The organism is Chitinophaga sp. sic0106, from assembly GCF_019219075.1.
In the GTDB taxonomy this organism is placed as follows: domain Bacteria; phylum Bacteroidota; class Bacteroidia; order Chitinophagales; family Chitinophagaceae; genus Chitinophaga.
The window spans coordinates 1-57,671 of the sequence record NZ_JAHUWJ010000031.1; the positions used below are offsets into that span (position 1 = coordinate 1).

General features: G+C 46.3%; 43 protein-coding genes and 1 pseudogene (1 of these 44 running past the window's edge). 29 read left to right on the forward strand and 15 right to left on the reverse strand.

Annotated features, from left to right (window positions below; translation table 11 throughout):
- Positions 1–946, forward strand: a 946-nt coding sequence (locus KW844_RS27940) for an RHS repeat domain-containing protein (protein WP_304502649.1), incomplete at its 5' end; no start/stop codon positions are given.
- A 60-nt stretch (positions 947–1,006) separates the two neighbouring features.
- On the forward strand, positions 1,007–1,651 hold the full coding sequence (locus tag KW844_RS27945) for a hypothetical protein (RefSeq protein WP_218380069.1): 645 nt from the start codon (positions 1,007–1,009) through the stop codon (positions 1,649–1,651).
- Between the two features lie 163 nt (positions 1,652–1,814).
- Here KW844_RS27945 and KW844_RS27950 read toward each other — a convergent pair whose 3' ends face one another.
- The 8 genes from KW844_RS27950 to guaA form a co-directional block, all read right to left on the reverse strand.
- A complete protein-coding gene (locus KW844_RS27950) occupies positions 1,815–3,125 on the reverse strand; it encodes an IPT/TIG domain-containing protein (RefSeq protein WP_218380070.1) in 1,311 nt (436 codons plus the stop codon).
- A gap of 17 nt (positions 3,126–3,142) precedes the next feature.
- Positions 3,143–4,048 (reverse strand): phosphodiester glycosidase family protein, encoded by a 906-nt coding sequence (locus KW844_RS27955; RefSeq protein WP_218380071.1) that lies wholly within the window; start codon positions 4,046–4,048, stop codon positions 3,143–3,145.
- Positions 4,049–4,052: 4 nt separating this feature from the next.
- On the reverse strand, positions 4,053–5,336 hold the full coding sequence (locus tag KW844_RS27960; protein ID WP_218380072.1) for a RagB/SusD family nutrient uptake outer membrane protein: 1,284 nt from the start codon (positions 5,334–5,336) through the stop codon (positions 4,053–4,055).
- 18 nt (positions 5,337–5,354) lie between these two features.
- Positions 5,355–8,732 carry a TonB-dependent receptor gene (locus KW844_RS27965; RefSeq protein ID WP_218380073.1) on the reverse strand — a complete coding sequence of 1,126 codons (3,378 nt, stop codon included), beginning with the start codon at positions 8,730–8,732 and terminating at the stop codon, positions 5,355–5,357.
- Positions 8,733–8,821: 89 nt separating this feature from the next.
- Positions 8,822–9,988: a FecR family protein gene (locus KW844_RS27970; RefSeq protein ID WP_218380074.1), complete on the reverse strand. Its 1,167-nt coding sequence runs from the start codon at positions 9,986–9,988 to the stop codon at positions 8,822–8,824.
- Between the two features lie 71 nt (positions 9,989–10,059).
- The gene (locus KW844_RS27975) at positions 10,060–10,659 is read right to left on the reverse strand and encodes an RNA polymerase sigma factor (protein ID WP_218380075.1); all 600 of its coding nucleotides are present in this window, start codon (positions 10,657–10,659) and stop codon (positions 10,060–10,062) included.
- Positions 10,660–10,875: 216 nt separating this feature from the next.
- On the reverse strand, positions 10,876–12,192 hold the full coding sequence (locus KW844_RS27980; RefSeq protein ID WP_218380076.1) for an ABC transporter substrate-binding protein: 1,317 nt from the start codon (positions 12,190–12,192) through the stop codon (positions 10,876–10,878).
- A 100-nt stretch (positions 12,193–12,292) separates the two neighbouring features.
- Positions 12,293–13,831: a glutamine-hydrolyzing GMP synthase gene (gene guaA / locus KW844_RS27985; RefSeq protein WP_218380077.1), complete on the reverse strand. Its 1,539-nt coding sequence runs from the start codon at positions 13,829–13,831 to the stop codon at positions 12,293–12,295.
- A gap of 94 nt (positions 13,832–13,925) precedes the next feature.
- Between guaA and KW844_RS27990 the strand changes: the two genes are divergently transcribed.
- The 10 genes from KW844_RS27990 to KW844_RS28035 all read left to right on the forward strand — a co-directional run bounded on the left by KW844_RS27990 (position 13,926) and on the right by KW844_RS28035 (position 23,336).
- Complete coding sequence (locus tag KW844_RS27990) at positions 13,926–14,657, forward strand: head GIN domain-containing protein (RefSeq protein WP_218380078.1); 732 nt, start codon at positions 13,926–13,928, stop codon at positions 14,655–14,657.
- A gap of 280 nt (positions 14,658–14,937) precedes the next feature.
- Positions 14,938–15,858: a hypothetical protein gene (locus KW844_RS27995; protein WP_218380079.1), complete on the forward strand. Its 921-nt coding sequence runs from the start codon at positions 14,938–14,940 to the stop codon at positions 15,856–15,858.
- Between the two features lie 165 nt (positions 15,859–16,023).
- Positions 16,024–17,160, forward strand: a complete 1,137-nt coding sequence (locus tag KW844_RS28000; protein ID WP_218380080.1) for a beta-ketoacyl-ACP synthase III — start codon at positions 16,024–16,026, stop codon at positions 17,158–17,160.
- Positions 17,161–17,184: 24 nt separating this feature from the next.
- Positions 17,185–17,583 (forward strand): hypothetical protein, encoded by a 399-nt coding sequence (locus KW844_RS28005; RefSeq protein WP_218380081.1) that lies wholly within the window; start codon positions 17,185–17,187, stop codon positions 17,581–17,583.
- A 74-nt stretch (positions 17,584–17,657) separates the two neighbouring features.
- Complete coding sequence (locus KW844_RS28010) at positions 17,658–18,659, forward strand: BtrH N-terminal domain-containing protein (protein WP_255578670.1); 1,002 nt, start codon at positions 17,658–17,660, stop codon at positions 18,657–18,659.
- 9 nt (positions 18,660–18,668) lie between these two features.
- A complete protein-coding gene (locus tag KW844_RS28015; protein ID WP_255578671.1) occupies positions 18,669–19,415 on the forward strand; it encodes an ABC transporter ATP-binding protein in 747 nt (248 codons plus the stop codon).
- An 11-nt stretch (positions 19,416–19,426) separates the two neighbouring features.
- On the forward strand, positions 19,427–20,722 hold the full coding sequence (locus KW844_RS28020; protein ID WP_218380082.1) for an ABC transporter permease: 1,296 nt from the start codon (positions 19,427–19,429) through the stop codon (positions 20,720–20,722).
- A gap of 93 nt (positions 20,723–20,815) precedes the next feature.
- The gene (locus KW844_RS28025; RefSeq protein WP_218380083.1) at positions 20,816–21,073 is read left to right on the forward strand and encodes a phosphopantetheine-binding protein; all 258 of its coding nucleotides are present in this window, start codon (positions 20,816–20,818) and stop codon (positions 21,071–21,073) included.
- 12 nt (positions 21,074–21,085) lie between these two features.
- Positions 21,086–22,300, forward strand: a complete 1,215-nt coding sequence (locus KW844_RS28030) for a beta-ketoacyl synthase (RefSeq protein WP_218380084.1) — start codon at positions 21,086–21,088, stop codon at positions 22,298–22,300.
- Between the two features lie 16 nt (positions 22,301–22,316).
- Positions 22,317–23,336: a beta-ketoacyl synthase chain length factor gene (locus tag KW844_RS28035; protein ID WP_218380085.1), complete on the forward strand. Its 1,020-nt coding sequence runs from the start codon at positions 22,317–22,319 to the stop codon at positions 23,334–23,336.
- A gap of 9 nt (positions 23,337–23,345) precedes the next feature.
- Here KW844_RS28035 and KW844_RS28040 read toward each other — a convergent pair whose 3' ends face one another.
- The 5 genes from KW844_RS28040 to rpsT all read right to left on the reverse strand — a co-directional run bounded on the left by KW844_RS28040 (position 23,346) and on the right by rpsT (position 26,955).
- The gene (locus KW844_RS28040) at positions 23,346–23,948 is read right to left on the reverse strand and encodes a mobile mystery protein B (protein ID WP_218380086.1); all 603 of its coding nucleotides are present in this window, start codon (positions 23,946–23,948) and stop codon (positions 23,346–23,348) included.
- The gene (locus KW844_RS28045; RefSeq protein ID WP_218380087.1) at positions 23,939–24,403 is read right to left on the reverse strand and encodes a mobile mystery protein A; all 465 of its coding nucleotides are present in this window, start codon (positions 24,401–24,403) and stop codon (positions 23,939–23,941) included. The genes KW844_RS28040 and KW844_RS28045 overlap by 10 nt, the downstream gene beginning before the upstream one ends.
- 124 nt (positions 24,404–24,527) lie before the next feature.
- Positions 24,528–24,761, reverse strand: coding sequence for a hypothetical protein (locus KW844_RS28050; RefSeq protein ID WP_218380088.1), 234 nt, complete (start codon positions 24,759–24,761; stop codon positions 24,528–24,530).
- A 99-nt stretch (positions 24,762–24,860) separates the two neighbouring features.
- Positions 24,861–26,609, reverse strand: coding sequence for a M14 family metallopeptidase (locus KW844_RS28055; RefSeq protein ID WP_255578672.1), 1,749 nt, complete (start codon positions 26,607–26,609; stop codon positions 24,861–24,863).
- 91 nt (positions 26,610–26,700) lie between these two features.
- Complete coding sequence (gene rpsT, locus KW844_RS28060) at positions 26,701–26,955, reverse strand: 30S ribosomal protein S20 (RefSeq protein ID WP_218380089.1); 255 nt, start codon at positions 26,953–26,955, stop codon at positions 26,701–26,703.
- A 275-nt stretch (positions 26,956–27,230) separates the two neighbouring features.
- Between rpsT and KW844_RS28065 the strand changes: the two genes are divergently transcribed.
- The 14 genes and pseudogenes from KW844_RS28065 to KW844_RS28130 form a co-directional block, all read left to right on the forward strand.
- Positions 27,231–29,990: a 2-oxoglutarate dehydrogenase E1 component gene (locus KW844_RS28065; RefSeq protein WP_218380090.1), complete on the forward strand. Its 2,760-nt coding sequence runs from the start codon at positions 27,231–27,233 to the stop codon at positions 29,988–29,990.
- 106 nt (positions 29,991–30,096) lie between these two features.
- Complete coding sequence (gene odhB, locus KW844_RS28070) at positions 30,097–31,665, forward strand: 2-oxoglutarate dehydrogenase complex dihydrolipoyllysine-residue succinyltransferase (protein ID WP_218380091.1); 1,569 nt, start codon at positions 30,097–30,099, stop codon at positions 31,663–31,665.
- Positions 31,666–31,784: 119 nt separating this feature from the next.
- On the forward strand, positions 31,785–32,330 hold the full coding sequence (locus KW844_RS28075) for a sigma-70 family RNA polymerase sigma factor (protein WP_218380092.1): 546 nt from the start codon (positions 31,785–31,787) through the stop codon (positions 32,328–32,330).
- Between the two features lie 81 nt (positions 32,331–32,411).
- A complete protein-coding gene (locus KW844_RS28080) occupies positions 32,412–33,353 on the forward strand; it encodes a FecR family protein (RefSeq protein ID WP_218380093.1) in 942 nt (313 codons plus the stop codon).
- Between the two features lie 166 nt (positions 33,354–33,519).
- The gene (locus KW844_RS28085; protein ID WP_218380094.1) at positions 33,520–37,038 is read left to right on the forward strand and encodes a SusC/RagA family TonB-linked outer membrane protein; all 3,519 of its coding nucleotides are present in this window, start codon (positions 33,520–33,522) and stop codon (positions 37,036–37,038) included.
- An 11-nt stretch (positions 37,039–37,049) separates the two neighbouring features.
- Positions 37,050–38,432: a RagB/SusD family nutrient uptake outer membrane protein gene (locus tag KW844_RS28090; protein WP_218380095.1), complete on the forward strand. Its 1,383-nt coding sequence runs from the start codon at positions 37,050–37,052 to the stop codon at positions 38,430–38,432.
- A gap of 23 nt (positions 38,433–38,455) precedes the next feature.
- Positions 38,456–39,652, forward strand: a complete 1,197-nt coding sequence (locus KW844_RS28095) for an AhpC/TSA family protein (protein ID WP_218380096.1) — start codon at positions 38,456–38,458, stop codon at positions 39,650–39,652.
- A gap of 19 nt (positions 39,653–39,671) precedes the next feature.
- Positions 39,672–40,841: a peroxiredoxin gene (locus KW844_RS29205; protein ID WP_255578673.1), complete on the forward strand. Its 1,170-nt coding sequence runs from the start codon at positions 39,672–39,674 to the stop codon at positions 40,839–40,841.
- Positions 40,842–40,872: 31 nt separating this feature from the next.
- On the forward strand, positions 40,873–41,379 hold the full coding sequence (locus KW844_RS28105) for a hypothetical protein (RefSeq protein ID WP_218380097.1): 507 nt from the start codon (positions 40,873–40,875) through the stop codon (positions 41,377–41,379).
- 81 nt (positions 41,380–41,460) lie between these two features.
- The gene (locus KW844_RS28110; RefSeq protein WP_218380098.1) at positions 41,461–42,630 is read left to right on the forward strand and encodes an RsmB/NOP family class I SAM-dependent RNA methyltransferase; all 1,170 of its coding nucleotides are present in this window, start codon (positions 41,461–41,463) and stop codon (positions 42,628–42,630) included.
- A gap of 109 nt (positions 42,631–42,739) precedes the next feature.
- Positions 42,740–45,784, forward strand: a complete 3,045-nt coding sequence (locus KW844_RS28115) for an RHS repeat domain-containing protein (RefSeq protein WP_218380099.1) — start codon at positions 42,740–42,742, stop codon at positions 45,782–45,784.
- A 218-nt stretch (positions 45,785–46,002) separates the two neighbouring features.
- Positions 46,003–50,094 (forward strand): DUF6443 domain-containing protein, encoded by a 4,092-nt coding sequence (locus KW844_RS29500; protein ID WP_218380100.1) that lies wholly within the window; start codon positions 46,003–46,005, stop codon positions 50,092–50,094.
- A gap of 10 nt (positions 50,095–50,104) precedes the next feature.
- Positions 50,105–50,641: a DUF5063 domain-containing protein gene (locus KW844_RS28125; protein ID WP_218380101.1), complete on the forward strand. Its 537-nt coding sequence runs from the start codon at positions 50,105–50,107 to the stop codon at positions 50,639–50,641.
- A 234-nt stretch (positions 50,642–50,875) separates the two neighbouring features.
- A pseudogene (locus KW844_RS28130) lies at positions 50,876–50,995 on the forward strand (transposase); the annotation flags it as partial.
- 665 nt (positions 50,996–51,660) lie between these two features.
- Here the strand turns inward: KW844_RS28130 and KW844_RS28135 are convergent.
- On the reverse strand, positions 51,661–51,978 hold the full coding sequence (locus KW844_RS28135) for a hypothetical protein (protein WP_218380102.1): 318 nt from the start codon (positions 51,976–51,978) through the stop codon (positions 51,661–51,663).
- A 90-nt stretch (positions 51,979–52,068) separates the two neighbouring features.
- On the opposite strand from KW844_RS28135, the gene KW844_RS28140 reads away from it, so the two are divergent.
- Positions 52,069–53,898: an ABC transporter ATP-binding protein gene (locus KW844_RS28140; RefSeq protein ID WP_218380103.1), complete on the forward strand. Its 1,830-nt coding sequence runs from the start codon at positions 52,069–52,071 to the stop codon at positions 53,896–53,898.
- A gap of 34 nt (positions 53,899–53,932) precedes the next feature.
- On the opposite strand, the gene mnmA is transcribed toward KW844_RS28140, so the two are convergent.
- On the reverse strand, positions 53,933–55,045 hold the full coding sequence (gene mnmA / locus KW844_RS28145) for a tRNA 2-thiouridine(34) synthase MnmA (protein WP_218380104.1): 1,113 nt from the start codon (positions 55,043–55,045) through the stop codon (positions 53,933–53,935).
- A 191-nt stretch (positions 55,046–55,236) separates the two neighbouring features.
- On the opposite strand from mnmA, the gene KW844_RS28150 reads away from it, so the two are divergent.
- Positions 55,237–56,736, forward strand: a complete 1,500-nt coding sequence (locus tag KW844_RS28150; RefSeq protein WP_218380105.1) for a tagaturonate reductase — start codon at positions 55,237–55,239, stop codon at positions 56,734–56,736.
- Positions 56,737–56,749: 13 nt separating this feature from the next.
- A protein-coding gene (uxaC, locus tag KW844_RS28155; RefSeq protein WP_218380106.1) for a glucuronate isomerase crosses the window boundary here: on the forward strand, positions 56,750–57,671 show its 5' portion. Its footprint extends 473 nt past the window's final position; only the first 922 of its 1,395 coding nucleotides appear in the window; the start codon lies at positions 56,750–56,752; its stop codon lies off the right edge, out of view.

Here is a 57,671-nt window from a genome sequence, read left to right on the forward strand (position 1 = left end):
TCCATTTGGAGGGACGATGGAGGGGATTAGTTCGAATGTGTTGAAGGGGTTGAATTATGCGGCGAATAGGTTGAGGTATAATGGAATAGAGCATACGACTGAATTAGGTTTAAATCAGTATGATGCACAGTTTAGGAATCTTGATCCACAGATTGGAAGATGGTGGCAAATCGACCCAAAAATCGATGAGTTTGATAGTTGGACCCCATATAATTCGAATTTTAATAATCCTATAAGATATAGTGATCCCAAAGGGGATTGCCCAACCTGTCCTCCTAATAACTGGGAGATGGATGCTTTTAATAAAGGATCGGTTGGCACAGGATTGGTCGAGTCTGGTAAAAGTACGATTACCGGTGTTTATAGTGCAGTGACTAGTCCGGTTCAAACATTGAAAGGAATCGCTCATGCAATTGCGAATCCTATTGAAACAGGCAAGGCTATATATAATGGTGTAGTTGCGGACTTCAAAGCTGATCCTGCTAAAGCAAGTGCAAAGGTTCTTGGAGATGTAATGCAAGTTCTTTTAGGTACAGAAGCACTGCAGGTCGTCAAGGAAATGTCTTCCGCAGGCAAAGCCTTTAAAGGCCTGACATCGGCTAATGAATTGGGAGCAGCAGGAAAAGCATTGACAAAAGACATTCTACAAAAGCAGTTTGGTGCTGGGGCTGAGATATTAGAACAAGTCGCTGTTAAAATGGATGGTGCTTCTATGCGTGCTGATTTTGTAGTGGTTCAGGATTCAAAAGTTACAGGTGTTTTTGAATCAAAAGTAAATGGTAGTAAATTGAGTAATGGACAAAAATTATTTTTCAAAGATGGTGATAAAGGAGTGTTAACTGGAGCTAATGCGCAAAGGTTCTCAGGTGTAACAGTAGATCCAGCAAAAGTTCAAACAGGTGTTTACCGCTGGAGTTCTAAAACAGGGAAGTTTTCAATTGAATAGAAATGAAAATGAAAAAAAAAAGAAATTGTTAGAAGAATTATAGAATTACTTTCTACAGATTTGAAAGTATTCGGATTTAGTCCTAGTATAAAAGAACAGGGGTTTGTAAAAAAAGAGAAAGGGTCAATTTGTTTATACCAGTTTCTTGTTTACGACAGAACATTTATTAAAACGGGAGCCAAAGGGGTTCTTGTAGAGCCATATATTTGGATTGGGGTTGATGAAATCGAAAAGCATTATAAGAAAATAACTTTGAATACAGAATTAAAGAAAGAAACTGATTTTATAACTATTGGTAATAGTGTAGCATCAATATTACATAATCCAGATGGATTGTATAAAAAACGAAATGAGAGTTTAAATTTATTGATTACTGAGGATAGTCAGGTAGAGGCGATTGCATCTGAATTATTGAATCAGTTTAAAAAGGTAGCCTTGCCTTATTGTGAGTTGAATTCCTCTGTTGCTCGTGTCGATGAGTTGCTTAATTTTATGCCCAATGAATATAAAGTAAACGCAGCTAATGATATTTTTAGAATTACAAAAGGAGTTATAGCCGCAAAGCTTAACAACAACCCTTCATTGAATGTGTTGATTGATATATATGATCAGCAATTAATTGAGCGGGATATGGATGAGCTCCATAAACAAGAGATGGAGAGATTAAAAAGACTTTTGCCTAATGTTATTCTGGCAACATCTTGAATGTTTATGATTTTTTTTCCAACTAGATTTTCTATTACTGAAATTTCTCCTAAGCTGATGCTCCGTGGACCAATGACCGGGTTAAGTATGATGTGCCAGCCATAATAGAGCCACAAAAAAGGTGCCTCCAAAACTGGAAGCACCTTATCACATTGTTTACCGTTTATTTTTTAACGATCTTCCTGATGCGGTGGTTCCCCAGATCCGCGATGTAGATGTTGCCGGCGGCATCCATGCATACATCTGTAGGCTGGTTAAACTGCGCTGCCGATCCCGGACCGTCAGCAAAGCCGCTGCTGGTGCCGGCAATGGTGGATACCTGTCCACCAGAAATCAGCCTCACTTTATTATTACTTAAATCTGCGATCACGATATTACCATCTTTATCGAGTGTGATCCCATAAGGATCTGCGAACCGTGCGGCGTTGGCTACCCCATCGATATAGCCGGTGGTGCCGTCGCCGGCAATGGTAGTAACCACGCCTGCCGGCGTGATTTTACGGATGCGGTAGTTCAACCGGTCGGCTATCCACAGGTTGCCGTCTTTATCAATTTCCAGGCCGCTGGGGTTTTTAAACCGTGCGGCAGTACCGGTACCGTCTGCATAGGCAGCGGTACCGTCGCCGGCGATTGTACTTACAGTTCCATCTATCGATATTTTGCGGATACGGTGATTCAGGTTATCTGCCACATAAAGGTTACCGGCGGGGTCCACCACTACATCCAGCGGCTGGTTGAATTTAGCGGTAGCAGCAGGGCCATCGGCAAAGCCAGCGGTACCTGTACCGGCCACAGTGCTCACGGTGCCGTCTGTAGCTATTTTTCGAATGCGGTGGTTGTCTCTGTCGGCCACGTAGATGTTACCGGCAGCATCAGCTACTGACCGCCATGGCAACTTAAACAGGGCAGTGGCAGCTGCGCCGTCCTTAAAGCCTCCCGCGTCCACACCGGCAATGGGAGATACCATCGTGCCGCTGATTTTACGGATACGGTTATTCCCACGGTCCACCACAATGATGTTGCCTTGTGCATCTACTGCTACGCCTTCCGGGTTTTTGAATTGCGCGTTAGTGCCACTGCCTTCCACACTGCCACCAGTGCCATTGCCGGCAAGGGTGGACACAATATATTCCACGGGAGGTAAGGTGTAGTTAAACACAGGACCGGTGGCCTGCTGCTGACCTACGGCAATGGTAATGGCGCCGGTAGTACCGCTTTCTGGTGTTACTACCTGTAGCTGACTGGCGTTGGCTTCTATCACCACCGCGGCCACGCCGTTGAATTTTACTTCGTTCTCTTCCCGTATGCCACTGAAGTTTTTACCATTGATGATGATAATACTGCCGGCAGGAGCACTTCCCGGCCATACGGAAGTAATGCTAAGCGCTTTTACAGCGGATGTTTCCTCGTTTTTACTGCACGAAACACCCAGTACAGCCATTAATAACAGTAATGTATATACGATATTTTTCATGGTAGATGGGAGATTGGTTAAGGTAGATCGTTAATGATCAACCAGCTATTGCCTACAGCACGGTTGTTGCCATCAGATGGTTTGTTACGCACCTGCCATACCGGCGCAAGCGGGTGACGGATCATGAACGTGGAAGAACCGCCACCGTCCAGGTTTACCACCGTGCTGGCACCACAGGCTTTCAGCATAATACCCAGGTCAGTAATGGTGATACCATTGCTGTAGTAAAAGCTCCGACCATCCACCACGGCAAAGTACAGGGTGTTGTTTGCGCTGAGGCCCGCCGCAGTGCGCGGTTCTATCGTTACATCCGTTTGCAGCTGCACCACATTGTCTTTTACCAGCAACTGCCCTGCACCCAATGCATCCTTAATTTGTGGCTGCATTACCGGGAAATCGGCCCGGGTGCCGAGGTATGGCTTGCCATCATTGAGCACGGCAATAAAAGTAGCACTGCGCTCATTAGCCCAGGTGGTTTTGAAAGTTTTACCGTCTTTCATCATAATACCACGAGGTTCGCCGATGGTGCTGAAGAAATCCGCATTAACGGCAGCGGCTACACGATTGTGCGTAGAGTCAATATATTTAGCCATGTCAGGCACTGTTTGTAACGCCCATGGGGTGAGGCCATATGGTGTGCCCGCCTGCAGGCGGATGCCGGGTTTATTCATGTCTACTTTCAAAATGAAAATACGCATGGTATAACCCGTCTGACTCAAATAGTGAATATCCGTTTCTTCAATACCGGGAGCAATGGTAAAGCTGGTGTCGGAAAAAACTTCAGCCATTATTTTGGTACTGTCGGTAATTTTTTTCGCGAGGTCGGTCACCGGTACGCGATGCACCGGTGCAGTAGTATCCTTGTTGCAAGCCACCGCGGTGATGCTCAACAGCAGGCAGCAGGCGAGTCTTATGATTTGCATGATGTTAATATTTTGGATTTTGCTGTAGTAAATTGTTTAAAGCGATTTCGTTCATGGGAATAGGGAATTTGGATTCTCTTTCCGCGAGGCCCAGGTCACTGGTTCTGTTTAAACGAACAAGGTCATACCAGCGGAACCCTTCTCCTACAAACTCTTTTCTTCTCTCTGTTAAAACAGTATTCAGGTAATCCTCTTCCGTGGTAGGTTGTATTTCGGTTAATCCACGCGCCACACGCAGCTGATTGAGGCGGGATAAGCCTGCCAGCCCCTGCGCTTCCGCGCTGATCAGGTACATTTCAGCAATGCGTACTACTATCAAAGGATCGGTGCCCGACTGCCCACTTGGATATTTATTCACCACATTCAATCCCTGGTAGGTATCTACAGACATGGCCCTACGTGTATCCGTTGCCGTGAACAGGTTCATGACTTCGTTGGTAGGGCGGTATACGTAACTGCCTTTTACAGGATGCGCATAAGTGTAGAACAACGTACTGATGTTGGTGCTGGACTCTATCGTCGCATTTTTAAACGAGAAAATGATTTCGGTGTTTGCCAGTGCACGGAAAATTTTATCGAAGGAATCCAGTTGGAAAAATCCGGATTTAATCACCTCTTCGGCATAGGCAGCGGCTTCCGTTTTTTTATTTTGAGCGAGCATAACCCTTGCCATCAGGGCTTTGGCAGCCATGCCGGATACATAGTTGTATGATCCGTTGGTGTAAGTGGGGGTGGTGCTGATAGCGGCCTGTAATTCTTTTTCAATGAATGCCCATACTTCCGCTTCTGTATTGCGTGGTACCTTATTGGCAGTATTTTTTTCCAGCACCGGTACGCCACCCCAGCGGGTTACCAGGTTGTAGTATTCATAGGCACGGAAAAAATGCACAATGCCCAGCACTTCGTTCTTACGGTTGGATTCCGGAAGCTGCGATGCTGATTCCAGCAGGTTGTTGATCTGGTACAACGCATTGTAGTAGCCATTCCACGCGCTGCTCATGAGCCCTTGCTCGGGCCGCATGATGTTGCTGATGAAGGTATTTAAACCACCATCTGTAGTAGAACCGGAGTTGATCAGGTTGCCGCCGGTAATATCAAACATGATGTAGGATTCCGCACCGGGAGCGTTTTGTACCCTGTTGTAAATCCCATTCAGGAATGATTCCACATCGTCCGGAGAAAGGGTGTTGGTGGCCACAGCTGAGTGCGACTTCACATCCAGCAGTTTGCTGCAGGAACTGAAGACCATGCTGCCGGCTAATATGATCGGTAAAAATTTCTTTTTCATAATTAGGTGAGATGGTGGTTAAAAGCCCAGGTTAAGTCCGATGATAAAGGAGCGCGGCTGCGGTAATATGAGGTTGTCTTCACCGAGGAAACGCGGGTCCATATTGGAGTTTACTTCCGGATCAAGTCCGTTGTATTTGGTCCATATCCAAAGATTATCTGCCTGTGCGTATATGCGTAACCGGGAGATATGTGCTCTTTCCAGCAGGGAAGCAGGGATGTTATACCCCAGCGACACACTTCTCAAACGCAGGAAGGAACCATTTTCCAGGTAGCGGGTGCTGTTGTAGATATTGTAACCGAGGTTGTAAATAGCGCGGGGTGTGGTGTTGCTGGTACCAGGCCCGGTCCATCTGGTTTCCACAGCGCGTGCAGTACTGTTGAATCCGTTCTGGCCGAGCCTTTCCGCGTTAATTCTCCAGGAAGCATATACATCTGCCCCAACTGCATAGTTCATGAACACACCCAGGTCCAAATGGCGGTAACGGAAAGTGTTATTCCAGCCACCATACCAATTAGGATTAGAGCTGCCTACAATCTGGCGGTCGTTGATATCAACGTTGCCGTCGTTATTCAGATCTTCGTATTTCACATCACCAGCTCTTACACCAATGTCATAAAGGGGCTTAGGCACTTCTTTATCATCCTGGTACAGGCCTGTCATCTTATACACCCAGAAGCTGCCGATATCCTCGCCTACTTTGAGTCCGCGATTGCTACCGATGCTCAGTACATCCGAATTGCCGATGAGGGAAGTGATACGGTTTTTAATATAGGCGATGTTGAAATTCGAAGTCCACATCACTTGTCCGAAATGGACATTTGTATTCAAACCCAGTTCCACACCGGTGTTCAGCATGGAGCCGATGTTACTGGTGATGCTGGTAAATCCTGATGTTGCCTGTATAGGCATGTTATACAGGAGGTTAGTTGTCTTCTTGTTGAAGTAATCCAATGTTACTTCCACGGCTCCTTTCAGCAGGGAAAGGTCGATGCCGGCATCCAGCTGATTCGCTTTTTCCCAGGTAAGGCTGTTGTTACCAGTGGTAGTTACAGAGATACCACTTTTTCCGTCATAGTTATATCCGCCGGTAGTGAGTGATTGATAGGCATAGTTACTTACTCCTTCCTGGTTACCGGTAGAACCGTAACTCACACGCACTTTCAAATCAGTGGCGGGTGAAAACCAGAATGGTTCTTTAGATACCTGCCAGCCTGCGGAAACGGCAGGGAAGTAGCCATACCTGTTTTCCGGGGAGAACCTCGAAGATCCGTCTGTACGCATGGAGAGGGCGAGGAGGTACTTATCTGACCAGGCGAAGTTTGCTCTGGCAAAATAGGATTCCATGGCGTTACCATACAGGTTAGTACCTGCATCGTTGATAACGGCGGCTGCATCCAGCACATCAAATGATGGGGCAGGGAAACCATTACCATCGATACTGGAAGAGCTGATCATATTACGCTGGAAGGATTGTCCTGCCAGGAAATCCGTCTTCAGCTTGCCGAAGTTGGTGCTGTAACTGAGCGTGTTTTCCAACAGGATATTGCTCAGGAGGCGGCGCTCATCTATATTTCGGCCGTTGCCGGTGCCATACGGATGCTTTTGGTTATAGTAGATATAATCCTGTGTATAAATCAGGTCTGTTCCCAGGGAAGTCTTGAAAGTAAGGCCTTTGGCCAGTTTCAGCTCTGCGAACAGGTTGCCCAGCAGGCGGTAGTTATCCAGGTAAGCTACTTCTTCATTGAGGATTTGTACAGGGTTGTGGTATACGAGGTCGCTGGTGCCACCCACATAATAGTCGCCATTGGGCTTATAGGGCCTGTCAAACGGCCGTTGTGGCAGGCTGCGACCCATAATGGTGCTTCCCAGGTTGGAGCCCGGCACGCGGTTGTTTCTGGAATAGGTAAGACTCATATTGGCTCCCATGCGTGCCCATTTTACTGGTTCGCTGGTGAGGTTAATACGTGCCATATATTTTTCGAGTCCGTTGGTTTTGATGGTACCTTGCTGGTTCAGGTAACCGGCACTGATGTAGTAGGTACTTTTTTCGGTACCACCGGAGGCGGCTACGTCTACGCTTTTGGTATATGCTTTACGCAGTACTTCATCCATCCAGTTTGTTTCAGGCAGCCTCGGGTAAGGGTTGTAGATGTAGGGGATGAATTTACTGTTGCCAGGCGTGTAGCCGTACTGGTTATTGTAGTTGTCGATGGATTCATTGGCCACTTCCACATACTGCGCGCTGCTGGCCATTTTAATTTTATTGAGTCGTGCTACTTCCTGCATGCTGGCGAAAGTATTCACGGTCAGCTGGCCTTTCCCTTTCTTACCGCTCTTGGTGGTAATCAACACTACGCCGTTGGTAGCACGGGAGCCATATATAGAGGCAGAGGCAGCATCTTTCAGCACATCAATCGATTCAATATCGTTAGGATTCAGTTCTGCCAGTGGGTTCATACTTTCACCGAAGTTGGTGATGGCGGCGTTGTGCGGCATCACCGGCACACCGTCGATTACATACAGCGGTTCATTGCTGGCGCTGATGGAGCCTATACCGCGAATGCTTACACGTACTGCGCCACCGGGGGTACCGGAGCCGGAGCTTACGTTTACGCCGGCAATGCGGCCTTGCATCATCTGGTCAGGACCCAGTACCGGACGGGCATTCAGCTCGGTAGGTTTGAAGCTGCCTACGGAGCCGGTGAGGTCTACTTTTTTCTGTGTACCGTAACCTATCACCACCACCTGTTGCATGTCCTTGCTTTCGCGTTTGAGTAGCACGTTGATATGTTGTGTTTTGGTGATGACGAGTTGTTGGGCGGTGAAGCCTACGAAAGTGAAATTCAGTGTAGCCGGTAGCGTTACATTTTTTATTTCAAATTTTCCGTCGGCTTTGGTGATGGTGCCCGCGGATGTTCCTTTCACGCCTATGGTTACGCCGGGCAGCACTTCGCCGGAGGAGGCGTCCTGCACGGTGCCGGTGATGGAAACAGGTGCTACCTGCTGCGTTTGATTTTCTTCTTTTCTTGGTATAAGGATAACGGTTTTATCCACAATGCGGTAGCTCAGGGAAGTGCCTTCGAGGCATTTGTTCATCACCTGGTCTATCGTTGCATTGGCGAGCGACAGCGTTACCTTGTTTACTGCTTTGGACAGGTTTTCATCGCGGAAGATGAAGAGGTAATCGCTTTGTTTACGGATGATGCCGAAGATCGTTTCCAGGGTGGCATTTGTTGCCTTTACCGTGAGTGGCTGATCCTGTGCCAGTGCGCCTGCGGAGGTCTGCATCGAGATGGCGAGCAGTAACAGCAGGCCATAGCGGCATATACGCGTGGTATATGAAGTTGCTTTGCACTTGCCAAGCCATCGTTTGATGGGTAAATGTGTTTTCATTGCTGGTAAGTTTGTGGAATACAATAGTGTGCTGTATCAGCGTGCGCGCGGTCGCTGATGCAAACAAATTATTGGTGATTTTTATTGAATTATCTGGTTACGTTAATGGTCCGTCCCTGTATTTTGAAATGTACGCCTGCAGTGATTTCCAGTATTTCCAACGTGCTGGAAAGATTAGCCTGCCGGCGCATAAATCCTGTTACATGAATAGTTGATATATCTAAAGTTTCGTCGTATTTCACTTCGGTATCATACCATCTGCTGATTGTTTGCATGACTTCTTTCAGATCGTCGTTTTTAAATGCGAACTGTCCGTTTTTCCAGGCGATGGCGCGTGCCGGATCGCCGCCGGAGGCTTGTAAGCGGCCGGTGGACTTATTATACACCGTTTGCTCACCGGGTTGCAGTACTATTTCTTTTTCTGCTTTGGCCACTTTTACGGCTCCATCGATGAGGGTGGTGGTATTGCGTTTTTCCTCCGTATAGGCTTTCACGTTAAAGCTGGTGCCCAGTACGAGCACCTGCTCTTCCGGCGTGTTTACATAGAACGGCATATTTGCGTTGGCGGCTACTTCAAAGTAGGCTTCGCCGCTGAGTGTAACGGTGCGTGTATTTCCACGGAATGATGCCGGGTAAGTAAGTGTGCTGGCGGCATTGAGCCATACCTTGGTGCCATCGGAGAGCACCACCTGGTATTGGCCGCCTTTGGGCGTTTGCAGGGTGTTTACAGCCACAGATTCGCCGGTATGATTATACACCAGTTCGTCCTGTGCTTTGTGGATGTTTTCGTCGCCGGCAGGGATAGTGCCGTCTTTCGTGTCTTCCAGGATAACAGTTTTGCCGTTGCCCAGGGTGAGGAGCGCTTTATTGGAGCCGGGCCTTACATCTTCCCCAAACTTACTCGCAATAAGGGCTGCTGGTGGCTGGTTTTTTTTATTTTTTGTAGAGAGATGTGGAGCTGTAAACACCACGACTGCCAGTATAGCTGCGGCGGCCGCTGTGGAAGCTATAACCAGCCTTCGGTACCTGTTACGCGGTACTGCCGGTGCTACTGTTTGTAATTGTGTATGGATGCTTTGTAGCAGCGCGCTGGCATGCTCACTGCTTTTTTGTTGTGCAGTTGCTTCCCTGAACCGGCGCAGCAGATGCTGTTGCAGCTCACTGTGGTTAGAGGTGGCGAGGTATTGTAATACCTGCTGCCGGTCTTCTTCCGTCCAGTGTTCCTTTTCGAGCAGTGCGATGATGTAGTGGTCCATATCCACGGGTAGCGTTTATATTAATACACCGGGGAGTGGCAAGTGGGGGGCTGTATGGTAAAAAATATTTTTCAGCTGGTAGCAGCAAGATAGGCCAGCAAGGGGATACCAATCTGGAATGCTTTATCAGGGTGCATTCTGGCGTATTCTCTGATGAAATCGTTGGCTTTGGTAATATGTTCTTTTACGGTATACCGGGAGATATTCAGTGTTTCTGCTGCTTCTGCGTAGGTTTTGCCCTGTATTTTACAGAGAGTGAATACGCGTTTGCGTTGTGGCGGCAGCTGGCCGATGGCTTCTTCTATCAGCTGCAGCTGGGCTTCGGTGATCTGCCATTCATTTTCAGCGGCGGTAAGGGTGGTGGCCAGCTGTTCGGGAGCGAGCTTTTCCCGTTGGCGGTCGCGCAGGTAATTCATACTACGGTTGTAACTCACTACAAACAGCCAGTTGCCGAGGGGGCGCAACACATCGAGGGTCTCTTTCTTCTCCCATAACCTGATAAACACCTCCTGGATAATATCGTCGGTGGCGGCTGGATCATGTGTGAGCCGGAGGATGTTGCCATATACTGCGTGAAAATATAGGTGGTAAATGGCGTCGAAGGCCGCCATATCACCGCATTGCATTTGTGCTATCAGTTCCGTTTCTGTTAACCCTGTATTCGTTGACATGAATTTAGTACGCTTATTAGGTTAGCAATCAGCAGGTTCTTACACCGGATGAATAGACAAAGATTAGAATTTTAGCTGTTTAGATGTTGGTTACTTTGCTAAGTTAATATTTATTTAATCCGAAAGAAATATAAAAATTGGGTTTTTCCCGCGCAACAGCGCGCAATAAAAAAGCCTGATACCGCTGGCATCAGGCTTTTTACATATAAAAAATCATTAATTATTCGTATTCATCTTTACATCCTCTGTATCACCTTTCTGATAGATATAGATGTTTTTATTCTCAAAGTAGGATGGCACGCTTTCACCTTCTTTCACGTATACCGGCTGGAAGTTGTACCTGGAAATGATCTTAGGTGCATCGTTGGTATATGCATTAAAGTACACGCCTTTATCACGCATGAGCCGCACGAAATAATACGTCATGTCAAATCCTTTAACAGCCATATCTGACGGGCGTGCGCGATAAACACGACGGAAGTAATCCGTTACGTATTTGCTGTAGTAATCGTTTTTATCGTTGTAATAAGGAGAGGAATAGTAGATATTCATGCCCTTGAACTCCGGTTCTTTGAAGCGGAAGATGTCCCAGGTAGGCATACCGTAGATTTGCACCGGGTAGGTGGCAGCAGTGGTGCTGAGTTTGCGGAGTAAAGTTTTTGCGCCGTTTTCATCCAGTGCAGTTACAATGAGGATGTTGGTACGGTCGGTAAGTAATACTTTGCTCAGTTCTTCAGCAGTGGTGCCATCGTTCCATACCACCTCACGGATCCTGGATTTTTTGGCGTAGTCCATTTTGTCGTAGGCGGCTTTGAAATCAGCGTACATGCGTGATTCAAAAGCGGTATTCCTGCGCAGCAGTACTATATTTTTATTCGCGAAGGTTTCCTGTACATATTTCTGCACCGCTTCTGTATGTGTTTTCAGGGTGCTGTTGCTGATAAACAGGAAAGGATTATCGGTAACGCCGCCATCGTTAGGGTAGGTGGCGGACACGAAATTGATTTCTTTATCGCGGGAGAAATCGCTCAGCTCTTTCAGGTCAGGATTGGTCACTGATCCGATGATCAGGTCGGTGGCATCCAGCACTTTAGATTTGATCAGGCTGGAGATGCTTTGTTTTCCTTTGCTGTCGTATACGGTTACACGTAGATTATATCCTTGCGTTTGCAGGGAGTCGAGGGCGAGCTGTGCGCCTTCGTAGAATTCAAGTCCTGGGAGTACGTAGCGGGGCATGGTACGACCGGGAATATCGGTGGAGGTGGCAAATACGGAGTCGAGATACAGCGGCGCAAAAATGGCTACGTTGTAGGTGCCTCTTTTCACATCTTTGGCAAAAGCGGGAACGTTGAAAGGTATTTGTTTATCTACCTTTTTGGGTTCCGGGCTTTTTTCAGGAGCGGGTTTGGTGGCAGTTGCGTTAGGTGTGGGAGCAGGTTTTGATACGGTTTTGCGGGAAGAGGAACAGGCGCTGATGGTTAGCGCGATGGCCACTCCGGCAAACAGGTGTTTTATAGAAAAAGACAGGCTCATAACAATTGGCAGTTTGTGTGCTTGATATAAATTTAACAACCGATCGGCATCTACTGCATAAGTTGTGCCGATCGGTTATTGTGGCTCAAAAAGACGCCTGTTATTCCCACTCGATGGTGGCAGGTGGCTTGGAGCTGATATCGTAAACAACACGGTTAATACCTTTAACCCTGTTGATTATATCATTGGACATTTTTGCCAGGAATTCATATGGCAGGTGCGCCCAGTCGGCGGTCATACCGTCTACGGAGGTTACTGCACGGAGTGCAACGGTAAACTCGTAGGTGCGCTCATCGCCCATTACGCCTACGCTCTGAACAGGCAACAGGATGGTTCCTGCCTGCCATACTTTGTCGTAGAGGCCGGCCTCACGGAGTCCGTCGATGTAGATTGCGTCTGCCTGTTGCAGCATATCCACTTTTTCCGGGGTGATGGCACCGAGGATACGGATGGCCAAACCAGGACCCGGGAAAGGATGACGGGCCAGGAAGATGTCGCTGATACCGATTTCGCGGCCTACGCGGCGTACTTCATCTTTAAAGAGGAAACGCAGGGGTTCTACCAGCTGCATGTTCATCTTTTCAGGAAGGCCACCTACGTTGTGGTGCGATTTGATGGTAACAGAAGGTCCGTTTACAGAAACAGATTCAATTACATCCGGGTAGATGGTACCCTGACCGAGGAAGGAAATATCCTTCAGTTCAGCGGATTCCTGCTGGAATACCTCGATGAAGAGGCGTCCGATGATTTTGCGCTTTTGTTCAGGATCTGATACTCCTTCGAGCTGACCGTAAAAGAGATCTTTTGCATTCACTCCTTTTACGTTCAGTCCCATATGTTTATATGATTCCAGTACGGTGTTGTATTCATCTTTACGGAGCAGGCCGTTATCTACGAAAATGCAGAACAGGTTGCTGCCGATAGCTTTGTGGATCAGTTCAGCAGCCACGGTGCTGTCTACCCCGCCGCTGAGCGCCATCACCACACGTTTGTCGCCCACTTTAGCTTTGATATTGGCGATGGTTTCCTGTACAAAATGAGCAGGAGTCCAGTCCTGGCTGCAACCACAGATGTGCATCAGGAAGTTACGGATGATCTGTTTTCCTTCCAGGGAGTGTGTTACTTCCGGGTGGAACTGCAGACCGAATACCGGATTTTTAGCCACTTTTGAGCTTTTAAAAGCGGCAACCGGGATATTTTCGGTGGTAGCGATTACCTCGAAGGTATCAGGTATTTTTTTGATGGTGTCGGAGTGACTCATCCAAACCTGGCTTTTACCGGAAATATCATATAATAATTTTTCCTCTTTATCGCTATGCTCCATGAAAGCGCGACCGTATTCACGGATATTACTTTTGGCTACTTCTCCGCCGAAGTTTTTAGCCATCAGCTGTGCGCCGTAGCAGATACCGAGTACCGGTACTTTTTCGGCCATCGCTGCGATGTCAACGGAAGGTGCGTTTGGATCATTTACGGAAAACGGACTTCCGGATAAAATAATGCCTTTGATGGATTCGTCCCATGCAATTGGCTGAAGGCATGGTTTAATTTCGCAATAAACATTTAGTTCGCGTATGCTGCGTGCAATCAGCTGCGTATACTGTGAACCGAAATCGAGGATAAGTATCTTTTCTGTCATGGTGGTGCAAAGATAAAGTCATTATGGGAAATTCGGCTTATCTGATTCCAAATTCCGAAATTGGGTCGTATCTTTCTGCCATAATCCAGCATTTATGAGAATCAACACTAGCCTTTGCCAAGGGCTCCTGACCCTAACCACCCTCGTATTATTATCCTCCTGCAATTTCCGCCGTATAGAAGGAAATGGTAATGTAATCAAGGAAGAACGCCAGATCACTGCCTTCCGCAGCGTCAAAGTTGATGGCGGTATGAACGTACATATACAGCAGGGGGAAACCAAAAGCGCCGTAATTGAGGCGGAAAGCAATATTGTACCGCTGATCGTGCTGGAGCGCGACGGCGAGGAACTGATTGTAAAACTTCGTGATGATGTGCATAACATCAGCACCCATAAGAAATTTGATGTATATCTGTCAGCTCCCCAGCTGGATGCTATCAAAGTAGATGGCAGCGGGGATATCGACCTACTGGGCACTTTCACTAACCCGGAAAATATTAAACTGAAAATTGCAGGTAGCGGTAATATCATCGGTAAGGTGGATGCTCCGTCTATCGACGCTTCCATCGCAGGTTCCGGAGATATGAAGGTAACCGGCCAAACCCGCGACCTGAACGTATCCATTGCCGGTGTAGGTAACTTTGAAGGATTAGACCTGTTTACCGAAAATACCAAAGTGAAAATCTCAGGTGCCGGTAACGCCAAAGTACACGCCAGCGTAACGCTCAAAGCCAGCATTGCAGGCACCGGAGACGTTGTCTATAAAGGCTCCCCTGAGGTAAGTCAGTCCATCGCCGGTGCAGGCTCTGTAGAGCAGGCGAAATAATATTTACAAAATTTTAACAAATTTTGTATCATAAAGAGACTGATTCTTAGTTATTTAGTTGAAAATATTAAAAGTCCTTTAGACCAGGTGCAGCAACAACTTAAGTAAGCCGATTGGTGTTGCACCTGGCTGGGGCACAAGCCCTGAATGTCAGCCTTTAACCCCACTCTCCAGATAAGATTAGTCCCCGTATTACATCAAATTATCATTAAATCATATAAATGATAGTATCTTTTTTGTAAGTTTACAGCTTAATTAATGTTGAACTCCTGTTCCTTTTATGAATGTAAAACCTAAGGTCCTGGTAGTATATTATACACAAACCGGGCAACTGAAAAGGATTGTAGATCATGTGCTGGCACCGCTGGAAGGCAAGGTGGATGTGACTTTCGAGCAACTGGTTCCTTCGGAGCCCTTTGCATTTCCCTGGAAAAAGCAGACTTTTTACGATACAATGCCGGAAACGGTACTGCAAACACCACGTGGTATCCAACCTTTGAAAGTTGATGTGAACGAGCATTTTGATCTGGTTATACTGGCATATCAGCCATGGTTTTTATCGCCATCGCAGCCTACTGCCGCGTTCCTGCAAAGTGAACAAGGCCGCCAGCTGCTGAAAGGTAAAAATGTAATCACGCTCCTCGGTGGCCGCAATATGTGGCTCAATGCCCAGGAATCCGTGAAGAAATATCTTCAGCAAGCCGGTGCCAAACTCGCGGGCAATATTGTGCTGGTAGATAAATCTTCCAACCTGGTGTCACTGATCACCGTTCTCAGGTGGCAGTTCAAAGGCCTCAAAGCCGCTACCAAATACCTCCCGCCGGCAGGGGTGCAGGAAAACGAAATCGTTACCAGCGCCCGATTTGCGGCACCAATCGCCAAAGCACTCGAATCCGGTAACTGGAACGGACTGCAGCAGGAACTGATTGACCTGAACGCAGTAGAACTCATTCCTAACCTGATATTGCTGGAAGACAGAGGCATCAAAGCCTTCAGATTCTGGGCAAAATATATCAGCGCCAAAGGCGGACCAGCAGCAAGCTCCCGTCAGGGCCGCGTGACTATGTACCGATCCTTACTATTGCCAGGTATCGTGGTACTTTCACCTGTGACCATCATATCATCCCTTATAAAACTTAACCTGAAAAAGAACGACCTGCAAAAGGAAGTGGAATACTATAAAAGTACTTCCCTTCGTTGAGTGAAAATGCAGGATTCCGTGCCGACCTGTAATGAACCCGGCTTTTAGTCTGGTGGCGTAATAATTGTAATTCAGATTAGAATTCTATATTTACGTTTGTATAATACATATACCATCATAACATGCACCCTAGTGACATGTGCCTTTTAAAGACGATTTTTTCAAATGAAGGAAGTTTATATTAACAGGCTTTCAAAATTTTTACCCAACAAGCCTGTAGAAAATGAAGAAATGGAGAGCATTCTCGGGCTGGTAGATGGAAAGCCTTCCCGGATGCGGCTGAAGATTTTGGGAAACAACAAGATCAAAACCCGCTATTACTCCCTGGACAACGAAGGAAAGAGCACCCATACCAACGCAGAAATGACAGCTGAGGCGGTGAAAGCATTGTTTGATGACAAAAACCCAATCAGTAATCTGCAGCTGCTTGCCTGCGGTACTACATCTCCTGATCAGTTACTGCCTAACCATGCCGCCATGGTGCACGGTTTGCTGAAATGTCAGCCTGTTGAGCTGATCGCAGCTACCGGTGCCTGTGCCGCCGGTATGCAGGCCTTTAAATATGCCTGGATGTCTATCCGCTGTGGAAACACCTCCAACGCGGTAAGCACCGGCTCCGAAAAATTCTCCGCCTGGATGCTGGCAGAAAAATTCCAGCCCGAAAGAGATGCACAGAAAGCCTTAGACGCCAACGGCTACATCGCTTTTGAAAAAGACTTCCTTCGCTGGATGTTGTCCGATGGCGCCAGCGCCGCTTATTTCTCTGATAAGCCAAATGAAGAAGGACTTTCCCTGCGGGTGGACTGGGTGGAAATCGCCTCCTACGCCAATGAACTGGAAACATGTATGTACTCCGGTGCCATTAAAACCGAAGATGGCGACACCAAAGGCTGGATAGACATGACCCCTGACGAATGGGCTTTCCACAGCGTGTTTTCCTTCAAACAGGATACCCGACTGCTGGGCAAAAATATAGTTCCTTCCGGTGCACAAATGTGGAAAAACCTGGTGGAGCGCTATGGTATCAACCTGGATGAAATTGACTTCTTCCTGCCGCATCTTTCTTCCGAATTCTTCCGACTTAAAATAGATGAGGAAATCACCCGCATTGGTGTGCCTATCCCACTGGACAAATGGTTTACGAACCTGGACCGTGTTGGTAACGTGGGAACTGCATCTCCCTACCTGATGCTGGAAGAACTGATGAATACCGGCCGACTGAAGAAAGGTCAGAAGATTGTGATGATGGTGCCGGAAAGTGCGCGTTTCTCCTATGCTTATGCACAGATCACTGTTGTGTAAGTAATCACCTTTAAAACTGCTGTCATGAAAAAAGAGGAAGTACCACAGGACAAGGATAACCTTCATGAAGGTACATTCAAACAGATTATGTATGCGGTGGATAACTCGGGCAACTACGTTCAGGTGCAGAGTGCTGGCTGGGAGCCTGAAAATATCGCCCTGGACCAGGCCTGGGAAGAAGTGAATAAAAGAGTAGAAGCGGCCAGACAAAAAGTACTTGCCGGAGAAGTGAGCCCCATCGCCTACTACATGGAAAAAAACATCATGGACCTTGCCCTGCTGGCAAACTATGTAGGCAAATTCCAATGGCAGGTGAAAAGGCACATGAAACCCGCTGTATTCGGGCGTTTAAGCCAAAACATGCTGCAAAAATATGCAGATGCCTTTAAGATCAGTATCGCTGATCTGCAGCACATAAAATAACTTACAATTTTCCACATCAAACGGAGTTCTGACAACCGGAACTCCGTTTGATAATTAATGGAGCTATAAAAACTATGAGCGAAATTCTATTCCATCACACACAAACAGCACATTGCGAAAGCGGTGTTATCTCCAATCTGCTGGGCCACCACGGACTGAAGATCAGCGAGCCAATGGCTTTTGGTATTGGTGCCGGTTTATTCTTTGGTCACCTGCCGTTTGTTAAAGTGAATGGCGTTCCGGGAACCACCTACAGGATATGGCCTGGTGCTATATTCCAACGTGTATGTGATCGCCTGGGCGTAAAAATGAAGGTGGAAAAATTTAGTTCTGTGGAGAAAGGTATGGCCGCACTGGACCAGACCCTCGCCGCCGGAACGCCCGTAGGACTGCTTTCCAGCGTTTACTACCTCACCTATTTCCCTGCATCCTACCGTTTCCACTTCAATGCACATAACCTCGTTGTATATGGCAAAGAAAATGGAAACTACCTGGTGAGTGATCCGGTGATGGATACCATCACCAGCATCGAGCCGGAGAATCTGGCTCAGGCCCGCTTTGCAAAAGGATTTCCGGCGCCTAAAGGAAAAATGTACTACCCGGTGAGCGTGCCATCTTCGGCTTCATTCGAAAAACCGATCATAGAAGGTATTAAGCAAACCTGTCACTATATGCTCAAAATTCCGATACCCATGTTTGGAGTGGACGGTATACGGTTTCTGGCAAAGCGACTGAAAAAATATCCGGAGAAACTGGACGACCGCCGTGCAGGCCTCTACCTCGGCAATATTATCCGTATGCAGGAAGAAATTGGCACCGGTGGCGCCGGATTCCGTTTCGTATATGCCGCCTTCCTCCAGGAAGCAGCAGAGCTGCTGAATAAACCGGAACTTTCTAAATTGGCTACTGAACTTACGCAGATCGGTGACCTGTGGCGTACCTTTGCTTTTGCGGCCGGCCGTGTATGCAAAAGCCGCAGCGCAAACGATGTTTCCTATAACGAGCTGAGTGAGATGCTGTTCCGCACCGCCGCTGCTGAAGAAGCATTTTTCCGTAAGCTCAGTAAGGCTATATAATTGTAAGATATGTCCAGCATTGCAGTAAAAGAGCTATACAAAACCTACACCGGCGCAGAAGAGCCCACGCTGAAAGGCCTGACGTTCTCCTTCCGGAAAGGTAGTATCGCAGGGTTGCTTGGGCCGAACGGCGCTGGTAAAACAACCACTATTTCTATCCTTTGCGGACTGGTGAAAGCCAGCAGCGGAGAGGTGCTTATCAACGGCCTTTCCCAGGATGCACATCACCGCGAAGCCATCAAACAGCAGATAGGCGTGGTGCCGCAGCGCATTGCCCTCTATCCCCAGCTAAGTGCAGTGGAAAACCTCACCTACTTTGGTAACCTGTACGGCTACAAGGGGAAAGGATTGAAGGCCCGCATTATGGAACTGCTGGAGGCATTCGGACTGGAAAAAAGTGCAGATAAGGAAATTCATAAATTCTCAGGTGGTATGAAAAGGAGAGCCAATATCATTGCAGCTATTCTCCATCAGCCATCGCTGCTCGTACTGGATGAGCCTACCGCCGGGGTAGACGTACAGTCCAGAAGCATGATCCTGCAATTCCTGCGTGAATACAACAGCCAGGGAAATAGTATTCTCTATACATCCCACCTGCTGGAAGAAGCACAATCGCTATGCAGCGATGTAGCCATTGTAGACCAGGGCCGCCTCATCGTACAGGGTAACCCCGAACAACTCATCGATGAACTGCCGGATTGTGATAACCTGGAAGATGTGTTCCTGCATTATACAGGACATGCCTTGCGAGACTAATACTCAGATTAATGCTACGATTACTGGCGACAATAAGAAAAGAATGGCAGCTACTGGTGCGCGATAAAACAGGACTTACCCTCCTGTTTCTCATGCCGGTGGTGTTGATTACAGTAATGGCACTGATCCAGGATGCCCCGTTTAAAGACTACCAGGAAGTAAAATTCGATCTCCTGACGGTTGATAACGACCATGGCCGCCTGGGCCGCCATATCCGTGAGGGACTGGCCAGCGGCGGGCAATTCCGCATCATCGACACGCTTGATGGCAAGCCAGTGACCGCTGAGCAGGCGCGTCAGCTGGTGAATGAAGGGACCTATAAAATAAGTATTATTATTCCCGCAGGTGCTACCGCCAATATCGTTAGCAATGCGAATAGAATAGTGAACGATATATCTCATCGGATGGGGATGTCGCTCGCACTGCCGGTTAAGAAAAATGCCGATTCCCTGGATGTGACCATCTACTTTGACCCTGCCGCCAAAAAGGCTTTCAAGGGAGCGGTACACCAGGCGATAGATAATTTTCTGACGCAGGTAGAAACGGATATGCTGTTAGGGCGTATTCGCCAGGAGCTCAAAAGTAAGGACACCAGTGTGGCCCCCTCCGGCGATACCCTGCCTATCCGCCTGCAGGCGGTTGGCCTGAAGGAAGAGGCGACCGGCACAGGGAAGCAGATAGACGTAATCTCTAATTCCGTACAGCATAACGTACCGGCCTGGAGCATATTTGCGATGTTCTTTATCGTCATACCTATTGCCGGCAACATGATACGGGAACGGGAGGATGGCAGTTTACTGCGTATGAAGCTGATTCCGGGTTCCTACCTGGAGATTTTACTGGGCAAGATGTTGTTTTTTGTCGGCATCTGTGTGGTACAGTTTTATTGTATGATGCTCGTGGGCATATACATCCTGCCTTTGCTGGATCTGCCAAAACTGGTGATGGGAAGAGATGCAGGCGCTACCTTTCTGGTGGCAGCGGCTATTGGGCTGGCAGCTACGTCATATGGCATACTGATTGGCACGCTTTTTAAAACGCCTAATCAGGCGCTGAATTTCGGGGCAATCTCTATTGTGATCCTGTCGGCCATTGGCGGCATCTGGATTCCGCTGGAGATCATGCCACATAAAATGCAGGTGATCGGGCATTTATCCCCGCTTAGCTGGGGGCTGGATGCCATTAATGATATTTACCTCCGTAACGGCAACATTGCCTATGTGTGGAAGAATGCGGTGCGGCTGGTAGTTACGGGCCTGGCGATGCTGGCCATTGCCGGCTACGTTGAAAAACGAAGAATGAACTGAGAATAATTTTCAAAACAGTACGAAAACTGTATTTTTACCAATTAACAAAGGCATCTTGTGGCTGCCGACAGTCGCGGATAAACCTACAACATTATGGAAGAATTAAAACAGAAACTGAAAGAACAGATCATTGAAGCACTGAATCTGCAAGACACCAAACCTGCTGATATTGACGACAACGCGGCGTTATTCGGCGATGGTCTGGGGCTTGACAGCATCGACTCTCTCGAACTGATGGTATTACTGGAAAGACAGTATGGCATTAAGGTGGAAGATCCGCGTGAGGGCCGTAAAATTTTGCAGTCTGTTCAGTCTATGGCCGAATTCATTCAGTCTAAACAACCCGCATAAGTAATCAGCTGCATGGCGGAAAGAGTGTTTATTACAGGGATGGGAATGGTCACCGCCATTGGTGATAACGTGGCCGGTAATCTGCAGCGCCTTCGTCAACAGAAGAGTGGGCTTGGGTTTACGGACTACATCGATACTATTTACAAGCAGATACTGCCGGTAGGTGAAGTAAAGCTGGATAACACCACTTTATTCCGCATGGCCGGCATTCCTGTGCGGGCGGGGTTTAGTCGCACTACGCTGCTGGGCCTGGTGGCGATGCGGGAAGCATTGCAGCAGGCTGGTATCAGCAACCTCCAGGAGGAGCCTACGGGCTTTATCAACGCCAGTACGGTGGGAGGGATGTGCGATACAGAGAAAGTTTATTTCGATCTGATAAATCCGGATAAGTCGGGTGCGTTTATAGAAAGTATTCATACGCTCGACTGCGCGGATTGTACACAACGTATAGCCGATACCGTAGGCTTTACAGAGCATATTGCTACCATCAGCACGGCTTGTTCTTCTTCGGCAAATGCACTGATGTTTGGTGCACGCATGATCAAGGCAGGCATGTATCAGCGGATGGTATGCGGCGGTACCGAAGCGCTTACCCGCTTCACCCTCAATGGATTCAACTCGCTGAAAAATGTGGATAAGCAGTTTTGCCGTCCTTTTGATCAGCAACGTACCGGCTTAAACCTGGGCGAAGGCGCAGCTTACCTGGTACTGGAAAGTGAATCTTTTGCAAAAGCAAACAACAGCACTATCCTCGCAGAGTTCACCGGGTACTGCAATGCCAACGAAGCATTCCATCCTACCTCTCCCTCGCCGGAAGGTGATGGCGCCTATGCTGCCATGAAAAATGCACTGGCCATGAGTGGCCGTACACTGGAAGAAGTACAGTATATCAACGTGCATGGCACTGCCACTTTAAACAACGATATCTCCGAAGGACGTGCGCTGGAACGGATGTTTGGTACAGCAGTACCTCCGTTCAGTTCCACCAAACCGTTTACCGGTCATACCCTTGCCGCTGCCGGCGCTATCGAAGCGATCTACGCGGTGCTGGCCATCCGGAACGGTATCATCTTCCCGAACCTTAATTTTTCCGAACGTATGGAAGAATTACAGATTTCTCCGGTAACGGAACTGCAGGAAGAGGTAATCATCAATAATGTAATTTCTAATTCTTTTGGCTTTGGGGGTAACAATGCTTCCCTCGTGATCAGCAAGTATGAAGGTTAAGTGTTATATCCAGGGAATGGCAGCTATATCTCCACAACAAACTTTTGAAGGAGATATTACCACAGCGCCGTTTGTGCAAAGCGACAGCAACCGGTTGGTGTGCATCGAACCCGATTACAAGCCCTATATCCCTGCTAACAGTTTGCGCCGGATGACACGCGTACTGCGTATGGGACTGGCTACCGCCCTGAAATGCCTCTCTGGCAGCGGTGTTTCCACTCCTGGCCCTATTGTTACCGGCACTGGAAAAGGCAGTTTGCAGGATACGGAAAAGTTTATCAAGGAAATTGAGCAATACAAGGAAACGGCATTAAACCCTACGCCGTTTATACAATCTACTTACAACTCTGTCAACGGACTGATTGCATTGCAGCAAAATGGGACCGACTATAACAACACCTTTGTGCACCGCGGCTTTTCCTTCGAAAATGCGCTGGTGGACAGTCTGATGCTGTTACAGGAAGGTGCCACCCATACGCTTACCGGCTCTTTTGAAGAAATGACGCCGGAGCATTTCTATATTAAAAGTCGCATTGGCCAGTGGCGGGAGCAGCCCGTAGGCAATACCCATTTATTTGATGCCAGTTTACCCGGTACTATTTCGGGAGAAGGTAGTGCTTTCTTTGTGCTGGCGGCCGCGCCAACGCCGGAATCTAAAGCGGCAGTAACCGGTATTAAACTGCTCTATAAGCCCTCCTTGGAGCGACTTTCGGCCGTGCTACAGGAGTTAGGCGCAGATGCGGATTTAATTATCAGCGGCGCTAATGGCGACAGTAATTATTCACATTATTATGAGTTAGCCAATCAGGTGTTGGCTGCACCTACTATACCATTCAAACACCTCTGCGGAGAGTATGATACAGCAGGTTCTTTTGCCCTGTGGCTGGCGGCTTCGCTGCTGCACGCCGGCAACATACCGGCGGATTGGTTTCCGATGGTGAAAGAGCTGCCCGCGGATTTTAAGAAAGTGGTGATTTATAATCATTTCTTTGGGGAGCAGCATACGGTGATGGTGGTGGAAAGGGTGAGTTCCTAAGCTATGTACTCAGGATCTGGAAAATATCAGCAATTGATCAAAGTTACCAATATCAGCAGACCTTAATGCCTTGAGGTACAGTGATCTGAATTCTGTTTGGTGAATCAGGTTTATTGAACCCCAGGTAAACACTGCTGATCCAAAAATTTTTTCAATCACGATATCGGCTACCAGCCTTGAATGACGGCCATTGCCATTGGGGAAGCAATGTATGCTGACAAGCCTATGCTTGAATCTAAGGGCAATTTCATCCGCTGGAAATGTTTTATGGTTAATCCAAAACCGGACATCATCCAGCAGAATGTTCAGGTCTAGCCGGATGCTAAATTTATCAACACCAATATTTTTATTGGTAGATCTGAATTTGCCAGCCCATTGCCAGACATTTCCCAACATTCTGGAGTGTAAATCGCAAATGAATTCTACGGAAAGGATTTCTTCCCGTGTAAACTTCTTCCTTCTTTCAAAAGTCCAGCGGATGGCCTGTTCTATGTTTTGCTGCTCATGTTCATCTAATTCCTGTCTGGTTGAAATACCTGGAATTAATAAACCCTCCCTTTCATCCTCATCCAGCGGGGTTTGTCCTTCAAAATAGTTGATCTCTAATCCCATAACTTTGATGATAACTCTCGTTTTAGGTCTAAGGTCATTTCTTCTATGGCCTCTGATAATCTTGCTTTTGAGTTCTCCTGATCCTCCAATTTCATGGAAGTTGCTGTTCGGCTGACAATCTTTGTTGCAATAGCTCTGGCTCTTTTTTCTATCATCATTTCTAGCGATCCATCCTTCGGAATAAAGCCATAGACCAATTGCATGTTGAGTGCTTCGGCAGCAGTTGACAGTGCATTTATTGATATGGTACCAGTAGCTTCCCGTATTTCAATTTCACGGGTACTTTGAGGGGTAATATTCAGGCGATCACCTAACTGGCGCAAAGTCATATTCAGGGATCTGCGGATTAAGGATATCCAGCCCTGAGCCGGCGGCGGCGATTTCAAAAGCGGTTGAAACTCGATTGCTTTTTTATCTAACTGCTTGATAGCTAGTATTTTGTTGTTGATTGCCATTGAGTGTCCGCATTTATTTAGACAAAAATAAGGTTAAAGCCTTAAAATATGAAAAATATTTTAAGGCTTTAACCTTATTTATTATTATTTAAATTAATGCTATAGCCTTAATGATAGAGCCTGTTTACTCCACCCTAAACACCGGATACCTCATATACTCCGGCTCCGCATACGGCGACTGCTGATACACCCATTTCAGCTGCGCTGCCCCATTATTTGCAAATGCAGTATCAGCTGCGCGTTTTTTCTCTAATTCCGCTTGTGCTTCCGGATGTTGTTTCAGCCATTCATAGCCGGTGTCTTCAAACACATAGGGAGAATAACCTTCTTTTTGTCCGAGGATGCCATATTTAGACAAAAATAAGGTTAAAGCCTTAAAATATGAAAAATATTTTAAGGCTTTAACCTTATTTATTATTATTTAAATTAATGCTATAGCCTTAATGCTATAGCCTGTTTACTCCACCCTAAACACCGGATACCTCATATACTCCGGCTCCGCATACGGCGACTGTTGATACACCCATTTCAGCTGTGCTGCCCCATTATTTGCAAATGCAGTATCAGCTGCGCGTTTTTTCTCTAATTCCGCTTGTGCTTCCGGATGTTGTTTCAGCCATTCATAGCCGGTGTCTTCAAACACATAGGGTGAATAACCTTCTTTTTGTCCGAGGATGCCATCGAAGAAATTCCAGGCGAAGTAGGAGTCACCTGCGGTGGGCTCCAGTGTTTCGATAAGGAAGCGGTTGGCGACCTGGTTCATCGGGATATAGAAATCTCCTTTGCGGAAGCGAATGGAATCCAGGGTGGTGGTTACTTTCACGTCTGTATGCGGGAAATGACTTTCGTAGGGTCTGGTGTAGGATTTATAATCGGTGATGTGGTAGGTAGCAACGTAGATGGTAGTATCGTTTGGCAGCGGCTGCATGATCACTTTATTGTTTTTCAGCAGGTCCAGCACTGGCCACCAGCCTTGAGGGATGATGTAGGCTTTGGGTTTATTCACAAAATTGGTGGCGTTGGCGAAGTTGTAAAATTTCACTTCGCGGGTATAGGGTTTGGTGCGGTCGTAGTAGAGTCGCGGTAAACCGGAGATATTGCTGGCTTTGTGTCCGGCGGTGTAGCCTTTGAAGGTGATCCGGCTGTATTTGCTCATATCAAACTGCCAGTCGAGTGGGAATTGCGATTGCGTGAGCACGGCTTTTTTAGTGGCGTTGCGCAGGTCGCGGATGGTGCTGCTATTGTCGGAGGTGAATTTAATGAAGCACTGCATGAGGGCATAAGTAGCCTGTACCCGTTGTGGATAGGGTTTCAGCATATGTGTTTCCGGCACAAAGCCGAAGGTATAGAAGAGGGTGGTGAAACCGGAGGAGTAGCGTGGGGAGTCGTCAAATTCTACCCAGCCGCTGTCCGGTGTTTCTCCGAAGTGGTTGACATAGGGTACGAGGTCGTACCCTTTTTCTTTCATGAGTTGGTATAGGGTGGGTGTAAAAGTTTTATTGAGATATTCACCCATTGCGCCGCCCAGTTTATCGTGCTGGGTAGCGAGTAAAGTCATGATATGCTGGTAGTCGGCGCCGTTGCTGACATGGTTATCTATAAACACATCCGGATCGGTGAGGTGGTATATTTGTTGGAAGGAGAGGGCATTTCGGGAGTCAGCCTTTATAAAATCGCGGTTTAAGTCAAGATTTTGGCCATTTCCGCGGCTGCCGAAGGCATCCGGTCCGTTTTGGTCTACCCGGAAAAAGGTGGTACGGTTGAGTGCGCCATCAATATTATATACGGGAATCACTGCGAGGACGATATTATCCGGGATGGATGCTTTGCCTTGGGCGAGGTCGCGGAGGAGCATCATGGAAGCGTCGATACCATCGGGTTCGCCGGGGTGAATACCGTTATTGATGAGTATGACCCGTTTATCTTTTTTATGGAGAGATGTAAAGTCAAAGTCTTTAGTGGGGCTATAGATAACGAGGTGTAGCGGGTAGCCGGCGTCGGTATTTCCCATTTCCAGCATTTTTATCTGGGGGTATTTTTTGGTGAGTTGCTGATAGTACGCGATTACCTCGCGGTAGGTGGCTGTTTCCTTGCCGTTGGTGCGTTCATAGCGGGTCAGGAGTTGCTGAGCGAAGGAGGGGAGGGTAAACAGGGCAAAAATGCCTGAAATCATGAGTTTTTTGATAGGAAGAGCAAAATCTGGCATACGTATATATTTTATCTCTATATAAACAGACTAAAAAAACAAAAAGCCCTTCCCTTGTGAGGAAGAGCTGTAAATATTGTTACTGAGGCAATTAGGCGAGAGTGTTAACTTTCTTCGCCAGCTTGCTTTTCAGATTTGCAGCTTTGTTTTTGTGAATGACGTTACGTTTAGCCAGTTTGTCGATCATGGAAGCTACTTCAGTAAAATCCTTCTCCGCTGTCGCTTTCTCAGTTACTGCTTTCAGGTCACGGATGGCATTACGAGTAGTTTTACCGTAGTAACGGTTACGCTCATTACGCTTTTTGCTCTGACGTACGTCTTTTTTCGTTGCTTTATGGTTTGCCATTTTTCAAATTTCAAGTTTCGGACGGCAAAGGTAATACTTTTCTCAATTCAATACAAAAATTTATTCGCCGTCTTTAAAGGTGCAAATATAAGTGATTGACTCTAATGTTGTGCATAGGTAATCATCTTATTATTTTCTAATTTTTTACATACTCGGTAATGAAAAACGAGCGATATTTGCAATCCCATACATTATATAATGTGGGACATCTACCTATATAATGAGGGACTCAACAGAAAAGTATTTGAACTGAAGATCAGCAAAACTCGTTGTAAATGAAGGACTTCTCATTTGTCACCAACTCGCATCCTGCTTACATAGAATCTTTATATCAGGATTTCCGCAAAGACCCTAATTCCGTCGACCCAGAATGGGTGAAATTTTTTGAAGGGTTTGATTTTGCAGTATCCAACGCCAATGGCAAGGCGGGCCCCGCAGCGCCAACGGCAGCAGGAGGTGGGTCAGCGCCGGTGACGAACGACCAGCTGGCAAAAGAATTAGGCGTATACCGCCTGATCCAGGCTTATCGCAAGAAAGCCCACCTGATCGCTAAAACTAATCCCATCCGTGAGAGAAAAGACAGAAAAGCAGGTCTGGAAATGACCAATTTCGACCTCACTGACGCGGATCTGAACACAGAATTTTACTCAGGTACTTTCCTGGGCCTCGGTAAAACCACGTTAACGAACATTCTGGCATTCCTTAATAAAGTATATGCGGGACCTGTAGGTATCCAGTATACATATATTAATGACCGCGAGAAAGCAAAATGGATGGAGAAAGAATTTGAATCCGCCATGAACAACCCGCTTTCCACGGAACAACGCCGCCGTATTCTGCAAAAGCTGAACCAGGGTGTTATTTTCGAAAAATTCCTCCACACCAAATATATCGGTCAGAAACGTTTTGGTCTGGAAGGTGGAGAATCCACTATTCCGGCACTGGATGCGATGATTAATGTAGCCGCCGAATATGGCGTACAGGAATCCGTTATCGGTATGGCTCACCGTGGCCGCCTGAACGTACTGGCAAATATCCTCGGCAAAACTTATGAGCAGATCTTCAACGAGTTTGAAGGCCTGGCTATCCCTGACATGACCATGGGCTCCGGCGACGTGAAATATCACCTCGGCTTCCGCTCCCAGGTAAATACCGCAGGTGGTAAACCGGTAAATCTGCAACTGATGCCTAACCCTTCCCACCTGGAAGTGGTAGACCCAATCGTAATCGGATTCTCCCGCAGTAAGGCTGATGTGATCTACGACAGCGACTACGACAAAATCCTGCCTATCCTCATCCATGGTGATGCGGCCGTAGCAGGACAAGGCATCGTGTATGAAGTAGCTCAAATGAGCAAACTGAAAGGTTACTACACCGGTGGTACCATTCACTTTGTGATTAATAACCAGATTGGATTCACGACCGATTTCGATGACGCCCGCTCTTCTGACTACTGTACCAGCGTAGCCTCCATTGTTCAGGCTCCGGTATTCCACGTAAACGGTGATGATGCCGAAGCAGTGGTAAAAGTATCCCAGCTGGCAGCACGCTACCGTCAGGAGTTCAATGAAGATGTGTACATCGATATGGTATGCTATCGTAAGCATGGCCATAACGAGGGGGATGAGCCTAAGTTTACTCAACCATCTCTCTATGCCCTGATCGACAAACATCAGAACCCACGCGAAGTTTATACGCAGTTCCTGTTGCAAAACGGCGATGCCGAAGCACAGTCACTGGCAAAAGATATGGAAAAGGTGTTCTGGGACGAACTGCAGGCACGCCTGGATGAAGTAAAACAACATCCGCTGCCTTATGTAAACCAGAAACCAGAGGAATGGTGGCAGGCACTCCGCAAGGCTACCCCGGCGGATTTTGATCAGTCGCCCGTTACTTCCATCAACGAAGCGGACTTCAAACTCCTCTTCGACGGCCTGATGAAATGGCCTGCTGATTTCGTGCCTTTACGTAAAGTGAGCAAACTGTTACAGGATAAAATTAAACTGTACCAGGAAGAAGGTAAAGTTGACTGGGCAACCGGTGAACTGCTGGCTTACAGCAGCCTCCTCATCGAAGGTAAAGATGTGCGTATGAGCGGTGAAGACGTGAAACGCGGTACTTTCTCCCACCGTCATGCGGTGCTGTTCGATGAAAATACCAACGCGACCTACAACCGTCTGAACGACCTGAAAGAAAAACAAGGTAAACTCAGAATATACAACTCTCTCCTGAGTGAATATGGCGTACTGGGCTTTGAATATGGTTATGCCATGGCTAACCCTAACAGCCTGGTGGTTTGGGAAGCGCAGTATGGCGACTTCGTAAACGGCGCACAAACAGTAATTGACCAGTATATCAGCAGTGCAGAGCAGAAATGGACTACGCAGAATGGATTGGTGATGTTGCTGCCTCATGGTTATGAAGGTGGTGGACCTGATCACTCCAACGCACGTCCAGAGCGCTTCCTGCAACAATGTGCAGAAGAGAACATGGTAATTACCAATATTACTACGGCGGCTAACTTCTTCCACGCGCTGCGTCGTCAGCTGAACTGGCAGTTCCGTAAACCACTGATCAACTTCTCTCCGAAAGCTAACCTGCGTCACACGGGTGCTTATTCTACCATGGAAGAATTTACTAACGGTGGATTTAAGGAAGTAATGGATGATCCATTTATCCAGGACGCATCACTGGTGAAGAAAGTATTGCTGTGTACCGGTAAAATGTATTTTGATCTGAGCGACAAACAGGCCAAAGAAGACCGCAAGGATGTGGCGATCGTACGTCTGGAGCAGCTGTATCCACTGCCTGTAAAGCAACTGGAAAATATTGCTGCCAAATATAAAGGAGCTACCTTCTTCTGGGTACAGGAAGAGCCGCTGAACATGGGCGCTGCATCTTACCTGCAAATGAACCTGAAGCAGATCAACTACGGTGTTATCAGTCGCAACCCAAGTGCATCCACTGCTACCGGTTATGCTAAAGTGCATGCCCGCGAACAGCAGCAGATCATTGACACCGCTTTTAACATCTAATAAAATAATCAACGAAATAAAACAGATGCCTGCTGTTATCTGTTAGGTCTTATGTAAAAAATGCAGCCTGACCTTAATAGCAGGTTTCACCATCAACTGATAAAATATGGTTATCGAAATCAAAGTCCCTACGGTAGGCGAATCAATTAGCGAGGTAACAATTGCGAAATGGTTGAAAAAAGATGGAGATTATGTGCAGCAGGACGAAGTATTGTGCGAAATGGAGTCTGAAAAAGCTACTTTCGAACTGAATGCTGAAAAAGCAGGTATCCTGAAAATTGCTCCTAATGCATCTGAAGGAGCAACGCTGAAAATTGGCGATGTTGCCTGCACCATCGATACGGATGCAGCAGCACCAGCGGCTTCTGCACCAGCGGCAGCAGCAGCTCCGGCAGCGCCAGCAGCGGCACCTGTAGCGGAAGCAGCACCAGCAGCACCAGCCGTAAACAAAGGGGTAATTGACATGAAGGTGCCAACAGTAGGCGAATCCATCAGCGAAGTAACCCTGGTGAAATGGACTAAAAAAGATGGTGATTACGTAGAGCGCGACGAGGTGATCTGCGAACTGGAATCAGAGAAAGCAACTTTCGAACTGAATGCAGAAGAAGCAGGTAAACTGATACTTGTAGCAAAAGAAGGTGACACCCTGAAAATCGGTGATGTTGCCTGCAAAATAGATACCGCTGCTGCACGCCCTGCGGGTAAAGCAGCACCAGCCGCCGCTCCGGCAGCTCCTGCACCCGCAGCAAAACCACAGGTACAAAACGCACCTGTAACCAGCATCCCTAATGATATCAAAGCTACCCCGGTAGCTGCGGCTGTAATTGCCGACAAGCACGTAGACCCAGCCACCATCAAAGGTAGCGGTGCTAACGGCAAAATCGTGAAAGATGATGTGTATGCTGCCCTGCAAAATCCAGGCGTAGCGATCGGTCAGGAAATGTTCACCCGCAACGAACGTCGCGAGAAAATGAGCAACCTGCGTAAAACGGTTTCCCGCCGCCTCGTAGAAGCGAAGAACACCACCGCTATGCTCACTACCTTCAACGAGGTAGATATGACCGAAATCATGGCATTGCGTGCTAAATATAAAGAGGTATTCAAGAAACAACACGAAGTGAACCTGGGCTTCATGAGCTTCTTCACTAAAGCCTGTTGTTTTGCATTACAGGAGTTCCCTTCTGTAAATGCCTACATCGATGGCGAAGAGCTGGTGTACCACGACTACTGCGATATCTCTATCGCCGTATCCGCACCGAAAGGCCTGGTAGTTCCGGTTATCCGGAACGCCGAAAGCCTGGACATGGCCGGTATCGAAAAAGAAGTACTGAACCTCGCTACCAAAGCACGTGATAATAAATTAACCATTCCGGAAATGACCGGCGGTACCTTCACTATCACCAATGGTGGTGTGTTCGGTTCCCTGATGAGTACACCAATCATCAACATCCCGCAGTCAGCTATCCTCGGTATGCACAAAATCCAGGAACGTCCAATGGCTGTAAATGGCCAGGTGGTAATCCGCCCGATGATGTACATCGCCCTGAGCTACGATCACCGTATCATCGATGGTCGCGAGTCCGTTAGCTTCCTTGTTCGCGTGAAAGAAATGCTGGAAAATCCTGAACAACTGCTGTTCGGTAAAGATCCGCTGAAAGCACTGCTGAAACTCTAAGTATTATCAAAAGTTTTATACAAAAAGCGGCTGTTTCATTATCTGAAACAGCCGCTTTTTTATGCGTACTTGCAATTTTGAATCCGATTTATTTATATTTATGCAGAAACCTTTTGTGATTGAAACTATCGGATATCGCTTTATTGGAGCGTATGCAGGTACAGGATGATAAAGCCGCTTTTGATGAATTATATCATCGCTACTGGGAGCAGCTTTACATTGCCGCCTATGCGAGACTGAGAGAGGACGCAGACGCCAAAGACTGTGTACAGGAGGTATTTATTGCCCTGTGGCAAAAACGAAAGGAATTACAGATTCGCGAACAACTTGCCTCCTACCTGCATGTAGCGCTTAAATACCGGGTACTCAATCATATCCGGAATGCGGCTACCTACCAAAAACACCTGGATGTATTTGCAGAGCTGCCACCGGCCATCCTGCTAAAGGCCGACAGCCCGTTACTACTTAACGAAATGCAACAGGTAATTGCTACCACCGTGGCAGCTATGCCGGAACGTATGCAGGAGATCTACCTGCTGAACCGCCGCGATCACCTGTCGTTAGATGAAATCGCCAACCAACTTTCGCTCAGCAGGCAAACCGTGAAAAACCAGCTGGGACTGGCACTCCACCGCATCCGCGAACAATTGCTCTTCTATCGCTAAAAAAATAAAATATTTTTTGTGAAGATATGGTACTCCTGCTTCGCAGGCGTGTCATACCTATAAGCAAATGGATACTGAACGTTGAAAGAGCAGGAAAAAATAGCACAAATTCTATCCCGTATTGATACCGGCACCTGTACTCCGGAGGAGTTGGCGTGGCTGCAATCCTGGTATGATGCACAGGAAATACCTGCATCACAGGTGTTTAGCCATGAAGCAGATAGGCTGCAAATACAGCAGGATATGCTATCGGATATTCATGCTGCCATTCATCAGTCTGCCGCGGCAATACCTTTCTACCGCAGGTATTGGGTGGCTGCTGCCGTGTTGCTGGGCGTGGTTTTTACCGCAGGATTTTATTATTATAAATACAGCAGGGCACATGAAATGTTGCTGGCTACTGCCGGCCCGGGCCAAATGAAATCGTTCCTGCTTCCCGATAGTTCTAAGGTATGGCTCAATGCGGGTGCCACCATCAAATACCCGCGTACCTTCGGCAAAATAAGAACAGTACAATTGGAGGGAGAGGCCTTTTTTGATATCCATCCGGATGCCAGGCATCCGTTCGAAGTCCATACTACCGAAATAAACGTACAGGTACTGGGCACCTCTTTTGACGTAAAAGCCCACCCTCTCCTCGATGAAACACAGGTAACCGTAAAAACGGGCATGGTTAAGATATTGCATCAGCAAAAGGGCCTGGATGTGCTCAGTGCAGATGATCAGCTTACCTTCAGCAGATCTGCACAGCAATACATGAAATCAACGGTAAGCAATGATCAGGTAAATGAATGGATGGATGGACGGATCGCACTTGCGCAGGTGGGTTTTGCAGAACTGGCACTTACGCTGGAAAACCAGTATGGGGTGAAGATCCGCTACAATCCGGCCGAAATGAAGCAGGACGAATATACACTCAGATGCAGCAATAAACTAACTATTCAACAGGTATTAGACATTGTAAGTGGTATTCATCCACTGCAATATGAAATGAATGGCAATGAAATAACTATTCACAAATAACATAAACCACCACATCTTTTTTTTCACCGGGATGAACAAGTAACCATCATCCCTGGAGAAGTATTGTCTTCTAAAAAAACAAAAACCGCACCTGTTGACGCAGGTACGGCTTTTAGTCTGCAATGATTTGCACACTGTGCAGTTAATTCTAAAATCAACCAAAGATATGCAAAAATCGCTTAAGCAGGCGTTCGTACACGCCTTGATAAGATGGCGTGTAGTACTAACAGTGATCTCACTGGGGAGTTTTGTCCTATTATCGGCGCAAACAGCCAGCAGCCAACATTTACAGCAGGTACGCATTTCTGCTGTTTTCGAAAACGAATCACTTGCATCATGTATTAAAAAGCTTGAAAAAAATTACCATCTATCGTTTGGATATGACCAGCAACAATTAGCAGATGTGAAGATATCACGCCTGCGTTTTGTAAATGAAACACTACATAAAGTAATGAACGGATTATTAGCCAATACCAGTCTTACTTTTGAAGAGAAGAACGGAGTGATCATTTTGTCGCTCGCACCTGCCGCAATGCAGTTGCAGGCAGCGCAAACTATGCCCGGCAAGATCCGTGGCCGGTGCCTGGAATCCGGCTCGGCGAATCCCATTCCCGGCGTTACGGTGCGCATCACCGGCACTAACTACACTGCCATTACGGATGCTGATGGGATTTTTGAATTAAGCGTACCACACGGTACCTATACCGTGCAATTTTCCTCCATCGGCTATCAGCAGCTGCTGAAGCCTGCCGTGCGTGTAGCCGCCGCACTCATCAGTCTGCCGGTGAATATGGATGTACAATCTTCCCGTTTATCCGAGGCCGTAGTCATTGGCTATGGCGTGCAGGAGCGCCGCCAGCTGCTCGGTGCAGTCAGCACTTTCCGGGCCGATGAACAACGCGGCCAGCTGCCTATTTCGGTAGATCAGGCCATGGTAGGCAAACTACCCGGTGTGTACATCGCGCCTTCCAGTGGCGTACCAGGCGCCGCAAGCAATATCACCATCCGCGGTATCAGCACCCTGAACCCAAATGGAAATACACCGCTGATCGTAGTAGATGGCGTGCCCATTTACGGAATCGACCAGTCACTGAATACAGTGGATTACAGCAAAGGTTCCTCCCAAGGCTTCTCCTACGGTGGTACACAGGTGGCTAACGATTATAGTCCCCGCACTACCTTTGAAAAAAATCCCCTCGCCACTTTAAACCCCGATGATATTGCGTCTATTGAAGTATTGAAAGATGCTTATGCTACTGCCATCTATGGCTCCCGGGGCTCTGGTGGTGTGATCCTGATCACCACCCGCAAAGGAAGGAAAGGTACTGCACATGTGGATGTACAGGTAAGCAGTTCCATCAGCACCCCCCGGAAATTACCCGGTGTGATGACTGGCGATCAGTACGCGGATTTCTACAACCGCCTGTTTCAATTGAAAGACTCCATAGGCAAAGCTTCCAGCGGATGGTATATTCCCACTAACTACAAATTCCCAAAAGGAGTAAACACCAACTGGCTGGATGAAGTAGTGCGCAACGCCATCGGAACAGATGCAAACGTATCAATGAGCGGCGGCACCGATAAAAGCAATTATTACGTCAGCCTCGGCTACAACAAGCAGGAAGCCTATATCATAAACAATGATTTTACCCGTTACCAGGGTCGTGTAAATTTCGATAACCAACTTACAAAGGCGCTGAAAGTAGGCGTGAGCGTAGGTTTGAATCAGGCTAACAATAATGCGCTCAATGCACAGCAGGTGTACCGGGATGCTATACTGAAAGCCCCCAACATCGGTATTTATGACAGTGTTGGAAAATTTAACTGGCGCTACGGCAATAATCCTACCGGTCCGGAAACAGTATCAAATCCGGTAGGACAGGCTACCACCGGAAAAAACTATTCTACTGACAGTCGTGTGCTTGGTAACGTATTCGCCGATCTGAAGCTGCTGTCGTGGCTTACTGTACATGCAGATGTTGGGACAGACTGGATTAACTCCCGCGCGTACAGCCGCGTGATAGACCGCCCGCAAACAGTTGGCGGCATGGCCACCGAAACGCAACAACAGCTTCGGAAAATGGTAGTCAACAACCGCGTGGACATCAACAAACTGCTGGAAGGCGGACATGGCATCAGTGCCATGCTGGGACAGAGTTTTGAAAAATCAGTGGAAGATGTGACCACAGTGGTGGGCGACCAGTTTATAAATGATGAAATGTTGAGTATCGCCACTGCCAAAAATAAAAGAGTGGTGACCTCCCTGCAACAGGAATGGGCGCAGGTATCGTTCCTTGGGCGACTCAACTATCAATATAAAAATCAATACCTGGCTGGTGTTACCTATCGCCTGGATGGCTCTTCCAGATTTTCGCGCAATCACCGCTATGTAGGGTTTCCCTCTTTTGCATTGGGATGGGTACCCAGCGAAGCTGCATTCCTGAAAGGCAATGCCTGGCTTAATCAACTTAAACTGCGCGGTAGTGTAGGCTTTACCGGTAGTGACGGTGGTAATGGCTATTACGGTAATCAGGGACAATACGTGGTAAATACCTATGGCGCCAGCTATGGTACTGTTACCGCTATTGGTACTTCACAACCAGCTAATCCTAACCTGGCCTGGGAGCGAACTACCACGTGGAATATAGGGCTGGACCTCGGCGTGTTTAACAGCGCTGTTACTGCTACACTGGATTACTACCGCCGCCAGACTACCAATGCGATTGTTAGCTCTGCGCTGCCTTATTTCCAGGGCTTCTCCGTACAAAAGCAGAACCTGGCAGATCTTACTAACACAGGGTTAGAGCTAAGTATCAGCAGTGAAAATATCAAAGGCAAATCCTTGACCTGGAATACCAATTTTAACATCTCTGCCAACAGAAATAAAGTGGTACGGCTGCATAAAATTAATGAGGATGAACTGGCTGTTCAAAATGAACAGGATGGTGGCCGCTTCTGGAAAGTGGGACATTCGGCCACTGCTTATTATCTCTACCAGTGGGGTGGAATCAATCCGCAGAACGGGCAGCCACTGTGGATAGATAAAAGTGGTAAATCGTCCGAAACGCCGATTCAGCAGCAGTATACAGATAAGCCATACCTGCAGCGGGAATACAAGGGAGATGCCATGCCGGTTGTTTTTGGTGGCCTCGGTAACACGGTTTCCTGGAAGTCCTTTGAGCTGAACTGTTTCTTCTCTTTCTCCGCGGGTAATAAAATTATTAATGGCGCTAAAGCGGCGCAGTATAGCTACATGGGCAGTTCTGCCAGTTCCAATAATACCTGGAATCTGTCGCCGGAGCTGCTGGCCTACTGGCAATATGCCGGGCAAAATACGGATATCCCGGCGCTGATTAATAAATCTAATTATGCATCCGGTAGTTTCGGTGCTTCATATGATTATACGCTGAGCCGCCAGAGTGACCGGTTTTTGGAAGATGCTTCCTTCATCAAGCTCCGTAGTCTTACCCTGACGTATGATTTCACCCGGATGTTGAAATCGGTGAAGTCGTTACGCTCGCTGCGTGTATTCGTGGAAGGTAATAACCTGTTTGTGCTGACTGGTTATTCCGGCATTGATCCGGAGGTGAGTGCAAATGGTTCCTCTGCGTTGGGGATGGGCTTTGATGAGCTGACGATGGCGGCCCCGCGTACCTGGAGAATAGGTGTAAAGGCATCACTTTAAAATTGATTTTTATGAAGAGATTAATATATAGCGTAATCGTTACCGGCCTGGTTGTACTGGGTGTGTCCTGCGGTAAACAGCTGGACCTGAAGCCGGAAGGAACAATGGTGGAAGCCGACTTGCTGAAGGATCGCCAGTCCACCGAAAGTTTTTTAGCGGATGCCTACCTGCAAATGATGGATGCCTGCGGCGCGGATGCTTATTTGTTGGGAGATGTAACGGGTAACATTGTAAGCTCTTTCGACCAGGCATTGGTGGAAGGGAAGATAGATCCGAGAGATAAGAATTATGATCCTTACTGGCAGCAGCCATATGCTGTTATCAATGAAGCCAATGTGATCATCAACAAATTGGGCAAGTATGCCCAATTTGATGTAGCCAGCCAGCAGCAGTTTATAGCAGAAGCTAAATTTATCCGGGCATATTGCCACCTGACATTGCTGCAGATGTACGGTGAAGGCGCCTTACAGGGGAATAGTACCGGTATGGGGGTGCCAATAATGCTGGATGCCTTTGAAGGATATGATGGTTCGCAGAACAAGGCCCGTAATACGAATGCGGAGGTGTATAAGCAGATTTTACTGGATCTGGACGAGGCGATGGCCGTGCTCCCCGCTACCAGAAGTACTTTGCTGGACAAGGCTTCCAGGGCTACCAGCGGCGCTGCAGCCGCACTGGCTTCGCGGGTTTGTTTATACATGCACAACTATCAGCGGGCGGCCGGTTATGCCGACGCTGTATTGAACAGCAAACAATATAGTCTGCAAAAAACATTTGCCGCCATGTGGCCGGATAATACCACCGGTACTGCTCCATACCAGTTAAATACAGAAACAATTTTCGCTTTCCCGGAGAGTTATAATGCCACCAGTAACTACGGGGATAATAACGGGCTTTACTATTCCTATGGCTTTTATAAGTCCCTGCCTGACTTCCTGGCAATTTACGATGTTGGTGATGACCGGTTGCTGGGCACTAAAGCAGGTACGTTTATACCCAAATACACGGATATGAATATCCGCGATAATGTGATTATGATCCGGCTGGCAGAGGTGATGCTTACTGCGGCAGAAGCGCAGGCACAGGTGGCTGGTGTTACACAGGGCGCGGTAGACCTGCTCAATGCCGTGTATGCAAGATCGTTTTCCATTAATCCGGTACCGAAGGTATATACCATAGCGGATTTCAGCAGCAAGGAACAGCTGATCAACCGTATTCTGCTGGAACGTAAGCGGGAGATGGCATATGAAGGTTTGGCAAGATTTGATGCCATCCGATATAACAAACAGCCCAATCCGCTACTGCTGCCGGAAAAGTTTGCTATGCCTGTTCCACAGCATGAAATAGATATTACCGGTGGCCTGATTAAACAGAACCCCGGATATGCCAAATAACGTTAACGAATAAACGATTAAGTATGAAAAAAGCCCTGAGTGCTTTAACCGGTGTATTGCTGTCGCTGGGCAGCATGGCACAAACCATCACGATCGAAGGTGATATCACCGGCGACCTGAAAGGACATAACAAAATGTATATCTATTCCCGGACCTACAAAGACTCCGCGGAGATCGTCAATGGTCATTATACACTAAAGGTGCCTTTTTCCACACCTTCCATGATGATGTTATTGCCCGAATATATCCTGGCGGAAAGGCAGATGTATGTGCCTTTTGGAATTCTGTTCGACAAGCCGGTGACTTATAAGGTTAGCACAGATGTGGCGAAAGGTATGTCGGAGTCGGCGGTGAAAGGATCAGAAGCCGCGGAGTTGCTATTGGCCTATGGCCGTCAGAAATCCGCCGCTTACCAGAAAATGACGGCTACACTGCAAGCCGAATTCGGCGCTGTTTGGATGGAAGAAAGTAATCCAAAATATGCCGCGTTCGAGCAACGGCAGAATGAGCTGCAAAAGCAATTACTTCTCCCGTTATTACAAAATTTGGTAAAGCAGCATCCTGACTCATATGCGTCCGTATTTAGTTTGAATGAAGCGCGCGAAATGGCCACAGTAGCGCAACAGGAACAACTCTATAACGGGCTGTCCAAACAAATGAAGGCTACCAGAGAGGCTACCGAATTCCATCAGTTTGCAGAAGGATTGCGTAATTCCGCCATAGGTAAACAGGTAAAGGATTTCAGCCTGCCTGCTCCGGATGGGAAATTAGTAAAGTTCAGTGATTTGAAAGGTAAATATGTACTGATTGATTTCTGGGCCAGCTGGTGCTCACCTTGCCGTAAATCTTTCCCACATATGCGGGAGGTATTCCAGCAATATAAAGACCAGAATTTCGTGATCTATAGCATCTCCATCGACAAAAGTAAACCAGACTGGCTGAAGGCGGTGGCAGAAGAAAATAACCCATGGATACAGGCGCTGGATGATAAGAATGTTTCCGGTAGCGGCTTTGCTATCACCGGTGTTCCTACCACCATCCTTGTTGGGCCCGATGGTAAAATTTTACAGAAGGAAATAGGCTTTGATGAAACCGGAAATGGTGGTATTGAAAAGCAATTACAGGCGCTGTTTGGAGGAAAGGTGACTAAACCTGCTGAAGCTAAGCCGGCAGCTGAACCAAAGGTAATTCCTGCCATGCCCATGACCAGCATGCAATAAATTCAAAAACCAATCATACATGAAACAATTTCGTAAACGGATGCTTGCTGTTCTGCTTGTTGCTGGTGCTATACTGCCGGCAACTGCACAGCAGGCAAAAAAGTACATTACGGTGAGCGGAAAAATCAAATTTCCGCCGGATGCCGAACAACAGGCAAAGTTTCCATTTCTTGTGCAGAAACAGCAGGGGGACGAGCGTATCACCATTGATACCATACACCTGCGTGCAGACGGGACTTACAGCCATAAGCTGGACGTTTCCACCCCGCAGTTTTATATCCTGAATGAGTTTGAGGAAGACAGACTGACTGTTTGGGCCAACAGGGAAAACCTGCGTATTGATTTCAGAGGTATCGACACTGCTGCGATTAAATACAAGAATCCTCCTTATGTATACATCGACGGGAGCGAGGAGAACAAACTGATCAACGAAGTTAATTTCATTACCTACCGTAACTACCAGGCTATGATACAGAATGGGCAGTTGCAATACCAGGCATCGTTTGCAAAAAATAAAGAACTGGATAGCACCTTTACTGCCATGTATGGCTGGCTGAGCGATGATATGGCCGAAAGGGTGAAATTACTTATGCGTATGAACCCCAATACGCCGGTACTGCTGTATGCATTGGATTATTTACATCCGCAAAAAGACAAGGAGCTGATAGCTTCAGAACTAGACAAGCTGATCAAAAAGTATCCTTACCTCGCCGAGGCGAAACGTAAGAAGGCGGATATGATCATTGCGGCAGAAATTGAGCGTAAAACCGGTGTTGGCGCTACAGCCATGAATTTCACGCAGGCAGATACAAAGGGGAATCCTGTACAGCTGTCTGATTACAAAGGGAAATATGTGCTGGTGGATTTCTGGGCCAGCTGGTGCGGGCCTTGCAGAGCGGAGAATCCTAATGTGCTGGAAAACTTCGAGAAATACCATCCCAAAGGATTGGAGATACTGGGTGTATCCCTTGATAATTCCAAAGATGCCTGGATAAAGGCTATTAAAGATGATGGCCTCACCTGGGCACATGTAAGTGACCTGAAGGGATGGAAAAATGAAGTAGCAAAAGCCTATAATATCCGTGCCGTGCCCTCTAATTTCCTGATTGACAAAGAAGGAAAGATTGTGGCGGTTAACCTGCGCGGGGATGAGTTGACACAAAAACTGGAAGAGATTTTCGGAAAATAAGATTTAAGAGAAACCTGTAATAGAAACGATTATGAAGCAACTGTTTACCTTGTTGTTAATCTGCTGTAGTATGGCTGCCATGGCCCAGATCCAGGCTGCACAAAAGATCATTCCTGAGTACCTGCATGAATCGCAGATTAAGAGTACACCGGTAAAAATCTGGCGCACTATCCGCGACCTGCCAAAGGCCAAGGAGTATTCGAATGGAATGATTAAAGAGATAGATATCAGAACGGTGGGACAAGTCAGCTACCGCGACCTGGTATTTGCGGATGGTACCAAACGCACGGATGAGATTGAACAAGTACATGATCAATACAAATTTTTTGTGTTTAACATCCAGGACCCGCTGCCAAAGGGAGTATCCAAAGCAATTATTACTGCATTGGTGGAGTCACGCCCTGATAATGATGATGTAGCGGTGGTACGATGGAGTATTATTATGGAAGGGGATAAGAGTGCCCGTAAGCCATTGGTGGAGAGCCTGACCGCTGAAATAGCCAACTACGAAGCGGGATTGAAGAAGCTGCTGGAATAGTTGCACCTAAATATTGCTGAAAAGACCTGTGCTATGGCACGGGTCTTTTTCATGTAGGGCAGAAAGTCATACCTTCGCGGCATGACACGTTGGGAAAGTTATCTCGTTTCAGCCGCTAAAGTGATTAATGCCTACAAAGGCGAGCTGCCGCTGCACCATTTTCTGAAAGCATTTTTTAAGCAACACCCGCAAATGGGGAGTCGCGACAGGCGCTGGATTTCACAGCTGGTATATCATTATTTCCGGCTGGGATGGTGGAAGAAAGATATGGAAGTAAGTGAGCGCCTGCTTTTAGGGACTTTCTTATCGGAACAAAAGCCCAACGACCTGCTGGCGCAATTGCAGCCGGCATGGAATGAGCAGATAGCTGCACCGCTGTCGGAGAAATTGCAGCTGAGCGGCGCCGGAGAACTCACCGCTGAACAGCTGTTCCCTTTTACGGACGAGTTGTCTGCCGGTATTGATGCGAACGGGTTTGCGCTAAGTTATCTGAATCAACCTCATTTTTTCCTGCGCATCCGCAATAATAAACAGGATAAAGTTCAGGCGATACTGAAGCAGGCTAACATCGCCTACGAATTGTCTGAAAACCGTACCACGCTTGCGTTACCGAACGGTACTAAAATAGAAGAACTCATTCCTGATAAAAGCTGGTATGAAATACAGGATGCCAGCAGTCAGCAAACAGGCCTGTTGTTTAAACCTGCCAGAGGCCAGCGTTGGTGGGATTGCTGCGCCGCCAGTGGTGGTAAATCCATCCTGCTGAAAGACCAGGAGCCTAATGTACAGTTGTTGGTAAGTGATGTACGTAGATCTATCCTCGAAAACCTGCAGCAACGCTTCGCTGCCGCCGGTGTGAAAAACTATGAAGCGCGCGTGGCGGACCTTACCAATCCTGCCTTTCCGGGAACGATGGGGAATGTGAAATTCGATGGTATTATCCTCGATGCACCCTGCAGTGGTTCCGGTACCTGGGGCCGTACACCGGAGAGTTTAGCCTTCTTCAAAAAAGAAGAAATACAACGTTACCAGGATTTGCAAAAGCGTATAGCCGATAACGTTATACATTTCGTGAAGCCTGGTGGTGTGCTGATTTATATCACCTGCTCCGTGTTCAAGAAAGAGAATGAAGAGGTAGTGGAATTTATTGAAGCAAATAGTGATTTGAGAAGAGAAGAAGGCGGTGTGATTCCGGGGTATGGAAGTGGAGCGGATACGATGTTTGCGGTGAGGTTTAGGAGAGTTGGTTAGAATCTTATCCAGAGAAGAATTTCTTATAAAACACTAAATTAAATTGATAAAATTCTATTTTTAAATTGTAGTTTACCCATCCCTTTTATACTAATGATATTGTGAATAAATGAAAAAGAATTTAATTCTCCTATACCTTCTGTTAGTTATAGCAGGTGTTGGTTTTGCGCAGTCCGGAGATTTACTTCGCGTGATGCAACCTTCACCTACAAGCCGTGAATTCGAAAAGTACATTACCCAGCAAGTTTCCTTGTACAATGGTATTCCTGAAATCAATATACCATTATATAATCTCCAGGTGGGTAAGGAGTCAATACCCATTATGCTGAAATACCATGCCTCCGGAATAAAATTTGGTCAGAGCTCCGGGGAGGTGGGCGTTGGCTGGGTACTTGAACCCGGCTATAGAATTTCCAGGACTATGTATGGTCGGCCGGATGAATATTTTCCTATGCCTGCAAATCTGGATGCGGTCAACTCGATATCTGATCCTGCCACCAGAGATATTTACCTGGCGCAATTTGGCCGTGATAATGAAATGTACCTTCCCTATGCTGCCCAGTCACTGGACGGTGAGTATGATAAGTTTTCTTACTCTCTCGGGTCTACAGCAGGCATGTTTATTATTACCGACCGACAGCTGCGACAGGTAAAAACTACCAGTACCACTTTGGATGCAATATCTTATGCGCAGAGCAGCCAGGGGATGATTACCAATTTTGATATAAAGGATGGTAATGGAATTTCCTACCGTTTTGGAAAAGAATTGACAGGAGGTAATGTAATATATGAAAGAAACTCCAGCGTTAACTTTACAAAAGGTATTACCCCTTCCGCCTGGTTGCTGACTGATATGGTGGATCCGTTCGGACAATATGCACGATTTCACTATAAAAATTACCAGGAGAGCAACTCAAATACAGGGAAATCACTGTATACCATGGCCTCAGTTACCGGATCTGACGGAATGTGTCCTAATACAACCGGAGATGCAAATTTAAACAGTGTTCCACTAAATGTATATGAGGTACAGGCATTAATGGATATAACTACGGAAAGAGAGGTGGTGAAGTTCTATCGAAAAGCCAATACCACCATTATTGACTCTATTACAGTAAACCTAATCACCGGTCAACGTTTGAAAAAGTTTGTATTCCAGTATGTCTCAACTGCACTGCACCGGTTCCTAGATAAGGTGATAGTTTATGGAAGCAAAGATATCGATGGACAGACCTACAGCTTTAACTATATTAACCGGGATTATCCAGGAAACGGAAGTCTGATCGCGGATTATTGGGGTTATTATAGACAAACCTCCAATAATTACTATGAGTTTCCGGATTTCGGCTCCCTGTATCTCTGTAAAGGAGAGTTAGGGGTTGTTTCGCTGGGAACCTATATGACAATGACGGACAGAAACTCGTATGGTGCTGATGCTAGTTTTTTTACGCTCAGTAAAATAACCTATCCGACAGGGGGAAGTACTTCTTTTGAATATGAATCAAATAAATATTGGGGGGCGAATGATAATAATGGGATGCTTGCAATTAAAAATGTTGGTATCAGAATAAAAAAGATTTGGTTTAATGACCTTGTGAGAAATGAAACAATGATGAAGGAGTACCGGTATGGCACTACTGATGATGAAACAGGTCAGGTTTCGGTAGACCTTGCGAATAAGAATCTGTTTATTTCGGAAGCTGTATTTGGGGACTGCCTATTATACGGTCCAAGTCAGGCAGACGTTAGGTTACTGCGTACTGTCACCTTTAAAACCAACCCTGATGAAGAATTGGCGGTGGCTGCTGCAAGTCCGGTTGTCTATAGCAAAGTTACTGAAACTTCGCGGGGCATCAATTCAGTGAATGGTCTGGCAGAATACAATGGAAAAACTGAATATTATTACTTACTACCTGAGGCTATTTACTATCAAGGCTATCCTGTGAACTCCAGTTATATGGCGTATGATGGACTAATGGATGGATTCGGAGCAGACTGTATAAATATGGGGGCTGGCGCAAAATATTTGCTGCGAAAGTATCCTGCTTATTACGTTTCTCTCGATGCTTCCTGGAAAAAGCCAGTGTTAAAGTCTAAAAAAGTCTACAAATATGTAAATGGAATATATGAGCCGCAGTTATTTGAGGAGAGTGAATATGTTTCAAATATGGAAATGTTTCCTGGTTTAAAGGTGCGGAAGTTTTTTAGTGCATCTGAAAATTATAATAGTTCCAGCAACTATTATGCTTATGGCATTACCAGTTTATTTGACTATGGTAGTTATAGTGTTTCATGCGGAGATCAGGTGCTTTCCCGTACAGTTTCCACGTATTTTTCAAATGGCAGCCAATTGCAACGGGAACGGAAATTAAGCTATAATTCTCTACTACAGGTCAACAAAGAAGAAACTGTTAATAGCGATAATACAAAAACAATTGCATATAATTATTATCCGAGAGACTATGGGGTAATTACAGGAACTGATCCCATTTCGTCAGGTGTAAAAAAACTGTTGGAGAGCCATATACTTACAGCCACCATTGAAAATACGTTAGCCAAAACTGATATCGATGGCAGTAATGAGCGGGTGATCAAATCGAATTTTAATTCCTTTAAATCCAACATGCCATTACAGGATGGATTTTGGACATTCAATGATGGCAGTGGTGTTACCAATTTTAGCAGAACTACAACGATTAACGGAGCTGTAAACCTGGACCCCCGCTATCAATACAGGTTATCGTTTAATAGTTATGATAGTCGCGGAAATATCCTGGAACAGCAGAAGGTGAATGACATTGCCGAAGTTTACATCTGGGGTTATAACAACCAATATCCTGTCGCGAAAATATCCGGAGGAAACTATGTTACCTCTATTGGGCAGTTAAACCAGGCAATTTTACAGAATCCGGCCAACGACCAACAATTAAGGGAAGAATTGAACAAGCTCAGAATTAATAGTCTGGATGGAAAAATATTGGTGAGTACATATACATATGCGCCTTCAGTAGGTGTTACCAGCGAAACTGATCCTGCTGGTCGTACTTCTTATTATGAGTATGATGAATCAGGTCGTTTAAAGCTGATAAGGGATGCCCATGGAAATATTGTTAAGCAGTATGATTACAAATATCAGCAGCCTTTAACTCAATAAATGTATTATTTAAAAACCGTTCTGTTGTGAATGGTTGAAGCGTCTATTTTCCAAATAATAGTTATCCTGATACTGTGAATAAATTTATCCTTGCCCTCATTTTTGGAGGATTCCCAATAATATCGCTTGCACAGGAAAATAAACCTGTAGTAATTACTCCAGTTTCTCAGACTGCGGAGACTATACCTGCCGGGTATACAAATCCTACCATTAATTATGTGAGAACCTGGGAGCCGGCTGTCCCACTCACAAATGCAGCAGACGTTAGCAACCGAACTAAGCCTGTAAGCCAGGTGAAAGAACAGACTACTTATGTAGATGGTCTTGGCCGGCCACTTCAATCAGTAGTAAAAGGGATTAGCCCGCAGGGGCGTGACCTGGTAACACCTGTTATTTACGATCAGTTTGGCAGAGAAGTTACCAAATATCTTCCCTATACTTCCACCACAGGTGACGGTAATCTGAAGCTTAACCCATTTTTGGACCAGCAGCAATTTTACCAGGGGTATCCTGCGGCACAAAACAATACCATCTATTACAGTGAAACTGAATTTGAAGCCTCGCCGCTTAATCGGCAATTAAAAACTTATGCCGCCGGGAACAGCTGGGCCAGAACAAAAGGGAATCATCCAATAGAGCAGCAATATCTGGTAAATGAATCTGCTGACCAGGTAGTTATCTGGACAATAAATAACAATGGTAATACCATCGCTTCCGGATACTATGCTCCAGGTACATTGTACAAAGAAATTATTATCAATGAAGATGGAGCAAAGGTGACAAGTTTTAAAGACAACAGTAATGTTCTGATCCTGAAAAAGGTGGAACAGACTTCTCAACATATGAATGCATATGATGGTTGGCTGAGTACCTATTATGTATATGATGATCTGGGGCAGCTCAGAACCGTTATACCTCCATTGGCAGTGGAAAAGATTGTCGGCCAGTGGAGCCTTGACGCCGTGCAGGCAGAGCTCTGTTTTCAATATAATTATGATAGTCGTGGCCGAATGATTGAAAAGAAGATTCCGGGAGCTGGCGTAGTGGAAATGGTTTATGATACACGCGATCGGCTGGTTTTTACACGGGATGGAAATATGAGAGGTAAAGGAGACTGGCTGGTGACTTTTTATGATGGGCTAAACAGGCAGGTTGAAACCGCTGTTTATCATCCTACGGTGCCTGCCGATCGCCCTTCGTTGCAATCAGGTATGAATGTGGTTACCAATACTACTGGCCAGCAACAATTCATCTTTGCCGGCATCGATAACCTGATAATGGCTACTGATCAGAGTAAATCACTTTATGAAGCAAGAATAAGTATTGAGCTGATTGATGGTTATGATAGTAATACAGGTGAAAAAGAGTATAGCATAAATCCCAACCTGAATACCGGTCAGTTGGCTTTGCAGGTGAATAATCCGTTGCCGGCTATAAGTGAAGAAGAACTGACCCCATTGACTTTTACTTTTTATGATAACTATAGCTATCCAGGCGTGATTGCGCCGGTTGGTTTTGATTTTAATCCCTATAAAGATGTCAATGCAATTGGTCCTGTTGATCCTCTAAGGGCATTGAACACACAAGGATTGGTAACAGGTGTGCGCACCCGCGTGCTGGGTACAAACAACTGGCTTACTACCACTACTTACTATGATGATAAAGGGCGTACCATAGAAATAGCGAAAGAAAACTATAACGGTGGTAAGCATACAATTCATTCCATGTATGACTTTTCCGGCAAAATATTACTGACCCATGAACAGCATACTAATCCATCCAGTGCGCAACAATCTAACATGGATGTTATCACCCGGAACAGCTACGATGCTGCGGGCAGATTACTCACAGTTACCAAACGTTATAATAACGACGCCAGTCTGGAGCGAATAATTTTATCAAATACTTACGATGCAAACGGTCAGCTGCAAAAAAAAGACCTGGGTATTAGTACCGATGCTATTGCACTTACTTCCGTGAACTATGAATATAACATTCGTGGTTGGTTAACGGGTATGAACAAAGCATATGTGACAAGTGGTACTGGTGACCGCATGTACTTTGGCCAAACGCTGTCATATGACAATGGATTTAACAATCCATCATTTAGTGGCAATATCGCTGGCCAGCTGTGGAGAGGTTTTAATGATCCTGTAGCAAGGGCCTATGGATATAAATATGATAATGCCAGCAGATTGCTTTCAGCGGATTTCAACCAGCAGAATAATGGTCCTTCTGACAGCTGGACGCACAGTTCCGTTAATTTCTCGGTATCAAATCTTGGATATGATGCCAATGGTAACATCATGAGCATGAAGCAGGACGGTATTGTCGCTGGTGCTCCTGCAATAATTGATAACCTGCAGTATCGTTATATGAGTAACAGCAACAAGCTGGGGTCAGTGAACGACCTAGGAGGAACGGCTGCTGCATTGGGTGATTTCAAAAATTCTTCCTCCGACGGAGTGGACTACGGTTATGATAGCAATGGTAATCTTATAGGTGATAATAACAAAGGCATCAGTCAAATTAATTATAATATCCTTAATCTGCCGGAAGAAATCATTGTTGGGACAAAAGGGAGTATCAGTTATTTATACGATGCTGCAGGCGCCAAACTCCGGAAAACAGTAATTGATAAAACTGTTTCACCGGTAAAAACTACTGTTACTGACTATCTGGCGGGTCTTGTATTTAAGGATAATGTCATGGAACTGATAAGTCATGAAGAAGGCAGGCTGCGGGTAGTAAATAAGCAGGGTGCTGCGCCATTATATATTTATGATTACTTCCTGAAGGATCACCTTGGTAATGTTCGCACCGTATTGACAGAACATAATGACCAAACTATTTATGCTGCAACGATGGAAGCAGCCAAAGCCTCGACTGAAGAAGCGTTGTTTAGCAATGTGGCCACTACCAGAGCTGATTTGCCGGTAGGTTACCCAACCGACGAAACTTCCAATGTTAACAAATTTGCATCCAAATTAAATGGGGGGTCCGAGAAAAAGGTAGGCACTTCACTGGTGCTGCGTGTAATGGCTGGGGATACAGTTAAAATGGGCACTAAGGCATTCTACAAATCAACAGTGGGTCAAAAGAAGAATGCTTCCAAAGAGGAAATACTTAGCTCCCTGCTAAATGCATTCGGTGAAAGTACAGGAAATGGCGGCCACGGTAGCGTAGCCTCAAATCGTACACCAGCCAGCAACCTGACCGGCAATGACTTGCGTAAGCTGGCCGAGAAAAATCCCGACCAGGGAATGGTAGACAAACCTCGCGCTTACCTGAACTATGTATTGTTTGATGATCAGTTTAAACTGGTGGATCAGAGCAGTGGCATTAAGCAGGTAGCTGCCACTCCAGATGAACTGCAAACATTATCCACAGATGATGTGGTGATGGAAAAGAGTGGTTTTCTGTATATTTATACCAGTAATGAAACCAATCAGGATGTGTACTTTGATAACCTGGTGGTGACCCATAACGGAGGGCCGGTGCTGGAGGAGGCGCATTATTATCCTTTTGGGCTGACGATGGCAGGGATAAGTTCGAATGCGTTGAAGGGGAGTAACTACCCAGAGAATCGTAAAAAATATAATGGAAATGAGTTACAGTCAAAAGAGTTCAGTGACGGGTCAGGGCTGGAATTATTTGACTTCAATGCCAGAACTTTTGATCCGCAGATTGGCAGATTCTTACAAATAGATCCCTGGATCGAGGAAGGCAGTCAGGAGATGTTGACGCCATACCAGTTTGCTTACAACAATCCGATAAGGTATAATGATCCTAATGGGAAATGTCCTGCATGTATTTTCCTGGCCTTACCAGCTATAGGAGATGCTTTAGTTACATTAGGTGCAGCAGTTGGACTTACTGCGGTAATAACTCGGGCTGCAGATAAGGTTAAAGATATTGAAGTTGATTGGAGTAAAATTGGAGGCGCCGAAGGATCCTTGACATTTGCTCCTCAAATCACAATTCCGCAGCATAGGCTGATGGAAATGCAGAATGCTGAGAAGTCTCAATCTTTGGAGAAGGATGTTAAATCACTGGAGAAAGGTATTAAAAATCATGAAAAAACAATCAAAGAACATGAAGATAAGCTGGAGGATTACAAAACAGACCCAGATAAGCACGATAATAAAGGAGAATTAAAGAATTTGACAAAAGAGCAGAGAGATCGAAGGGTTGATGGTAGGGTGAAGGCCTTAGAAAAGCAAATTAAGAATCAAAAAGAAGCATTGAGGAGAGATCAAGAAAAACTTGAAACAACTAAGAAAGAACTAAGCAATCTTAAATTAAAATAAGGATAAATTTATGTCAATATCGGAAAAAGAAGATTTTAATCAACCTATAGACGCACCTGAAATTTTGAATTTTGCCGATATAGCAAGATCATATTGTAGATTTCTTGAGTATGATCGGAACATGAATGCTGAGGAGTTTTTACTTATGCTACAACGTATGTTGTTAATACTTTATCAAGATGCAAGCAAATTACCGATTGTTGAATCTGACGAGGAGATAATAATTGAAAACGATTGGGATAGCACTACCTGGGAAAAAGTTTTTTCCCAAACTATAGAGCGATTAAAGGATTCACGATATTATCTTCATTTGTTTAATCCTGCAGATGAGTTTGATAAAGATATCATTTACGGAGATTTGCTCGATGATATTTGTGATATATACAAAGACATAAAAAGGGCGATAGTAATCTTTGATAGTAAAACAAAGGGATCAATGAATAATGTAGTATGGCAATTTTATTTCGACTTTAAGAGTCATTGGGGTGATCATTGTATAAATGCAATTTACGCGACACATTATTTCTTAAAAAAGATGGCTGAATAAATGACACTATCTCATAAACTGTGTAAATCATAAAAATCGGGGTTTCGCTCCGATTTTTTAATTTTAAAGCATATACAGTATCATGAATACAGAAAATTTTTTATCAGACGATTTTCTGAAGCAGTTTAAAACGGCCGATCAGCTAAATAATTTCCTAGCCCAGATTCAGAAGCGGTGGACTGAAAAGATGCTGGAAGCTGAACGGGCTAGCCATTAGGCTATTATAAGAATGAGCCAAATGAAAACGACAAAAGCCGTAATGGCTATGGCAAAAAGAAGATTAAGACCAACTATGGTGAATCTGAGATAAAAGTCCCAAGGGATCGGCATGCCAGTTTTAACCTATGGTTTTAAGGCATGTGGTGTAGAAGATATGCGAATAACGGCTACTGATAACTTAAATGGTTTTACGGGAACCCATTAAATCAGTGTTCCCGGAGTCTTCTACTCAGGTTTGTATAGTACATCGGATCCGTAGTAGTTGCCGCTAAGTGGTCTGATAAGACAAAAAGGAGTTTGCCAGGGACATGAAGGACATTTATGGAGCATCAACAAATAAAAAGCCATTAGATGAAACTAATTATGAAGAATAGAATTCTCTTAATATTGAATAGAACGCACTTGCGTCGGAAAGCCCAAATCTCAAAACTTTTCAATACAAATTGATGCATTGTATATGATCAATAAGATAGTACATCCTTATGGAACAAATATGTATTCTTGTTACCCTGTTATTATTGATTGGAAAAATAAGACTGAGATTAACAACTGTCCGGCTTTAATAGTTGATTATTGCAAAGTTTATGAAAATGCCTGAAAGAATGTTTTAAGACAAAAAAAATTGGTGATACATTTTAGTTTACTACAAGATATGCCTGATTCGGCGCAGATCCAAAGACTATTAATGGGCAATAACTTGAAAGTGATATTATTGATATTTTTATATGAACCAATTCATTCAGCTGGTTGAAGAAATGATCAGGTAGGAATGTGATTTTTCAAGTCATGTGAGACGAAAATCAATTCCGTTTCCGATAGTACCATTTTCTATTTCTCGGAATAATTTCAACCTCTTTTTCCCAATATTTGCCGGTTCCATCAGGTTGGATTGGGATAAGGTGTTCTAGTTCCAAGTATTTCTCGTATGGTGTCTTGCCGTTTAAAGAGGCATTAGGCCTTTGATGGTTATAGAAATCCTGCCATTCTGAAACCTTGTCGGCCAATTCAATATTTTTTTGCTGCCGTGGAATTGTCGAATAGAACTCTGATTTGTCGGAAAAATCCTCTTTTTGGGGTTTGTTTACCTGGTTATATTTTAGTGATAGTACAGTGACCATGCCAAATTTTTCCACTTCCGCGACTTCCCGCTGTTGTTTTTTTTCGTTAACTTATAATCAGGAAACCATCACAAACGAAAACCGCGCAGCATGAAGACGCTCTGGAAATACCTGAAGCCGCATAAAAAACTCATCCTCTTATCCCTGCTGCTGGCCGGCTCCGCGCAATTACTCAACCTGCTGGACCCTATCATCTTCGGTAAAATAGTAGATAATTACGCTTCCAATCCCGGTAATCTGAGTGAGAAGGAACTGGTGAGCAGTGTACTTTACTGGCTGGGTATTGCCATTGCCATAGCCTTGCTCGCCAAAGCCCTTAAGTCTCTGCAAGAATACCTGACAAGAAAAACCGTGGCCCAGTTTGGGATGCAGATATTTAACGATGGGCTGAAACAGACGCTGCGCCTGTCGTTTCAGGAGTTCGAAGAAAACAGGAGTGGTACCACGCTCTCCATTTTACAGAAAGTAAAAACGGACGCGGAACGATTTACCAACAGCTTTATCAACGTACTTTTTTCTTCGCTGGTAGGTACTGGTTTTCTGATCTGGTATAGCATTAATAAAAACTGGATGCTGATCCCTGTATTTGTGATAGGTGTGTTAGTACTGGGTTCGCTAACGGGCCTCCTTTCCCGGAAAATCAAAACAGTGCAGCGCAGCATCAACCGGCAAACAGATGCACAGGCTGGTGTGATCACCGAAAGTTTGCGGAATATAGAGCTGGTAAAGAGCCTGGGGCTTACCTTTCCGGAGATCAGGCGCTTGAATGAGCAAACGAAAAAGATCTATGAGCTGGAGATGTACAAAGCAAAAAAGGTGAGTACACTTTCGTTGCTGCAGGGCACTGCGCTCAACCTGTTGAAACAATCGATTTTGTTTATACTTCTTTGGCTGATATTCAGACAGGTGCTGAGTACTGGTGAGCTGATCGCCATGCAATTCATATCCACCGCCATTTTCGTGCCGTTGCAGGACCTCGGCAACATGATCCTGCAATACCGCGAAGTGGATGCCAGTATCCGCAATTTTGATAAGCTGATGAAGAAACCGGTAGAACGCCGGCCGGAGGTGCCAGTGGAGATTGGACCTTTGGAGAGCTTACGTTTTGAGGATGTGGTATTCCGTCATAAAACCGCTACCTACAACGCTATGGATGGCATTTCTTTCGCGGTACATACCGGCCAGACGATTGCCTTTGTAGGCCCGTCAGGTTCCGGTAAATCCACGCTGGTAAAGCTGTTGGTGGGACTCTATACTCCTGTTAGCGGTAACATCTACTTTAACGAAGTAAAATCAGCAGACCTCCGTTATAACCCGCTCAGGAGGCAGATTGGCTTTGTGACCCAGGATACGCAGCTGTATGCCGGCACCATACGCGATAATATGCTGTTTGTAAAGCCCGGTGCTAGTAATGAAGAAATTATGGAGGCCCTGAATAAGGCTTCTGCAGCGGCTTTGATCGCAAAAACAGATAAGGGAATTTATACCATGCTGGGCGAAAACGGTATGAAGCTCAGCGGAGGGGAAAAGCAACGGATTTCTATTGCCAGGGCGCTGCTACGGCAACCGCGCTTATTGATTTTCGATGAGGCAACCTCCGCCCTCGATTCCCTTACAGAAGAAGACATTACCGCTACCATCCGGGAAGTATCAGCATCCAGGGAGCAAATGACGATACTGATAGCCCATCGGTTATCTACTATTATGCATGCAGATGCTATTTACGTGCTGGAAAAGGGGAAGATAGTGGAAACAGGCAGCCATGATGAGCTGCTGGTGCAGAAGGGGCTGTATTATGCCATGTGGCGACAACAGGTGGGTGAGCGTCGCTTCCGGCCGGAAACGTTGCAGGATGCCGGTGCTGACGAGGAGGAAGAGGACGATGACGACATCATTGTGCAAAAAATAGGGCTGACCTGATGGCCAGCCCCGTAAGTATAAACTGTATGTACAATTAAAGATTGTCTGGCGCAAATGCACGCTGGATAATACCACCGCCGATTACGTCATCCCCTTCATAGAAAACGGCCGACTGCCCGGGAGCAATACCTTTCACGTTTTCGTAGAAGTTCACCTTCACCTGCCCGTTTTCATTGTAAAGGTTGCTCAGCGCACCTTTATCCTTATAACGGATTTTGGTAATGGCTTCCATTCCATCAGGAATGATATCGTATTTACCCATGTTTATTTTAGCAACAAACATTTCGTTTTTCTGTAGTTCATCTTCATTGCCGAGCACCACTGTATTGGTTTCCGGGATGATTTCCGTTACAAACACCGGGCGGCCCAGGGCAATATCAAGCCCCTTACGCTGACCGATCGTATAGAAAGGATACCCCTTGTGTTTACCTACCACAGTACCATCTGCGAGTACGAAATTACCACCGTTTACACGTTCCTCGAGGCCTTCCACTTTGCGTTTCAGGAATCCGCGGTAGTCGTTGTCCGGCACAAAGCAGATCTCATAGCTCTCCGCTTTCTTCGCCAGTTCAGGGTAACCGAAGTCGAAGGCCATTTGCCTGATCTCCGTTTTGCGGTATTTACCCAGTGGTAGCATGGTGCGCGCGAGTACATCCTGCTGGATGCCCCACAGTACGTAGCTTTGATCCTTCAGTTCGTCTATCCCTTTGCTGATAACCATGCGGCCATTATCATGCCGGCGAATCTGGCCGTAGTGGCCTGTCGCAATAAATTCGCAATCCAGTGCATCGGCGCGTTTCATGAGTGCACGCCATTTGATATGGGTATTACAGAGTACACACGGGTTAGGTGTGCGGCCTGCAATGTATTCATCTACGAAGTTATTGATAACAAAATCGCCGAATTCGTCGCGGATATCCAGCACAAAGTGCGGGAAACCGTGATGCACCGCAGCTGCGCGGGCATCATTAAATGAATCGAGGTTACAGCAGCCGGTTTCTTTCTTGCTGGCACCAGCCGACGCATAATCCCAGGTTTTCATGGTGATACCCACCACTTCATAGCCCTGTTCGTGTAACATCAGTGCTGTTACAGTACTGTCGATTCCGCCACTCATGGCAACCAGCACTTTTCCAAGCTTGCTCATTAAATTTGTTTTAAGGATGCAAAATTACTTAAAATCCTGCCAATGCCCGTACACATATTATCGATTATGCCAATACCACAATCAATTTTTACTATGGGATGATACGTTTTTGGCCTGGTTTAGCAATTATTTAGCTTCTTGCTACAAATTGTTAATTTAGCGCGCTATATTTAATGTCCAAACAAGAGGAAATGTTACCAATACTCAATCAGGAGCTCGTACTTCAAAGAGCAGATTCCGGCGTTAGTGAAAACCAGTTTCAATTCCCGGAAAAAATACTACAATTCGGCACAGGCGTACTGTTACGCGGCCTGGTAGACTATCTGGTAGATAAAGCCAACAAGCAACAGGTGTTCCAGGGCCGCGTGGTGGTGATCAAGTCCACCGACGGCGATACCAACGATTTTGACCAGCAAAATTCATTGTACACCACTCATATTAAAGGAATTTCTCAAGGAGAATTAGTTGATAGCGTACTGATCAATGCTTCTATTTCCCGTGTTTTGCAATCGAATGCAGACTGGAGTAAGGCGTTGGAGGCTGTGCATCAGCCTGAATTACAAATCATTATATCTAATACAACAGAAGTAGGCATCCAGTACCTGGCTGAAAAAGTGACCGCCGGCGTGCCTGCCAGCTATCCGGGTAAACTGCTGGCCATCCTCTGGGAGCGCTACCAATACTTTAAAGGCAGCAGCAACACCGGTTTCGTAATCGTACCAACAGAACTGGTGGTAGATAACGGGAAATTATTGAAAGATATCGTGCTCAAACTGGCGGCCTTCAATGAAATGCCGGCAGGCTTCATTGATTGGATCAACAGCGATAACCATTTTTGCAGTAGCCTGGTAGACCGCATCGTTCCCGGAAAGCCTCGTAATCTCCCGGAAATGGATGAAAAAGCAGGTTATACCGATCAGCTGTGGATAGAAGTAGAGCCATTCCTGTTATGGGCCATCGAAGGCAATGAATATATCCGCTCTGTGCTGTCGTTCCACCAAACAGACGAACGGATGCTGATACAGCCCGATATTACACCGTTCCGTGAGCAAAAACTGCGCATTCTCAACGGTTCCCATACCGCCGCCGTACCAATGGCTTATCTGTCGGGCCTCAACACCGTATACGAAGCCATGGAAAACGAATACATGCGTAATTTTTTCCAACAGGTAATTTTAGAAGAAATTCTGCCAACCATTAAAGATATTTGTCCTACGGCGCCTGCATTTGCCACGGACGTGCTGGACCGCTTTGCCAATCCGTTTATCGCGCATAAGCTGATCAGCATTACCTTCCAGGAGAGCTCAAAGATGAATGCCCGCAATGTGCGTACGCTGTTGCGTTATTACGAACAAAAGAAAACCCTGCCACCGTACATCTGCCTCGGGTTTGCAGCCATGCTGCTGTTCCTGAAGCCGGTAAAACAGGAAGCAGGTAAATACTACGGTGCCAGAGATGGGGAGGATTACCTGATTACAGACGATAACATCGCCATTTTTGCGGAGTACTGGGCTCAACGCACCACTACCTATGAAATGGTGGCTAAAATAGCTGCGGACACGCGTTTGTGGGAAGTAAGCCTGCATGCTATCCCTGGCTTTACCGCCACTATCAGTGAACATTTGGATCAATTACTAGAACAGGGAGTGAAGTCCTTTATCCGCCAGGAGCTGGCTTCCTCTGGTTTATAAATTCTACAGTGCTATGAAACAATTTTTGTCGGAAGATTTTTTGCTGCAAACAGAAACGGCTAAACGCTTATACTTTGACTATGCACAGGCGATGCCTGTGATCGATTACCATAACCACCTGCCTCCGGATGAAATTGCGCAGAACAAGGTGTTTGCCAACCTCACGGAGATCTGGTTGAAAGGAGATCACTACAAGTGGAGAGCGATGCGTGCCAACGGAGTGGCGGAGCAATTCATCACCGGCGACGCGGATGATTTCACCAAATTCAAACATTGGGCAGCTACCTCCCCGTACACCATGCGCAACCCGCTCTATCACTGGTCGCACATGGAGCTGCAAAATCCGTTTGGTATTACCGATCTGTTAAGCGAATCTACCGCCGAAAGTATTTACCAGCGCTGTAATGAGCAGCTGCCAGGTCTCAGCACCCGGGCCCTGCTGACGCACTATCACGTAACCACGCTCTGTACCACGGATGATCCGGTGGATTCACTGGAACACCACGCCGCTATTGCCGCCAATCCATTTGGAACGGCGGTGCTGCCTACCTTCCGCCCCGACAGGGCCATGGCCGTGGATAACCCGGCTGCTTTCAACGCGTTTGTGGATAAGTTGTCGGAAGTGCTGAACAGCGATATTAATAGCTATGATAAGCTGCTGGCGGCTTTGCAGCAGCGCCATGACTATTTCCATGAAAAAGGCGGGCGGCTGAGTGATCACGGACAGAGCGCCTTTTATTTTAAAACCGCTACTCCAGCGGAACTGGAACAAATTTTCCAGCAGGCAAGAACCGGTAAAGTAGCCACAGAACTGCAGAATGAGCAGTTCAGAACAGCCGTGCTGCTGCAGATCTGCGAGTGGAACCACGCTAAAGGCTGGGCACAGCAGTTCCACGTAGGAGCCATCCGTAATAACAACACACGGCTGTTGCAGT

Bases quoted from the DNA above. Each gene is read 5' to 3' on its own strand.
- KW844_RS27950 (WP_218380070.1), bottom strand. From the start codon at position 3,125: ATGAAAAATATCGTATATACATTACTGTTATTAATGGCTGTACTGGGT.
- KW844_RS27955 (WP_218380071.1), bottom strand. From the start codon at position 4,048: ATGCAAATCATAAGACTCGCCTGCTGCCTGCTGTTGAGCATCACCGCG.
- KW844_RS27960 (WP_218380072.1), bottom strand. From the start codon at position 5,336: ATGAAAAAGAAATTTTTACCGATCATATTAGCCGGCAGCATGGTCTTC.
- KW844_RS27965 (WP_218380073.1), bottom strand. From the start codon at position 8,732: ATGAAAACACATTTACCCATCAAACGATGGCTTGGCAAGTGCAAAGCA.
- KW844_RS27970 (WP_218380074.1), bottom strand. From the start codon at position 9,988: ATGGACCACTACATCATCGCACTGCTCGAAAAGGAACACTGGACGGAA.
- KW844_RS27975 (WP_218380075.1), bottom strand. From the start codon at position 10,659: ATGTCAACGAATACAGGGTTAACAGAAACGGAACTGATAGCACAAATG.
- KW844_RS27980 (WP_218380076.1), bottom strand. From the start codon at position 12,192: ATGAGCCTGTCTTTTTCTATAAAACACCTGTTTGCCGGAGTGGCCATC.
- guaA (WP_218380077.1), bottom strand. From the start codon at position 13,831: ATGACAGAAAAGATACTTATCCTCGATTTCGGTTCACAGTATACGCAG.
- KW844_RS27990 (WP_218380078.1), top strand. From the start codon at position 13,926: ATGAGAATCAACACTAGCCTTTGCCAAGGGCTCCTGACCCTAACCACC.
- KW844_RS27995 (WP_218380079.1), top strand. From the start codon at position 14,938: ATGAATGTAAAACCTAAGGTCCTGGTAGTATATTATACACAAACCGGG.
- KW844_RS28000 (WP_218380080.1), top strand. From the start codon at position 16,024: ATGAAGGAAGTTTATATTAACAGGCTTTCAAAATTTTTACCCAACAAG.
- KW844_RS28005 (WP_218380081.1), top strand. From the start codon at position 17,185: ATGAAAAAAGAGGAAGTACCACAGGACAAGGATAACCTTCATGAAGGT.
- KW844_RS28010 (WP_255578670.1), top strand. From the start codon at position 17,658: ATGAGCGAAATTCTATTCCATCACACACAAACAGCACATTGCGAAAGC.
- KW844_RS28015 (WP_255578671.1), top strand. From the start codon at position 18,669: ATGTCCAGCATTGCAGTAAAAGAGCTATACAAAACCTACACCGGCGCA.
- KW844_RS28020 (WP_218380082.1), top strand. From the start codon at position 19,427: ATGCTACGATTACTGGCGACAATAAGAAAAGAATGGCAGCTACTGGTG.
- KW844_RS28025 (WP_218380083.1), top strand. From the start codon at position 20,816: ATGGAAGAATTAAAACAGAAACTGAAAGAACAGATCATTGAAGCACTG.
- KW844_RS28030 (WP_218380084.1), top strand. From the start codon at position 21,086: ATGGCGGAAAGAGTGTTTATTACAGGGATGGGAATGGTCACCGCCATT.
- KW844_RS28035 (WP_218380085.1), top strand. From the start codon at position 22,317: ATGGCAGCTATATCTCCACAACAAACTTTTGAAGGAGATATTACCACA.
- KW844_RS28040 (WP_218380086.1), bottom strand. From the start codon at position 23,948: ATGGGATTAGAGATCAACTATTTTGAAGGACAAACCCCGCTGGATGAG.
- KW844_RS28045 (WP_218380087.1), bottom strand. From the start codon at position 24,403: ATGGCAATCAACAACAAAATACTAGCTATCAAGCAGTTAGATAAAAAA.
- KW844_RS28055 (WP_255578672.1), bottom strand. From the start codon at position 26,609: ATGCCAGATTTTGCTCTTCCTATCAAAAAACTCATGATTTCAGGCATT.
- rpsT (WP_218380089.1), bottom strand. From the start codon at position 26,955: ATGGCAAACCATAAAGCAACGAAAAAAGACGTACGTCAGAGCAAAAAG.
- KW844_RS28065 (WP_218380090.1), top strand. From the start codon at position 27,231: ATGAAGGACTTCTCATTTGTCACCAACTCGCATCCTGCTTACATAGAA.
- odhB (WP_218380091.1), top strand. From the start codon at position 30,097: ATGGTTATCGAAATCAAAGTCCCTACGGTAGGCGAATCAATTAGCGAG.
- KW844_RS28085 (WP_218380094.1), top strand. From the start codon at position 33,520: ATGCAAAAATCGCTTAAGCAGGCGTTCGTACACGCCTTGATAAGATGG.
- KW844_RS28090 (WP_218380095.1), top strand. From the start codon at position 37,050: ATGAAGAGATTAATATATAGCGTAATCGTTACCGGCCTGGTTGTACTG.
- KW844_RS28095 (WP_218380096.1), top strand. From the start codon at position 38,456: ATGAAAAAAGCCCTGAGTGCTTTAACCGGTGTATTGCTGTCGCTGGGC.
- KW844_RS29205 (WP_255578673.1), top strand. From the start codon at position 39,672: ATGAAACAATTTCGTAAACGGATGCTTGCTGTTCTGCTTGTTGCTGGT.
- KW844_RS28105 (WP_218380097.1), top strand. From the start codon at position 40,873: ATGAAGCAACTGTTTACCTTGTTGTTAATCTGCTGTAGTATGGCTGCC.
- KW844_RS28110 (WP_218380098.1), top strand. From the start codon at position 41,461: ATGACACGTTGGGAAAGTTATCTCGTTTCAGCCGCTAAAGTGATTAAT.
- KW844_RS28115 (WP_218380099.1), top strand. From the start codon at position 42,740: ATGAAAAAGAATTTAATTCTCCTATACCTTCTGTTAGTTATAGCAGGT.
- KW844_RS28125 (WP_218380101.1), top strand. From the start codon at position 50,105: ATGTCAATATCGGAAAAAGAAGATTTTAATCAACCTATAGACGCACCT.
- KW844_RS28135 (WP_218380102.1), bottom strand. From the start codon at position 51,978: ATGGTCACTGTACTATCACTAAAATATAACCAGGTAAACAAACCCCAA.
- KW844_RS28140 (WP_218380103.1), top strand. From the start codon at position 52,069: ATGAAGACGCTCTGGAAATACCTGAAGCCGCATAAAAAACTCATCCTC.
- mnmA (WP_218380104.1), bottom strand. From the start codon at position 55,045: ATGAGCAAGCTTGGAAAAGTGCTGGTTGCCATGAGTGGCGGAATCGAC.
- KW844_RS28150 (WP_218380105.1), top strand. From the start codon at position 55,237: ATGTTACCAATACTCAATCAGGAGCTCGTACTTCAAAGAGCAGATTCC.